This window comes from Arthrobacter sp. SDTb3-6, from assembly GCF_013376095.1.
GTDB lineage: Bacteria > Actinomycetota > Actinomycetes > Actinomycetales > Micrococcaceae > Specibacter.
This window is the reverse complement of record NZ_JAAMFN010000030.1, coordinates 1-56,286: the sequence shown is the minus strand read 5'-3', so window position 1 is coordinate 56,286 and position 56,286 is coordinate 1. Positions and strand designations below refer to the sequence as shown.

The window sequence follows — 56,286 nt, the reverse complement described above, 5'->3', positions numbered from 1 at the left end:
GGGGTCCGGCCCTGAAGGTGCCGCCTACGGGGCCGGTGTGAACAGCCGGCGCACCACCCGGCCGTCGGCGAGCGCGTCCAGGCCCTCGTTGATCTCTGCCAGGGGCCGGGTGTCGGTGTGCAGCAGCTCCACGGGCAGGCGGCCCTCACGCCACATCCGGAGATAGGCCGGGATGTCACGTGCCGGGTTCGCATCGCCCATGTAGGAGCCCAGCAGCCGCTTGCCGGTGCCGGCAAACTGGAGCGCCTGGACGCTGAGGACCTGGTCCGGATGGGGCAGCCCCACGGAAACCAGGGCGCCGCCGCGGGTCAGCAGGGCCAGGCAGGATTCCATGACGCGTGCGCTGCCCACGGCCTCGATGGCGACGTCGACGCCGTCGTCCGCGTGTTGGGCGACGAGCCCTGCGGCGTCGGCCGGGGCACCGGCAAAGTGCGCCCCGCAGCGCAGGGCCAGCTCCTGCTTCGCGGGCAGGGGGTCGATGCCGATGACCGTGGTGCCGGGGATTTGGGCGGCCCCCATGACGGCAGCCAGCCCCACAGCGCCCAGGCCGAACACAATGACCGACTGGCCGGCGGAGACCTGGGCCGTGTGGATCACGGCCCCCATGCCTGTCAGGACGGCGCAGCCAAACATGGCGGCGATGTCAAAGGGGACATCGGGGTCGACCACCACCACGGATTCCCGGGCCACCACGGCGTGGCTGGAAAACGCGGAGACGCCCAGGTGGTGGTTGATCCGTTCCCCTTGTGCGCTGCGCAGCAACGCTTCACCGTGCAGCAGGTCGCCGCTGCCGTTGGCCGCCGCACCGCGGTGGCACAGTGCCGGACGGCCGGCGGCACAGGCCCGGCACTCCCCGCAACCGGGCACAAACACCGTCACGACCCGCTCGCCCACCTCCACCCCGGACAGGCCCGGCCCGACGGCGGCAACCGTCCCGCTGGCCTCATGCCCCAGTGCCATGGGCAGGGGCCGGGGCCGGGAGCCGTCAATGACGGACAGGTCCGAGTGGCACAGGCTCGCCCGCTCCACCTTTACCAGCAGTTCCCCTGCCCGCGGCACGGGCACGGGGATCCGTTCCAGGACCAGCGGCCGGCTGGCGGCATAGGGCCGGTCGGCCCCGAATGAGTGGAGCACGGCGCAGTCCATCAGTTGGTCGTTCATGGCATTCAATCTACCCCGCCCGTCCAGTGGCAGGCAGGGCCCGCAGGCCGTGTGGCGCGGCGGCGCGGAATAGCGCAGGTGGTCCGGCGTGTTGTCACCTGCGGAACCCCTGACCTTTTATGTTTTTGGAGCTGCACGTGAACCTGTTTTCCCCCGTCACCCTTGGCGACCTCCAGCTGGCCAACCGGCTGGTCATGGCCCCGCTCACCCGCTCCCGCTCCGGCCGCGACGGCGTACCGGGGGCCGACGTGGCCGAATACTACCGGCAGCGCGCCTCCATGGGGATGCTGGTCAGCGAGGGCACCTACCCGAGCTTTGCGGGCCAGGCCTTCGTACGCCAGCCCGGCCTGGTGACCGCCGACCACATTGCGGGCTGGAAGCGCGTCACCGACGCCGTCCACGCCGAGGGCGGCCTGATCATTGCCCAGGTGATGCACTCCGGGCGCGTCACGCACCCGGGCACCACGGGCGGGCGCACGGTGGTGGGCCCCAGCGCCATCGCCATCGACGGCGTCACCCGCACCTATGACGGCAAACAGCCGTTCCCGGTCCCGCACGCACTCACCACGGCGGAACTGCCGTCCATCATTGGGGAATTCGTCCAGGGTTCGCGCAACGCCATGGAGGCCGGGTTTGACGGCGTCGAGCTGCACGGCGCCAACGGATACCTTCTCCACGAGTTCCTGGCCCCGTCCTCAAACCACCGCAGCGATGCCTACGGCGGAACCCCCGGGAACCGGGCCCGCTTCGTCGTCGAGACCGTGACGGCCGTGGCCGCCGCCATTGGCGCGGCCCGGACGTGGCTGCGCGTCTCCCCCGGGCACAACGTCCAGGGTGCCCTGGAGACCGACCCGGCCGACACGCTCGCCACCTACCTGGCCCTGGCCGAGGGCCTGGCGCCGCTGGGCCTGGGCGGGTTGAGCATCCTCCACCACGACCCTGCCGGGGCCCTGGTCCAGGAAGTGCGCGCAGCCTTTGGCGGCCCGTTCCTCGTCAACACGGGCTTTGGCACCATCACCACGCTGGCGGACGCGCAGGCCGTCGCGTCCAACGGCTGGGGCGACGCCGTGGTGGTGGGCCGCCCCGCACTGGCAAACCCCGACCTGGTCCGGCGCTGGAGCGAAGGGCTGCCCCTCAACGAGGCCGACCACACCACGTTCTACAGCGAGGGCCCCGCCGGATACACCGACTACCCGTTCTGGGAGAACTAAAAGGGCCGATTTCCATGTTTCCCTGCAGGAAGTTCGAAGGCGGCACCCGCGGTGGTGCCGCCGTCGAACTTATGGAGGCACAACGGTTTCGGCTGTGCAAATCGGGCGCGAAACAATCGGAAATATTCCTTAGCCATTTGGGCCCGGATGGGGGCAGTCTGGGTACATGAGCACAACACGCACTTCCGTCCCTGTCCTGGATCTCTCCACGGCCCGCACCCCCGACGGTGCCTTCAGCCCGGAATTCATCGACGCCCTCCGGGATGCCGCACACAACGTGGGCTTTTTCCAGGTCACCAACTACGGTGCCACGCCCGGCCAGGCGCAGGACCTCCTGGACACCATCGCCGCCTTTTTCCGGCTGCCCCTGGAACAACGCCTGGCGTTGGACAACCGCAATTCCGCCCAGTTCCGCGGCTACACCCGCCTGGGCACCGAAATCACCCGCGGCCGCGCGGATTCCCGTGAGCAAATCGACTTCGGCCCGGACCGCGAGCCGCTGGCCGAGGTCCCCGCGGACAAGCTCTTCCTGCGGCTGCAGGGCCACAACCAATGGCCGGATGGCTACCCGGAACTTGAAAAGGCCGCCGAACGCTGGGCTGCGCTCATGTCCGGCGTTGGCATGGAACTGCTGGCGGGCATCAGTGCCGCCCTGGGCCTGCCGGAGGATTACTTTGCCGAACCGTTCGCTCAGTCACCGGCCTGGATGGGGAAGCTGGTCCACTACGTGGGCGGGCAGGTGCCGGAGGCCGGCACGCAGGGCGTGGGCTCACACGCCGACTACGGCTTTGTGACGCTGCTGCTCCAGGACGGGGTGGGCGGGCTGGAGGTCCAGCCGCACGGCCAGGAGGAATGGATTGCCGTGGAGCCCATCCCCGGGGCGCTGGTGGTGAACCTGGGCGAAATGCTCGAAGTTGCCACCAACGGCTACCTCATGGCCACCATCCACCGCGTCACCGCCCCCGCGCCGGGCGTGGACCGATACTCCGTGCCGTTCTTCTGGTCCCCCCGCCTGGACGCCGTCATCGGGACGGTGCCGCTGCCCGCCGGGCTCGCCGCCGAGGCCCGGGGCGTCAGTGACGACCCCGAGAACCCCATGCTGTCCTCCTACGGAGCCAATGTGCTCAAGGGCTGGGTCCGTGCCCACCCGCAGACGGCGGCCATCCACTACCCGGAACTCGGCGGGTAGCCCGCCGTGGGCGCCGTCGGAACGTCCGCGGGGGCGGCTGCAACCGCCGTCATGGACTGGCGGCTGCGCACCTTCGAGTTGTACGCCGGGGTCCGCAGCACAGCCGCGGCCGACGGCGCCGCCGCCGCCCACGCGCTGTGGGTGCGGGAACGGGATGCCTTGTTCGCCGGGCATCCGGCGTCGGCCCTGGACGCGGAGAAAAAGGCCCGCTTCAAGGGATTGCGCGTGGCCCCCTACGACCCCGCGTTCCGCGTGGAGTCGGTGCTCGACGCCGGGGGCGCCGGCGAGGAGATGCTGGTGCGGACCGGCACCGACGGCACGGTGCCCTTTACGCGACTGGGCACCTTCACTGTCCCCGGCCTCGGCACCCTGGCCGTGTGGCAGCTGCGCAGCTACGGCGGCGGCCTCTTTGTCCCGTTCCGGGATGGCGGCTCCGGGAAGCCCGGCGGCAGCTACGGTGCCGGCCGCTACCTGCTGGACACCATCAAGGGCGCGTTCCTGGGTTGCTCCGGCAACACCTTCACCCTGGACTTCAACTTCGCCTACAACCCGTCGTGCGCCTATGACGAGGCCTGGGCCTGCCCGCTGCCGGGGCCGGCGAACAGGCTTGCCGCCACCATCGCCGTCGGAGAACTGTACCTCCCGGAACTGGGGGGCTGAGCGTCCTCCCGGGAGCTGCACATCAAGGCCGGCGCTCACGCGCCCGTCGGGTGCGGGGGTGCCGTTCCCGCGCCGGCGTCGAGGAACGCCGTGATCCGGCCGAGCCCGGCACGGGAGATCCCGCGCCGCGGATCCGGCGACACGCCCAGGATGCCGCGGCCCATAAAGCCCATCCACGCCACCGCGGCCTCCTCGAAGTCGAGCTGGTCGTCAATCCACACGGCACGGGCCGGGCGGTGCCTTTCAATGTCGCCCTGGATGGCCTCCAGCTTCCACCAGTCGTGTACCCCGCCTTGCCCGCCGCTGCGGAGCACCGGCCAGTGCCGCCCGTCCAGCCCGATGGCCCGGCACAGGTATTTGGGCGCCAGGTCCTCCCAGCTGGTCAACCAGACAAAACGCACGCCGGGACGGCGCGAGAGAACGTTGAGTGCGTCGACCAGCTCCGGCGCATAGTGGACGCCCAACAGGCCAATGTCCGCGTAGTCATAGTCCGTCCCCCAGTCCGAGGCCCCTTCCGGCCCAAACGGACAGAGAACGCCGTCCACGTCCAAATAGACCGAAGTGCTGTCCACGGTTTGCCCATCGCCCTTCTGCCGGGGTGCTGCCGCCCTGCCTTCCAGCCTACGTCGCACCGGACTGGGCTGGCATGGTCCCGTAGGCCCAGTCGCGGGATTCACGCCCCAACCATTTCCAACCGGGCCGCCGTCGGCTAGTCTGCAACAACGGGCCGCCGGTGGGGCGGGCCGCACAATCATCGGCCCTTGGACAACGGGAGCAATCATGGCGGACCAAACATACAGCCTGTCCGAAATCGTCGGCACCTCCTCCGAAAGCGTCGACGCGGCCATCAAGAACGGCATCGCGGCGGCGTCACAGACCCTGCGGAACCTTGACTGGTTCGAGGTCAAGGAAATCCGGGGCCACATCAACGAGGGCACCATCGCCGACTGGCAGGTCACCATCAAGGTGGGCTTCCGGCTGGAACGCTGACCGCGGCGGCGGCCTTCCCACAAGGCGTCGCCCATTATCCGCCGCACAACAGGCCCCGTCAGTCGTCACTGGTGACCTCCCGGCGCCGCGCGCTGAGCAGCTCGACGCCGGGACGGGCGGCGACATGCCTTTCGACGGCATCCAGCACCGCCACCACGTGCGCCCGGTCGGCGGCGACCAGGCACGCCCCAAGGACCGTGCGCCGGTGCAGCTCCTGAAGGTCCACCTCCGCAACGGACACCTCGAAGCGCCTGCGGACCTCCGCACTCAGGGGGCGCAGCACCGAGCGCTTCCCCTTCAGCGAATGGACGTCGCCAAGCAACAGGTCGAATTCAATCCAGCCAATCCACATGCTTCCATCGTCCTCCTGCCCGCCACGGCCGTCCCGCACCCCGCCGATGGCCCTATGCTGGTGCCATGACGAAGACGTCGATCCTTTCCGCCACCGCACTGCAGGACATGCTGGCCGCCACCGGATACCTGGCCGACGACGGCCTGGCCACCATCGGCTACCTCGCCCTGGCCATGGAGCGGCCGCTGCTGCTCGAGGGCGAGCCCGGCACCGGCAAGACCTCCCTGGCCGAGGCGCTGGCCGAGGCGTTTATGCTGCCGCTGATCAGGCTCCAGTGCTACGAAGGCATTGACGCCTCCCAGGCGCTCTACGACTGGGACTTCACGGCGCAGATCCTGCACCTGCGCAGCGTCGAGGCCGGCGGCGGTTCCGGGCTGAGCACGGCCGAGCTGGAAAGCAGCCTCTATGACCGGCGCTTCCTGCTGGCCCGCCCCATCCTCAAGGCGCTCCAGGAAAGCCCGGCCGTGCTGCTCATCGATGAGATCGACCGGGCCGACGACGAATTTGAGGCGTTCCTGCTCGAGGTCCTCTCCACCTACCAGGTCTCGATCCCGGAGTTTGGCACGGTCAAGGCGGACACCGCACCCATCGTGGTGCTGACCTCCAACCGCACGCGCGACCTCCACGACGCGCTGAAGCGGCGCTGCCTCTACCACTGGATCGACCACCCGGGGCTGGCCCGTGAGGTGGAGATTGTGCGTTCGCGGCTCCCCCACGTGCCCGCCCTGCTGGCCGAACAGGTGGTGCGCACCGTGCAGCAGATCCGCGCCACGGACGGGATCCTCAAACCGCCGGGCGTCGCCGAAACCCTGGACTGGGCCCGGGCCCTCCAGCAGCTGGGCCGGGCCGAACTGGACCTGGCCAGCGCTGCCGCGACCATTGGGGCGCTGTGCAAGTACCGTGAGGACACCGAGCGGGTCACCGCCGCCCTGGCCCGGATGCTGGGGTGAGACGTGCCTGCCCAAACCGCCGCGCCGCCCGCCGGCACCCACAGCGCCGAGGAGATCCTGCTGGCCTTCGCCTCCGCCGTCCGCGCTGCCGGTGTCAAGGTGACGGCCGACCGGGCCCGCAGCTTCGTTGAGGCCGCCGCCCGGCTTGACGTGGGCCGCCGGCAGGACGTCTTCTGGGCCGGCCGGGCCACGCTATGCGCCGCGCCGGAGGAACTCGCCGCCTACCAGCGCACCTTTGAGGCCTGGTTTGCCCCGGAACATGCTGCGGCAACGGCCCGGGACACGGCGGCCACAACGGTCACCGAGGCTTCGCTGGAGGACGGTGCCGGATCCTCGGACGGCACCGGGGAGGAGGCACGTGCGCTGGCCAGCCGGCGCGAACTGCTCCGGCACCGGGACGTGGCCACGCTGGATGCGGACGGCACGGCCCTGCTGCGCCAACTGTTTGCCGGGCTGGCGGTGCGCCTGCCCACACGCCCGGGCCGGCGCCGGAAGCTGAACCCGCACGGCCAGGTGGACCGGGTCCGCACCCTGCGCGACCAGCTGCGGCGCGGCGGCGAGCCGGGGCCGCTGCGCCGGGCGCGCGCCCCCCGCCGGCTGCGCAGGGTTGTCTGGCTCGTGGACGTATCCGGATCGATGGCGCCCTATGCCGACAGCCTGCTGCGGCTGGCCCACCGCGTCGTGTCCGCAGCCCCGCACGAGGTCGAGGTGTTCACGCTCGGCACCCGGTTGACCCGCGTGACAGGCGCCCTGCGCCTGCCGGATCCCGACGACGCGCTGGCCGTTGCGGGCAGGACCGTGCCGGACTGGTCCGGCGGCACGCGGCTGGGTGAGGTGCTGCGGGCGTTCAACGACCGGTGGGGGCAGCGCGCCGTGGCGAGGGGCGCCGTCGTCGTCATCGCCAGCGACGGCTGGGAACGCGGGGACCCTGCGCTCCTGGGCCGCCAGGTGGAGCGCCTGCACCATGTGGCGCGCCGCGTCATCTGGTCCAACCCGCACCGCGGCAAGGACGGCTACCGGCCGGTGCAGCAGGGGATCATGGCCGTCCTGCCGCACGTTGACCACTTTGTTGACGGCCATTCACTAAAAAGCTTCGAGGAGTTGTTGGGCGTGGTTTCCAATGCGTGAAGTGTTGAAGGATCTAGGCGCCGCACTGGCGGCAGGCCAGACGGTGGGGCTGGGGACGGTGGTGCGCACCTTCCGCTCCGCCCCGCGCCCTGCCGGGGCGTCCATGATGGTGGACGCCGACGGCCGGGCAGTGGGCTCCGTCTCGGGCGGCTGCGTGGAGGGGGCCCTGTACGAACTGGCCACGAGCGTCGTGGCCGACGGCACCCCCGTGCTCCAGCGCTACGGCATCAGCGACAACGACGCCTTTGAGGTGGGGCTGACCTGCGGGGGCATCCTGGACGTCTTTGTCGAAGCCGTCTCCCAGGAGTCGTTCCCGGAGCTGCAGGGCGTGGCCGACGACGTCGACGCGGGCGTGCCGGTGGCCGTGGTCACCGTGATCGAACACCCCGACCCGGCCTGGCTGGGACGGCACCTGGTGGTGCACGCCGACGGCTTCTCCGGTTCCCTGGGCAGCGACCGCGCCAACCATGCCGTCAGCGATGACGCCCAGGGGCTGCTGGCCGCGGCGCGGAACACCACGCTGATGTACGGCCCCGACGGAGAGCGCCGCGGGGACGGCATGCGCGTGTTTGTCGTCAGCTTCGCCCCGCAGCCGCGCATGCTCGTGTTTGGCGCCATCGACTTTGCCGCGGCCGTGGCAAGGCAGGGCAGCTTCCTGGGCTACCGGGTCACGGTGTGCGACGCCCGCGCGGTGTTTGCCACAAAGGCGCGCTTCCCCTCGGCCGACGAGGTGGTGGTGGAGTGGCCGCACCGGTACCTGCAGGCCCAGCTTGACGCCGGCCAGATCGACCCGCGGACCGTGATCTGCGTCCTGACGCACGACCCCAAGTTTGACGTCCCGCTGCTGGAGGTGGCGCTGCGCCACGACGTCGCCTACATCGGTGCCATGGGTTCGCGGCGCACGCACGTGGACCGGCTGGCGAGGCTGCGCGGGGCGGGGCTGTCGGAGGCGGAGCTGGAACGCCTCTCCAGCCCCATCGGCCTGGACCTGGGCTCGCGCACGCCGGAGGAAACGGCGGTGTCCATTGCGGCGGAAATCATTTCACTGCGGTGGGGCGGCAAGGGCGGGCGGCTGAGCCACATGAACGTGCGGATCCACCACGAACCCCTCACCGACGGCGCCGGCGGGGACCCGGGCGTGAATTCGAACGTGCCCTAACTAAAACTTCGGCCGTGGGGTAACGTGGCTCACACCAGGGCTGGAGCGGGGCAGTCGCGTGCGCCTCTCCACAGTGACACTAAGGAGATCTCAATGGCGAGTTCCAAGACCATCACTGTCGAAGTTGACGGGGTGGAATACACCGACGACGTCGAGCCACGGCTCTTGCTGGTCCAGTACCTTCGCGAACGCCTCGGCAAGACCGGGACGTTGATTGGCTGCGACACCACCAACTGCGGCGCCTGCACCGTCCACCTGGACGGGGTGAGCGTGAAGTCCTGCACCATGTTGGCCGTACAGGCGGCCGGGCACAAGGTCACCACCATCGAGGGCATGTCCCGGGACGGCAAGCTGGCACCGCTGCAGGAAGCCTTCCACCAGTGCCACGCACTCCAATGCGGCTTCTGCACCCCCGGGATGATCATGCAGTCGGCCTCCCTCCTGACGGAAAACCCGCACCCGAGCGAGGCGGAGATCCGCGACGGGCTGGAAGGCAACCTGTGCCGCTGCACCGGCTACCAAAACATTGTGGCCGCCGTGAAGAGTGTGGCCGACGGCACCGTCTACGACGACTCCGGGGTTTCAGCCACGGCGGACGAGACCGAAACGGCAGGTGTGAAATGACCGCCACCGCAGAAATTGGCAAGGCCCGGCTCCGCAAGGAGGACCGCCACCTGGTCACTGGCCGTTCCCGCTTTACCGACAACATGGTGCTGCCGGGCATGCTGCACCTGGCCATGGTGCGCAGCCCCTACGCCCACGCAAAGATCACCGCCATCGACACCGCGGCCGCCAAGTCCTCCCCCGGGGTCATGGCAGTGCTCACCGGCGCGGACGTGGCCGGGGAGCAGGGCAGCCTGCCGAACGCCTGGCCCATCACGCCGGACCAGAAGGCCCCCGCCCACGGCGCCATCGCCGTCGAGGAGGTCGCCTTTGCCGGCGAGGTGGTCGCCGTGATCGTGGCGCGCAGCGCGGCAGCCGCACGGGACGCCGTCGAACTCGTCGACGTCAGCTACGAGGAGCTGCCGGTGGTCATGGACCTGGAGGAGGCCTTCACGGACAAGGTCCTGGCCCACACGGCACTGGAGTCCAACCTGTCCGCCACCTGGGTGTTCGACTCCGCGGAGGCCGGCACCGGCAGCTCCGTGCAGGACGCCATCGACAACGCCGAGGTGCTGATCGAACGCACCCTGTACCAGCAGCGCCTCATCCCCGCGTTCATGGAGCCGCGCTCTACGGTGGTGGACCCCACGGGCGAACAGATCACGATGTGGTCGGCCACGCAGATCCCGCACATCCTGCGCCTCATGCTCGCCCTGACCCTGGGCATCCCGGAAAGCAAGGTCCGCGTGATCGCCCCGGACGTGGGCGGCGGCTTTGGCGGGAAACTGCAGGTCACCCCCGAGGAGGTCATCACCGTCCTGGCGGCCCGGCACACCGGCAAGCCGTGCAAGTACACCGAGACCCGCAGCGAATCCCTGCAGGCCGGCCACCACGGCCGGGCGCAGGTGCAGCGGCTGAAGCTGTCCGCCCGGAAGGACGGCACCGTCACCGGCCTGAGCGTGAACCTGCTGGCGGACATGGGCGCCTACCTGGGCCTGGTCACCTCCGGCATACCCATCCTGGGCGCCTTCATGTACAACTCCATCTACAAGTTCCCGGCGTACCGCTTCGAATGCCACAACATCTTCACCAACAAGACCTGGACCGACGCCTACCGCGGCGCCGGCCGGCCCGAGGCCACCTTCGCCATCGAACGGATGATGGACGAGCTGGCCACCGAGCTGGGCATGGACCCGCTGGCCGTGCGGGAGAAGAACTGGATCCGGCACGAGGAGTTCCCCTTCACCACCGTGGCCGGGCTGGAGTACGACACCGGCAACTACGAGGCCGCCACGGCCAAGGCCGTGGACCTTTTCGACTACCAGGGCCTGCGGGCCGAACAAAAGCGGCGCCGGGACGCCAACGATCCCGTCCAGCTCGGCATCGGCGTTTCCACGTTCACCGAAATGTGCGGCCTGGCCCCCTCGCGGGTGCTTGGTTCGCTCAGCTACGGCGCCGGCGGCTGGGAACATGCCCAGGTGCGGGTGCTGCCTACCGGGAACATCGAGGTCGTCACCGGTTCCTCCGCCCACGGGCAGGGGCATGAGACCGCCTGGAGCCAGCTGGTCGCGGACCGGCTGGGCGTCCCGTTTGAAAACGTCGAGGTATTGCACGGGGACACCCAAATATCCCAGCGCGGCCTGGACACCTACGGCTCGCGCTCACTGACGGTGGGCGGCATGGCCGTGCTGGCTGCCGCCGACAAGGTCATTGAAAAGGCCAAGGTGGTGGCCGCCCATCTGATGGAGGCCAGCGAAGCGGACATTGAATTCGCGGCCGGCAGCTTCACGGTCAAGGGCACCGACCAGTCCACCACGCTGGGCGAGATTGCCCTGGCCACCTTTGCCGCGCACAACCTGCCCGACGGCTTCGAGCCCAACCTGGACTCGGACGCCACCTTCGACCCGGTGAACTTCTCCTACCCGCACGGCACCCACCTGGCCGCCATCGAGGTCGACACCGAGACGGGGCACGTGGGCATCCTCAAATACGTGTGCGTGGACGACGTCGGCGTGGTGGTCAACCCCCTGCTCGTCGAGGGCCAGGTGCATGGCGGCCTGGCGCAGGGCATCGCGCAGGCCCTCTATGAGGAGGCTGCGTACGACGACGCCGGCACGCTGGTCACGGGCTCTTTCGTGGACTACCTGGTCCCCAGCGCCCCCGACCTGCCCCACTACATCACCGGCCGCACCGAGACCCCGGCCACGTCCAACCAGCTCGGTGCCAAGGGCGTCGGCGAGGCCGGCACCATCGCCTCCACCCCGGCCATCGTCAACGGCGTCCTGGACGCCGTGCGACACTTGGGCGTGAGGGATATCAAGATGCCGTGCACGCCCTCGCGTGTGTGGCATGCCCTGCAGGACGCAAAGACCACCGGAGGTGTGCAATGATCCCGAGCGCATTCGACTATGCGGCGCCATCCACCGTCGAGGAGGCCCTGGGCCTGCTCGCGGCCGCCGACGCAGCCGGGGACGACGTCAAGCTGCTCGCCGGCGGGCAAAGCCTGCTCCCGGTCATGAAACTGCGCCTGGCCGACCCCTCCATGGTGGTGGACCTGGGCCGGGTCGCCGGGCTCTCCGGCGTCACCGACGACGGCGACTCCCTCCTGATCGGGGCCATGACACCCCACCATGTGGTCGCCACCGATCCCCTCATTGCCCGGCACGTGCCGCTGCTCGCCCAGGCGGCGGCCACCGTGGCCGACCCCCAGGTGCGCCACCGCGGCACCTTTGGCGGCGCCCTGGTCCACGCGGACCCTGCCGGGGACCTGCCGGCACCCGTGCTCGCCACGGGAGCCACGTTCATGATTGCCGGGCCCGGCGGCCAGCGGACCGTGGACGCGGCGGACTTCTTCGAAGGCTACTTCACCACCGCCGTGGCGGAGGGGGAAATCCTCACCGCCATCCGGGTACCCAAGTACACCGGCTGGGGCTCGCACTATGAAAAGTTCACCCGCGTGGCGCAGCAGTGGTCCATTGTGGCCGTTGCGGCACAGGTCCGGGTGGAGGGCGGCACCATCGCCGAGGCCAGGATCGGACTGACGAACATGGCCAGCACCCCGCTGCGCGCCACCGCCGTGGAGGCCGCGCTCGCCGGCGGGGCTGCCACGGCTGACGCCATTGCCGCAGCCGCCGCCCATGCCGCAGAAGGCACCGATCCGGCGAGCGACCTCAACGGGGACGCCGCCTACCGGGCCCACCTGGCCCAGGTGCTCACGAAGCGCGCGGTGCTGGCCGCCGTCGGACTTTAGGCCCCGGGCACCGGGATACGGACGGAAAGGAAGCAATGGAACTCAAGCACCACTTCAGCGTCCCCAGCCCGCTGGCGGACACGTGGCACTCCTTCAACCAGTTGGAGGAGATAGCGCCCTGCTTTCCCGGCGCCACCTTGACCGCCGTGGAGGGCGACACCTTCACCGGTACTGTCAAGGTCAAGCTGGGGCCGATCGCCATGCTGTACGCCGGCACGGGCGAGTTCACCACCCGTGACGAGGCCACGCATACCGTGGTCATTGAGGCGCAGGGCAAGGACAAGCGCGGCAACGGCACGGCGGGAGCCACCGTCACCGCCGTGTTGGCTGCCGACGGCGACGGCACCACCGTGGATGTCACGACCGACATGAACATCACGGGCAAACCGGCACAGTTTGGCCGCGGCGTCATCCAGGACATCTCGGACAAGCTGCTCGGGCAGTTCGTGCAGTGTGTCATTGGCAAGGTCGGCCAACCGGCGGCGGAAGAGGCTACGCCGGCGGCACCTCCTGCCGCCGGGGCCACCGCGGCCGGTGGCACCGCGGCCGAACCTCCCGCGGCTGGGGCACAGGACGCCGGGTCCGCGCCCGTCGGGCAGGGTGCCGCCCCGCCGGCTCGAAGCGAAGGCCGTCCGCAGGCTGCACCGGTCCAGGCGGCCGCGGAACTAAACCTGGGTTCGGCCATGTGGCCGGTCCTGGCGAAACGCTTTGCGCCGGCCGTCCTGGCCGTGCTCGGCGCCATCGCACTGGGGTTGTGCATGCGCCGGAGAAAGCGTGGCCGCAGGAAGTAGCCGGAGCATGGATGTGGGGCACCGCCGGAGCCGGCGGTGCCCCACTGTTTGACGCCCGTTGTTCGTTCGCGAGACCGTAGTCTTGCGTCCGGTTCAGTTGACGTCGTACTCCCGGTAGGTGTGGCCGTCGAGGGCATGCATCACGATGTGGGACGGACGGTCCCCGCACTCCAGGTGGGCGGCGGCCACGGCATCCTTTTGGCTGTGGAAGTGCTCGTGCTGGGTGGTGCGGAACTTGTGGAGCTCCCACTTCATCCCGTCGGCACCGTCGCAGGGGCGCACATGGTAAACCGCGCGGCGGACGGCCTTCTTCTCAATGGTTGCTGTGGACATGGGTTCCTCCCTGGGTTGTTTTGCGAACTTGCACCGGGCCCGCCGCTCCCAAATCCCTGCAGCAATCGCCCTCACTCCAGTTCACTCCTGTGTGCCGGCATTGACAAGGGTTGATTCGGTGCCGTTGTGGGGTCGGACGGGCCTTTATGTGCCGCGGCGGTTCGCTTATGCTCCGGACCCGGGCCGGGTTTGGCGCAAGCGGACCTGTGGCGACAAACCCGGCATGGGTTTGGCGCATAAACACCACGGACAGGGGCACGCGGCGGACCGGGGCCAGGCTAGGACAGGCGCTTTCGGACCATGTCGGAGACGGCCTTGCCGTCAAAACGGCCGGCGATCCTGGCCGTGATCGGCTTCATGGCCAGCCCCATCTGGCGCATGGCCAGCGGCCCCTCGGACGCTTCAAGCCCCGCAATGACGTCGTCGACGATGGCTTCAGCCTCGGCGGCCGTCAGGGGTTGCGGCAGGTAGGCCTCAATGACTTCGGCCTCGGCAATTTCCGCCGCCGCGCGTCCTGGCTCGCCGGCCTCCGCGTAGATGGCCGAGGTCTCCCGGCGCTTCGCGGCCTCCTTTTGCAGCAGGGACGTCACCTGCAGGTCGTCAAGTTCCACCGGCACCTTGCCCGACTTTTCGCGGGTCTCAATCTCGCCCAGGACGTTGCGCAGCGTGGCCAGGGCAACCTTGTTGCCGTCCTTCATGTGGGTGACGACGTCGGACTTCAACTGCTGTTTCAGCGTGGACATGGCTTCCTTCGGTGGATGTGGGGCGGCACGGCCACCGTCCTGGTGCCATTATCCCCCGGCGGGCAGGCGCCGGGGCGGGTGTAGGCTACTGCCTGTGACTTTGCCTGTTTTACGCTCTTGGCCCGTGGGCCGTTGGGAGGTTGTCGGCGTGCTGTTCGCCGGCACCAGAATCGTGCCGTTTTCCCTTCGGTGATCTCCCCTGCGCAGTGATGCGCCTGGACCGCTGCGGCGTCCGCCAGTGTGGGCCCCGCCGACGCCGGTCCAAACCATCCGATTTTCATCCGCCGGCCCCCTCGTGGTCGTCTTTGGCGACCCCTGCGACCCCTGCGCCCGCTGCAGGACGGGCCGGGACCAGACAGACAAGGCAACGCAGTGCAACCCATGACAGAAAACGATCTTCGGGACTCCTTGATCAACGCCTCCCGCCGCGAGCGGACGGCACTTGCCCTGCCCGCGGACTTTGACACCCTTGACTGGGAGAACCTTGACTTCCTCGGCTGGCGCGACGCCAAACTGCCGGCCGTCGGCTACGTCGTCGGGGCGTGCGAAGGCGGACCGGTGGGCATCATGCTCCGCGAGGTGGACAGCAAGGCACGCTCGCGGCCCCAGTGTTCCTGGTGCGAGGACGTGCTGCTGCCCAACGACGTGGTGTACTTCAACGCCAGGCGCGCCGGCAAGGCAGGGCGCAACGGAAACACCGTGGGCACACTCGCCTGTTCACACTTTGAATGCTCCGCCAACGCACGCCGCCTGCCACCCCTGCCGTACCCCGGGTTTGACCTGGAATCCGGGCGGCAGCGGCGCATTGTAGGGCTGCGCGGCAACTTTGCCAGCTTTGTGCGCAAGGTGCGCGACGACGGCTAGCGCCCGTGCGGCGGCGTCCCGGCCCACACCCCCGGGACGCCGCCTCCCCCTTTCCCGGCAGGGCCCGGCGAGGTAACGTTAAATCGATGCCTAGACCTCGGCAAGCCGCTTTAGGCAGAGCTATCCGAGGACCTGATCATGATGATCACCAACAACGAAACAGCCTCCCCGCGCGGACGCCGCAGGGGATGCAGGCAACCTCCTGCCTTGAAGGGCACGTACCCGCCGGGGGGAGGTGTGAAGGCATGAACCAGTATCGCCATGCGTGGCTTCTATTGACGGGCTTCCTCGCCGTCACGGGGGCACTCGTGGGACTCATCATCTACCCCTTGGCTTCGGTGGCCGCCCTGGCCTGCACAGGTGCCGCGGTGGGGGCCCTGGCCACGTTGGCGGCCCACGCGCCGGCCGATGTCCCGCGGCGCAGGGCGTACAGGCTGCACCGCGCGGGCGTCAACGCCCTGGAGACCGGCGTTGTGGTCCTGGCTGTCGGCGGCTTCGCCGGCGCCCTCCGGGGGTGGGTCTGGGCACTCGTCCCCATGGCCGTTGCCACCTCCCCCTGGGCCGTCCGGAAGGTGCTCAGGCACACGCCGTCGCGCATGCCCCCCGCCCCGTCGGATGACGCCTGCCGGGAACCCCGCCGGTCCGAAGCGGCCGCCCTGCCGGCCATCCCCGTCGATGCGGAAGGCTTCGCACCCTGCGTCCGGGCGCTCGACGACGGCGGCCTCTGCCAGGCGTGGCGCGGCAGTTACCGGTGGCTCGAGGGCGCCCACACGCTGGCCCTGCAGGCCTATGTCGTGGCCCTGCGCCAGGCCTACCTGGACGAACTCGAGCGCAGGGACCCCGACGGGCTGGAGGCCTGGCTGCAGTCCCGCCCGCGCCCCCGCGGCGGGCCGGACAAGTTCATCCACCACGGCCCGGACGGCCAGCCGCACTCCCCATAATGCCCCTCAGGCGGACCCACGCGGCGCGGAGCCCGGCGCCCGGCGGGGAATGCGGCTAGGATCAGGCCAGGGAAACTTCCCCCCATCCCTGCCGCAAAGGACGCCATGACCCAGCGCAACAACGGGGCGGCCGGCCTCGCCGCCGTCGTGATCAACCCTGTCAAGTCCCCGGGTGACGGGTTCCGCGATGAATTCCAGTCGCTGTGCCGTGAGGAAGGCTGGGGCGAACCGCTCTGGCTTGAGACCACGGAGGACGACCCCGGCGCCGGGCAGGCGCGCGAGGCACTTGAGGCCGGGGCCGACGTCGTGATTGCCGCCGGCGGTGACGGCACTGTCCGGTGTGTGGCTGAGGTGTTGGCGGGGACCGGCGTGGCCATGGGCCTGCTGCCGCTGGGCACCGGCAACCTGCTGGCGCGCAACCTGGGCATCGACGTGGCGGACCCGCTGGGTGCCGCCCGTGGCATCCTGGCCGGACGCGACATCACCATTGACGTGGTGCGGGCCCACCTTGACCACTCCGACCAGGGGCAGCTGTTCCTGGTCATGGCCGGGCTGGGCTATGACGCGGCCATCATGGCCAACACGGTGGACGGACTGAAGGACCGCATCGGCTGGCTGGCCTATGTGGAGGCAGGCATGCGCCAGCTGCCCGGCCGGCCGGTGCGTGCACGGATCAGCATTGACGGCGGGCGGGAGGTCCGGCGCCGGATCCGCAGCGTGATGGTGGGCAACTGCGGCCAGCTCATGGGCGGCGTGGAGATGTTCCCCGATGCGAGGATCGACGACGGCGTCCTGGACCTCGTGGCACTCTCGCCGCGCGGGCGGCTGGGCTGGCTGGGCGTGCTGGCGGGCGTGTTCGGCCCCGCCGCCGCCAGGAACCGCTCGGTGGACTACCTGGCCGGGAAGTCCGCCGCGATCACCTTGGCGGAGGCCCAGGAGTTCCAGCTCGACGGCGACCACCTCGGCTCCGCCCGCCACCTGAGGGTGGCCGTGGAGCCGGGCGCGCTCACCATCAGGACCGCGGCCCGGCAGGCAGGGGCCGGGGCGCCGGGCTAGGCTGGCGCCGGCTCACCGGCCGCCTTCGATCTTGCGGCTGCGCTGTTCCCGGGCCCCGGGCCCGTAGGGGTACACGCCGGCGTCCGGCCGGCTGGCGTCCGTGAGCCGCCGGGTTTCGGCATCCGTGAGTTCCAGCCGGGCGGCGGCAAGGTTGTCCGTGAGTTGTTCGATGGTGCGGGCGCCGAGGATCACGGAGGTGACGGCAGGGCGCGCGGCCAGCCATGCCAGCGCCACCTGGGCCGCACTGGCGCCCCGGGCCGCGGCGATGCCTTCCACGGCACCGATCACCTCCCAGGTGCGTGGATTGTCATTGCGTCCCTGCCAGGCCTCCATGCCGCGCGTGGGGTTTTCACCCAGGCGTGTGGCGCCGGCGGGCGGGACGTCACGCCGGTATTTCCCCGACAGCCAGCCCCCGCCCAGCGGCGACCACGGCAGCAGTCCCATCCCCGCATCCAGGGCGGCCGGGACCACCTCAAACTCGATGTCCCGGACCAGCAGGTTGTACTGGGGCTGCAGCGAGACGGGGGTGTTCCAGCCGTGGGCCCGGGCCATGTGCACTGCCTTGGTCAACTGCCACCCCAGGAAGTTGGAGAAGCCGTAGTAGGCGATCTTGCCGCTGCAGACGGAATCGTGCAGGAAGCGCAACGTCTCCTCCAGCGGGGTGATGGGGTCCCAGGCATGCAGCTGGTACAGGTCGATCTGCTCCACGCCGAGGCGGCGCAGGGAGTCATCCAGGGCCCGGGACAAATGCCGGCGCGAGGTGCCGACGTCGTTCGGGGCGGCCCCCATGGGGAAGCGCCCCTTGGTGGCCAGGACCACCGTTTCGCGTGCGTCGGGCCTGCGGGCCAGCCACCTGCCGATGATTTCCTCGGAGGCGCCGGCGCTGTAGACGTCTGCCGTGTCGATGAAGTTGCCGCCGGCAGCCACGTAGCAGTCCAGGATGGTGTGTGAGGCGTCCTCGGCGGCCTCCGCCCCGAAGGTCATGGTGCCCAGCGCGTAGCTGGAGACCACGGCGCCGCTGTTGCCCAATGTGCGGTATTCCATGTTGCTCCCTGATGGTTGGTGAAGGTGCCCAGCCCGCCAACGCCGCCCTTTAGGCGCCGCTGGCGTCCTGACGGGCCGGATTCTTGACGAAGACGGCCGTGAAGACCAGTGCGACGACGGCCGTGGCCACGAGCAGCGAGAGGCCGATCGCGTATTTGTAGTGCGTGGCCTCGGGGTTGTAGGACCAGCCCATGACCAGGGGCGGAAAATATCCGCCCAGTCCCCCGGCGGCACTGACGATGCCGCTGATGGTGCCCATCTTCCCTTCAGGGGACAGCGCGCCCACCCAGGCAAACACGCCGCCGGCCCCCAGCCCCAACGCCGCTGCCATGGCCAGGAACACCGGGCCGGCCTGCACGTCGGCGACCGGCTGCAGGGCGACCAGCCAGCCCAGGACGGCGACGCCGGCCGTTGCCGCCAGGACCACGGGCTTGGCGCCGATCCTGTCCGCCAGGACCCCGCCGACGGGACGGGCGACGACGGCGGCCAGCGCAAAGCCGGCGGTGCGGGCGCCGGCGTCGGTCGGGGAAAAGGCATAGACATCGCGCAGGTAGGTGGGCAGGTACGTGGCAAAGGAGACGAACCCGCCGAACAGCACGGCGTATAGGAAGCAGAGCTTCCACGTGACGGCCAGCCTGGCGGCGTCCAGCAGCTTGGGCACCACGGCCGCCGTGTTCGGCTCCCAGCCGGGGGCGTCCCGCATGAAGAACCACACCAGTACGGCCGTGGCCGCAAGAAAGCAGGCGATCACCAGGTGGGTCGGCACATAGCCCAGCCAGGCCACCAGGCGCGGGTTCAGGAACGCGGCCAGCGCCGTCCCGCCCATGCCGGCACCAAACACCCCTGTGGCGAAGCCGCGGCGATCCGGCGGGTACCACGCGCTGACGAAGGGGATCCCGACAGCGAACACGGTGCCGGCGACGCCCAGGAGGAAGCCCGCCACGAGTACGAAGACATAGGAATCCAGGGCGCCGCCCCATGCCACCAGCAGAATGGGCGCAATGGTGGCGGCGAGCACGAAGGTGAAGAGGGCGCGCCCGCCATACCGGTCCGTGAGGATGCCGACCACGATGCGTCCCAACGAGCCGACAAAGATGGGCATGGCCACCAGGACGCCCATGGACCCCGCAGACAGGTCCATGGCCCTGGCGTAGTGGGTGCTGAGCGTGGCCACCGCGTTCCAGGCCCAAAAGCCCACCACGGAGGCGGCGGTTGCCAGCGCAAGGTTGAGTGCCCGGCCTTTCACATGCAGTTGCGCTGTCCGGACTTCCGGCCTTGTCTGCGGCATGCTGGCTCCTTCACGGCGGTGGCGGTTCTATCGCTTTTTGGTGTCCCGGTCATGCGTGCCCACGTTGGACCAGCCGCTGCGGGCCGGGACGCTGGCACCCCTGTCACGCGAACGGTAGACGATGTAGGGGCGGAACAGGTAGTGGAGGGGGGCGGTAAAGGCATGGACCAGCCGCGTGAACGGCCAGATGGTGAACAGGACCATGCCGACGAGGGTGTGGATGTGGAACGCCAGGGGCGCGGCGGCCATGGCGGCGACGTCGGGCTGGAGGATGAACAGGGAACGGAACCAAGGCGAGACGGTGTCGCGGTAGGTCATCCCGTGGGTGTTGGTGAACACGCTGGCCACCGTGGTCCACAGGCCGAAGACGATCGCGGCCACCAGGACGATGTACATGAGCTTGTCGTTGTTCGTGGTGGCCATGAACACCGGACCGGTCTTGCGGCGTCGGTAGAGCAGGATGATGATCCCGCCCAGTGTGCCGACCCCGGCAATGGTGCCCACCAGCAGGGCGTTGAAGTGGTAGAGCGCCTCGCTCATACCCGCCGCCGCCGTCCAGGTCTGCGGAATGAACAGGCCAAAGACGTGCCCGGCAATGACCGCCAGCAGGCCAAAGTGGAAAACGGGTGAGCCGATGCGCAGCAGCCGGGATTCGTACAGCTGGGAGGACCGGGTGGTCCAGCCAAACTGGTCGTAGCGGTAACGCCAGATGAGTCCCCCCACCAGCACCACGAACATGACGTAGGGCAGGACCCCCCACAGGACGACGTTCATTCTCAGGCCCCTTTCAGCGGCAGCAGCCGCGGGTCATAGGGGTCCAGCCCCACGGATTCGACCGGCGGGCCGTAGCCCGCCATGCGCATGACGGCCTGTTCGTCCGCCGGCGAGGCCCCGGGCAGGGCGTCACAGACGGCCTGGACGATGGATTCGTGCGGCAGGGCGTCGCGCCGGAGCCCAAACTTGATCAGCTCCAGGCTGGGCCGGTAGCGCTGAAGCAGGTCCCGGCCCGCCTGCAGGTCCACGGTGGCCGCGAACTCCAGCACCATGGGCAGGAAGTCCGGCAGTTCCCCGCCCGTGTCCACGAGCATGCCGCTGTCCCGGTACGCCTGCTTGAACGCCCCAAGCACCTCCCCGCGGCGGCGGGTGTCCCCGTCGGTCCAGTACGACAGGTGCAGGGCATGGCGCTTGCCGAGGTCAAATTCCTGGACATAGCGGGCCTGGAGCACCGTCAGCTCCGTGGCCTCCAACTCGGACAGCACGGCGGCGAACGGAGCGGCGGCGTGCGGAAACTCGGCCAGTGCGGCACGCATCAGCGGCACCCTGCCCCGCAGCTCTTCGTCCGGATAGGACAGGCACCAGGCCGCCGCCAAAAACGTCACCTGCACCTTGCGGCTCATGAGCCCCCACCGCTCCCGGATGCCCCGGCCACCGCGTCGTCCGCGTCGGCGGCGGGCGGCTCGGTGGGATGGCGCTGCGGGAACAATCCCGCCGGGGCGCCGTTGCCGTCCCAGTTCAGCAGGTTCACGCGCCCGCGGAGCGTGTCCCCACCGGCCACGGAATCGGAGGTCTGCCGGTCCTGGAGGGCGTGGAAGGTTTCCACGGCCACCGGGGTGGGGCGTCCGCTGGCCTCGCCAAACGGCGAATGGCCCATGGCACCCATGCCGGGGCCGCCGTCGAAGTCCAGGGAACAGCCCATCTCCTCCAGGTCGTGGGCCTGCTCGGCGTGCGCCTTGGGGATAACATAGCGTTCGCTGTACTTGGCGATGGCCATCAGCCGGTACATCTCATACATGGTGGCCCCGTCCATGCCCACCGAGGCCGGGATTGACTCGTCCGCCTCGCCGCCGAGGGAAATGCCCCGCATGTACGAGCGCATGGCCGCCAGCTTGCGCAGCACGCCCGTGACCCGGTCCGTGTCGCCGGCAGTGAACAGCTCGGCCAGGTATTCCACCGGAATGCGCAGGGCGTCGATGGCACCGAAAAGGACGTCCCGGTCCTCGGCGTCGTGACCCTGGTCGCGCAGCAGGTCCACCACGGGGGAGAGCGGGGGGATGTACCACACCATCGGCATGGTGCGGTATTCCGGATGCAGCGGCAGGGCCACGTTGTACACCTTGGCCAGCGCGTAGACGGGCGACTTTTGGGCCGCGTCAATCCAGTCCTCCGCGATGCCCTGCTGCCGGGCGGCGGCCATGACTGCCGGGTCGTTGGGGTCCAGCAGGATGTCCATCTGCGCCTGGTACAGGTCCCGCGGGTCGGTGACGGACGCGGCGGCGGTGACGGCGTCGGCGTCGTACAGGAAAAGGCCCAGGTACCGCAGCCGTCCCACACAGGTTTCCGAGCACACGGTGGGCAGGCCCACCTCGATGCGCGGGTAGCAGAACGTGCACTTCTCGGCCTTGCCGGTCTTGTGGTTGAAGTAGATCTTCTTGTACGGGCAGCCGGTCATGCACTGGCGCCAGCCCCGGCACCGGTCCTGGTCCACCAGCACAATGCCGTCCTCCACGCGCTTGTAAATGGCGCCGGACGGGCAGGAGGCCATGCAGGACGGGTTCAGGCAGTGCTCGCAAATGCGTGGCAGGTAGAACATAAACGTCTGCTCGAACTCAAGCTTGATCGCATCCTCGGACTCGCGGCGCACCTTTTCAACGATCGGGTCCAGGTGGCCCATTTGCGTGGTGCCGCCGAGGTCGTCGTCCCAGTTGGCGCTCCAGGTAATCTTGGTGTCCTGGCCGGTGATCAGGCTCTTGGGCCGGGCCACCGGGAAATCGTCGCCCAGCGGCGCGTCCACCAGCGTCCGGTAGTCATACGTCCAGGGCTCGTAGTAGTCCTTCAGTTCCGGCTGGACCGGGTTGGCAAAGAGGCCGAACAGCTTCTTCACGCGCCCGCCGGCCTTGAGCTGGAGCCGGCCGCGCCGGTTCAGCTCCCAGCCGCCCTTCCATTTTTCCTGGTCCTCATAGCGGCGCGGATAACCCTGGCCGGGACGGGTCTCCACATTGTTGAACCAGACGTATTCCACCCCCGCCCGGTTGGTCCACGCCTGCTTGCACGTGACCGAGCACGTGTGGCAGCCGATGCACTTGTCCAAATTCATGACCATGCCCATTTGGGCCATGACTCTCATCAGTACTGCACCTCCTGGGAACGACGGCGGATGGTGGTGACGTTGTCCCTCTGGTTGCCCGTGGGGCCGAGGTAGTTGAACGCATACGTCAGCTGGCCATAGGCGCCGATCAGGTGCGAGGGCTTGACCAGCAGGCGGGTGATCGAGTTGTGGATGCCTCCGCGGCGGCCGGTGGCCTCCGACTTTGGCACGTCGATGGTGCGCTCCTGCGCGTGGTAAACGTAGACAACCCCTTCCGGCATGCGGTGGCTGACGATGGCGCGGGCCACAAACACGCCGTTCGTGTTCACGCATTCCACCCAGTTGTTGTCCACGACCTTGATGGAAGCGGCGTCCTGCGGGCTCATCCACACCGTCGGGCCGCCGCGGGAGAGCGACAGCATGAGCAGGTTGTCCTGGTATTCGGAGTGGATGGACCACTTCGAGTGCGGCGTCAGGTAGCGGACCACCACTTCCTTTTCCCCGTGGGGGCCGAACTTCGGCTCCCCAAACAGCCGCTGCATGTCCAGCGGCGGCCGGTAGATCGGCAGCGCCTCGCCGATGTCGATCATCCAGTCGTGGTCCAGGAAAAAGTGCATGCGCCCCGTCAGCGTGTGGAAGGGCTTGAGCCGTTCGATGTTCTGCGTGAACGGCGAGTACCTCCGGCCGCCGGTTTCCGAGCCGGACCATTCCGGGGAGGTGATGACGGGCACCGGCCCGGCCTGGGTCATGGCGAAGGTGATGTGCTTCTCCTCGCTCCCCTCGGCCAGGTCCACCAGCTTCATTCCGGTGCGTTTTTCCAGTTCCTTGAACCCGGCGACGGCGAGCTGGCCGTTGCAGGTGCCGGAGAAGGTCAGGATGGCCTGCGCCAGCTTCGCATCCGTGTCGATGGCCGGCCGCCCGTGCGCAAAGCCGCCCATCATGACGCCGTTGGCCTTGGCCAGGTGGCCCAGGGCGGCGTCGAGCTTGTAGTTGACGTCCTTGACGGTGAAGCCGAGCGTGTCCGCCAGGGGCCCGACGGCGGCCAGCTTGTGGGCGATGGCCGTGTAGTCCCGTTCGACGACGGTGAAGTTGGGCATGTTGTACCCGGGGACGCCGTCGACCCCTTCGTCACGCCAGTCCTGGACCGTGCCTCCCGGCTGGGCAATTTGGCCCACCGTGTCGTGGATCATCGGCACCGTGACGAGGTCCCGGCGGGTGCCCAGGTGCGTGGCGGCCTGGCGGGACAGCTCCTCCGCCAGGAGCGTGAACATCTCAAAGTCGGTCTTGGTTTCCCAGGGCGGGTCGATGGCCGGGCTGAAGGCGTGCACGAAGGGGTGCATGTCGGTGGAGGACAGGTCGTGCTTTTCATACCAGGTGGCGGCCGGGAACACGACGTCGGAGAGCAGGGTGGTGCTGGTCATGCGGAAGTCGGCGGACATCAGGAAATCCAGCTTCCCCTCGGGGGCCTTTTCCTGCCATCTCACGTTCCGGGGCTTCAGCGAGGGATCGCTGTCCTTGCCCATCACGTTGTTGTGGGTGCCGAGCAGGTTGCGCAGGAAGTACTCGTTGCCCTTGGCGGAGGAGCCGAACAGGTTCGAGCGCCACAGGATCAGCGTGCGCGGCCAGTTTTGGGGGGCGTCGATGTCCTCGATGGCGGGGGTCAGGGTCCGCTCCTTCAAGGACCGGGCCACCCATGCGGCCTCGTCCGGGGCCTCCCCCGCAGCGACGGCGGCAGCTGCGTCGTCGGCAATGTCCATCGGGTTTTTGTCGAAGAAGGGGTAGAACGGCATCCAGCCGAGCCGGGCCGACTGGGCGATGGCGTCGGCGGTGTGCAGTCCGTCCAGGTGGCCGGTGGACAACGGGGACTTCAGGGCGTCGGCGGAGTAGCCGTCCTGGCGCCACTGGTCGGTGTGCATGTACCAGTAGGCGGTGCCGATCATGGTCCGCGGCGGGCGGGACCAGTCCAGCGCGTTGGCCAGGGACACCCAGCCGGTGAGCGGGCGGGTCTTCTCCTGCCCCACGTAGTGGGCCCAGCCTCCGCCGTTGCGGCCCATGCAGCCCGTGAGCATGACCATGGCCAGCACGGCCCGGTAGGTGGCGTCGCCGTGGAACCACTGGCAGATGCCCGAGCCCATGATGATCATGGACCGGCCCTTGGACGCCTCGGCGTTGCGGGCAAACTCGCGGGCCACGCGGATGCACGCCTCGGCGGGGACGGACGTGATCTCCTCCTGCCAGGCAGGCGTGTAGGGGGTGGCCGCGTCGTTGTAGTCCGTGGCCCAGTCCCCCGGCAGGCCGTCGCGGCCCACGCCGTACTGGGCCAGCATCAGGTCAAAGACCGTGGTGACCAGGTGGCCTTCCACCGTGAGGGTGGGCACGCCGCGCCGCAGCACCGATCCGGCGCCCTGGGGGTCTTCAAAGCAGGGCATCAGGACTTCCGCGGACGCGGTGGAAACCTCGCGCAGGCTCAGCGCCGGGTCGATGCCTTCAAGGTCCAGGTTCCACTTGCCCTCCCCCGAGGTGGAATAGCGGTCGCCCAAGGTGCCGTTGGGCACCACGGGCCGGCCGGCGGCCTTGTCGAACATCATGGTCCGGAAGCCGGCGTCCTCCGTACCTGCCAGGGCCGGAACGTCAGCTGCCGTGAGGAACTTCCCCGCCGTGTAGCTGCCGTCGCTGCGCTTCTCCAGGCGGAGCAGGAAGGGCAGGTCCGTGAACCTGCGCACGTAGTCCTGGAAGAACGGCACCTGCCGGTCCACGAAGAATTCCTTAAGCGTCACGTGCCCCATGCCCATGGCCAGGGCTGCGTCGCTGCCGGCCTGGGCGGGCAGCCATTCGTCCGCGAACTTGGTGTTGTCCGCGTAGTCGGGGCTGATCGCAATGATCTTGGTGCCGCGGTAGCGCACCTCGGTCATCCAGTGGGCGTCGGGGGTGCGGGTGACGGGGACGTTGGAGCCCCACATCATCAGGTAGGTGGCGTCCCACCAGTCACCGGACTCCGGCACATCGGTCTGGTCGCCAAACACCTGCGGGCTGGCCACGGGCAGGTCGGCATACCAGTCGTAGAAGGAGGTCATGACCCCGCCGATGAGCTGGACGAAGCGGGTGCCGATGGTGTGGCTGACCATGGACATGGCCGGGATGGGCGAGAAACCGGAGACCCGGTCCGGGCCGTAGTTCTTGATCGTGTTCACATGGGCGGCGGCTGCGATTTCGAGGGCTTCGGCCCAGGTGGTGCGCACCAGCCCGCCCTTGCCGCGGGCGTTTTGGTAGCGCCGGCGCTTCTCCGGGTCCCCGGCCACGTCGGCGAACGCCAGGACGGGGTCGTGCAGGCGGGCCTTGGCCTCGCGGTACATGTCCACGAGCACGCCGCGGGCGTAGGGGAAGCGCACCCGCGTGGGTGAATACGTGTACCAGGAGAAGGCCGCGCCGCGGGGGCAGCCGCGCGGTTCGTATTCCGGGCTGTCCGCCCCGACGGACGGGTAGTCCGTCTGCTGCGACTCCCAGGTGATGATCCCGTCCTTGACGTAGATCTTCCACGAACACGACCCGGTGCAGTTGACGCCGTGGGTGGACCGCACCACTTTGTCGTGGCTCCACCGGTCGCGGTAGAAGATGTCGCCCTTGCGGCCGCCCTCACGGAACACCGCACGGGAATCGTCCGTCTCATCCCACTTGGTGAAGAACCGTCCCAGCTTCAACATCGCGTCCGAGGCCGGCCCGTCAAGACCGGCAACAAATGGTTCAGCAGTCATGGTCCCACAGTAGGACGGAGCAAAACACATTGCTAGGGTGCGGGAATTAGTCAACAATTCGCTGCGCCAATTCTTGCCTGATTAATACTGCTTTCATCATCCAACGGGTTCCGGGAGCAAGGGAACAATTCCGCCACACGGCCGCTCACCGCGGGCCGCGGGAATCGCCGGGTGCCGCGCCGTCCGGCGGGGCTTCCTGGCTGGTGACCAGGACGGGGCACCGTGCGTGGGCAATACAGGCCTGGCTGACCGAGCCCAGCAGCAGACCGGGAAAGCCGCCGCGCCCGCGCCGACCCACCACCAGCATCTCGGCGCCTTCGCTGGCCTCCAGCAGCACCTGCCGGGGGTGACCCTTGACCAGCAGGGCGGAAACGTTCTCCGGGAGGCGCTCCCCAAACGCCTGCCTCATGGTCTCGTCGAGGACCTTCCGGGCACCGTCCTCCAGCTTCACGGTGCCCAGTGCATAGGCGACCGCGAGTGCGGTGGGCACACTCCAGCAGGCAACCGCGTCAACCCTCGCGCCCGTCGCACCTGCAATGCGGGCAGCGGCCGTGAGGGCCTCAACCGAAGCGGCGGACCCGTCGACACCAACCACTATGCGTCCCATGCCTGTATCGGTGTTCATGCGGCTTTTCCCGTCGTCGTTTTCCCGGTTCATGCCCAATACTGCTGGGGCCGCGCGACGGTGTACAGGGCCAAAGGGCCCTCTTGGGGGCGGGCAGTGGAGCCATGGCCCGGCAGGCCCGGGAGCGTAGCAGCCTCACCCGGGCCTGCATCACCACGGCAGTGACCTTGGCCTCTGGAATTCACGCGGTTCGGGGGCTACGCTGCCCCCATGCCCAACCACTTCGAACGCTACGCCCAAGTTGCCGAGATACTGGCCCGCCACGGGTTGGGGTCAGTGGCTGCCGCATTGGGCCTTGGACGGTTGCGCCTGGGCACCCTGCCGCGCGGGACGGGCGCGCTGGCCAATCCGGACCGCCTGGTACTGGCGCTGGAGGAGCTGGGACCCACGTTCATCAAGCTCGGGCAGGTACTGTCAACCCGCCCTGACATCCTGCCCCGGGACTACATCGTGGCATTGTCAAGGCTGCAGGATGGTGCCCCGCCCGTGCCGACGGCTGTTGTCCGGTCCCTCATTGAACAGGAGCTGGGGGCGCCTCCGGATGAAGTCTTTGGCACGTTCACCGACACGCCTCTGGCCAGCGCGTCAATCGGCCAGGCGCACGCGGCCACACTGCACGATGGCACCGCCGTCGTGGTGAAGGTGCGCCGGCCCGGCGTCGTGTCCCAGGTGCAGGAGGATCTGGAGATCCTGCAAAACCTGGCGCACCGGGCCAGCCGTAATTGGGCGGCGGCCGCCGACTTTAATGTTGAGGGCGTCGCTGCCGCTTTCTCGGAAACCCTGCGGGCCGAGTTGGATTATTTGCACGAAGGACGCAACGCGGAGAGGTTCGCCCGGAATTTTTCGACCCGCACCGGCATCCACATACCGAAAATATACTGGGACACCACCACATCCCGGGTCTTGACGATCGAAAGGATATATGGCCTGAGGATCGACGATCCGCAAGTCGCCGCGATGGCTGCCGTTGACAGGGACAACCTGGCCGCCCTGGCCGCCAACGCGGCTGCCAAGATGATCTTTGAAGACGGGTTCTTCCACGCCGACCCACACCCTGGGAATTTCTTTGTTGAATCGGGCGGACGAATTGGCCTGATTGACTTTGGGATGGTCGGTGAAGTGGACGAACAGCTCAGGGACCGGCTGGGCAGGCTCCTGCTCGCCTTCAGCCGGAACGACGCTGGGCGGATCAGCCGTGCCTTGCTAGACCTCTCTGTCAACGGTGCCGCACCTGACCGCGCCCTCCTGACGCTGGATGTGGCCCATTTTATGGAGCAGTACCAAGGCAGGCGCCTGGGCGAAATTCACCTCGCCCCGTTGATCAACGAATTGGTGGCCATCCTACGCAGCCACCACCTGCAGCTGTCCAGCGAAATTGCCATGCTCGCGAAAATGGTCGTCATGACCGAAGGCATGGGAGTGCGCCTGAACCCGGAGTTCAATCTCGGCGAAGTTCTCAAGCCCTTTGCCACGCGGCTGGCGCTGGAACGGCTCAGCCCAAACAGGTTGCCCGCAATGATCAAGAAACTTGGCCTCGAAGCGGCCGACCTGGGCGCCGAATTCCCAGAGCGGCTGGAACGAATCCTGCAACAGCTTGACCGCGGCGTGGAGGTCCACCTGCGCACGGAGGAAATCGTGCCCCTGGTTGCCCGGGCCGAACGAATCGGCAATCGGTTGCTTGCAGGGCTTCTGCTTGCAGCCTTCATCCGCGGCATCGGCGACTTGACGGCCGCCGACCGTGAACACCTGCGTTCCTGGCAAGACAGGCTGCTGGCTGGCGGAGTGGGGGCGATGGGCGTCATGGGCGGGTATCTGGCCTGGACGGGCCGGCCAGGGTTGCGGGCGCGCCGTTAGTAGCGCTCCGGCTCCGCACCCAGCTGGAACTTACGTCCGCTCACGCTGGATGGGGTGATTTCCACGTACGTCCACTTGCGGGTTTTAAGCCAGGGCTCAAGCGGGAGACGGTCGGCGGCGTCAATTTCCGTTTGGGACTCCAGGATTCTGGCGGTGCCTTTGACCACGACGCTCCAGGCGGCACCGTCGCTGACTTCGTCGGCCTCAAACGCAACCCGGGAATTAATGGTCAGCTCGGCAAGCTTGCTGCCTGGATTGGTCCGGATCCAGACCTTGTCCCCCGAAGCGAAGAAATTCAGCGGAAAAACGTCCGGTTGGTTGGCGACGCTCACGGCCAGCCGGCCAAACCGGCTGCCCTCAAGCAGCCTCCAAGCCTCGTCACAGGTCAAGACAACTCCAGGATCCTCATCACGGTTCATGGACTGATCATGGCGCCGATCCGTGCTGGTGCCTAGGGTCCAAGGTCCACTGTTGCACACTTTATACAACCGCCGGGAACCGGTACCGAACATCCACCCCGCATTGGGGACTTTGGACCGTGGCTTTGGGCCATTGCCGGAGCGACCATGGAAATATCCCGCCACCGGGCGGGCAACCATCAAGGAGGTAGGTTCCCATGAAGAAATGGACCCGTTGGCAGGACTGGGCTGCCGTGGCGGCAGGAGCAGTGGCCGCCCTTTCCACACTCTGGACAACACAGACCACGTCATCGACGTGGCTGATGGTTGCCCTCGGCGTGCTCATCGCAGCCAGCGGTGCAGTCAACCTTGCCGCACCGGACGCGCCATGGATTGAGTGGCTACAGGTCGTCCTGGGCGCAGCCCTGGTCGTTTCACCCTGGGCCGGATCCTACACTGGACACTCCGGAGCGGCCTGGACGTCATGGATCGCCGGGGCCGTTGTGGTGGTTGCCACCGGCCTGGCCATCAGCCCGAGCACTGCCGCCCACCACCACGCGATCCCATCGCACTAAGGGGAACGGGAAGCGCCGGCCGGCCCCGTTAACGGGGCCAGGCCGCTGACGCCTCGCCATTGCTTCGTATTCACAACTGAGGAAAGACCCAAGGAAGGCATCATGGAACTCTCTGAGCATGAATTGCGCATCCTTCACGAACTCGAAGAGGACTTAAAGGATGGAAGCCCCCGACTGGCGCGGGCGTTGGGCGCGCCCGGCAAACCGGGCAGCGCTGTCTGTCGCCTCGTGCTGGGCACAGCAGGCATGGGAATTGGCATCGCCCTGATGGTCCTTGCCCTTGCCTTCAGGTCAGCCCCCATGGGCGCCGTGGCCTTTGCCGCAATGACTGCCGGCGCGTTTGTCGCGTCGCCTCCGCGCACCCCTTTCGGCACGCGGCGTGCACATGTCTGGAATGCGGCCCACGACAGGAAGGCCGCAGACCAGTAACCTGCCAGGACGCCTTGCCCGGCGGACCTGCCTGTTGGAGAATGGGCCTTCGCCAGCGGCATCAAAATTTGCACCTGGTTCAGCGCCACCTTCAGGTGGGGCTGGCACGCTTAAGCGATGGAAGTGAGGGAAACCATGGACACAGCACGGCAGGCCTCCGGCGCTCCGCCGGCCATCCGCGTCTTCGTCCTTGACGACCACGAACTCGTGAGGTTGGGACTCCAGGACCTGCTGGAGGGACATGGCTTCACAGTGGTGGGTTCGTCCGGCTCCGCGGCGGAAGCGGCCAGGCTGATCCCGGCGCTGCGCCCTGACGTCTCCGTGCTCGATGCCCGGCTGCCCGACGGTACCGGCATTGAGGTGTGCCGTGACGTGCGCTCCGTTGACCCCTCCCTCAAGTGCCTGATCCTGACCAGCTACGACGACGAACAAGCCCTCAGGGGGGCCGTGCTGGCCGGCGCGTCCGGGTACGTCCTGAAGGAAATCGGCGGCACTGACCTGGTCACGGCGATCAAGCTCGCTGCCCACGGCGAATCGCTCTTCGACCGGGGCCTTCGGCAGAAGATCATTGAAGGGCTCAGTGAGCCCGCCCAGCTGGATCCCCGCACCGCCACCCTGACAGCCCAGGAGCGCAGGGTCCTGGCACTGATAGGACAAGGCATGACCAACCGCCAAATCGGCCAGGAGCTCTTCCTCGCCGAGAAGACGGTCAAGAACTACGTTTCCTCGCTATTGGCCAAGCTTGGTTTCGAGCGGCGGACGCAGGCAGCCGTCTACATCACCCGGAAATAGTCCCGAGGGGTACGTCTACTCCAACTCGGCCTTCGAGGGGCCCTGCGCACCTTCCGGTTGCAGGGGAACCGACCAAAAGAACCTTGTCCCCCGCTGTCCGGCGCTGCCCACCTGGAACGCCCCGTTGAGGTTCAAGGCACGGGCTTCCATGTTGGCCAGCCCGCTGCCACCGCCGGGGGTGCCGATGCCACGCCCGTCGTCAGTGACGGTGATGCTCATGGCCCCGTCTCCGGCTGTGACGACAATCTCGATTTCTCCAGCCTGTGCGTGCCGTACCGCATTGCTGACACCTTCGGAAACCACGGCAAGCACTTGCCCGGCCACGTCAAGCGGAACACGGGAATCCACGGGTCCGGACAATACGATGCGCGGCGCAAAGGAAAGTGATTTGGAGACCTTGCGGACAGTTGCCAGGATTTGGCTGCTGAGCAGCTCCGTTTTACTGTCATTTTCGCGGAGTGCATAAATGGTGTCCCGCAGTTCCTTGATGGTCGCATCCAGCTCACCGGTGATGGCACGGAGGCGTGCAAGCGCCTCCTGCCCGGGGATGAACCTGGCCAGGCTTTGGACGTTCAGCCCAACGGCGAACAACCGCTGGATGACGACGTCGTGGAGGTCCCGGGCAATGCGGTCACGGTCAGTGAACAAGACCAGTTGTTCTCGGATTCGGCGGGCCTTGGCAAGCTCCAGTGCCAGGGCGGACTGGGCACAGTAGACGGCCGCCATCTCGCAGGTCAGGGAAGAAAATGCAGGACCGCCCCTGGCACGCACCAGCGCCAGCAGGCCGTGTTCGGCTCCGGCCGTGCCAAGCCGTGCCAGCAGTGCCGGGCCGGCCGGGCCCCGGTACGCGCGCCCCATGAGGCCTGATGCCGCAGCAAATGTTGCCGGCCTGCCCGATTCCAGCACACCGCGCATGTGGCGGCCCTCCAGGTCCAAAAGTCGCCCCTCCCACTCCTGCGCGCCCCCGCCAACGCCTGCAAGGATGGCAACCTGGCCGGCCTCGTTGGGCGCACTGGTGATAAACACCACGGCCGACTCCGACGCTTCAAGGGCCATTTGGGCCACAAACAGCAGACCGTCCCCGGCGTCATCCCCGAATGGGCCCATAAGGCGCACAGCCACATCCCGGCCGGCCCCCAGCCAGCGCGTTCGCAGTTGCGCATCATCGAACAGTTGGGCGTTTTCAATGGCAAAGCCCGCGGCGCCGGCAAGCGCCACTGCCAGTTCCTCGTCGTCGGCCGTGAACAGCTGCCCGCCCCTCTTTTCGGTCAGATACAGGTTTCCAAACACGGCGTCCCGAATCCGGATGGGCACGCCCAGAAAGGTCCGCATGGGAGGATGGTGCTCCGGAAACCCGTAGGACGACGGGTGGTCGTGAAGGTTGGGGAGGCGGATGGGGCGTGGATCGCTGATCAACAGCCCCAGCACGCCATGGCCTGTGGGAAGCGGGCCAATCAGCTTCGCCACGTCCGGAGCAATGCCTTCCGTGACAAAGTGGCTCAACCCCCCGGCTTCCCCAATGACGCCCAAGGCGCCGTATTCTGCGTCCAAAAGGTCACAAGCGGAGCGAACAATCCGACGCAGGACTGCCTCCAGGCTCAGCTCTTCGGCAATGGAAATGACAGCATCGAGCAATCCCCGCAGCCGCACCCTGTCATGCTGGTGCCGCAAACCGCCCGTGGCAGACGGCGGTCCGTCGTCGTCACGACCTTCGTCTCCCACCGTGTTGCCTCCTTCCTGCCCCCCGGGCGGCAAGGCCCCAAGCAATGCTGGATGGGCTGCCTGGCCCCTGCGGCGATTTTACGGCAAGGCCGACAGGGGGTCCATGGGCCGGACGGGCCCTATGGCCCTACCGGGACAGGGCAGGATGCCATACGCTCAGCCCATGACGCACAAACCAGCAGCCACACGAACGGAAGACCTGGCCATCCACGAATGCTGGGCCCTGCTTCGCGGCGTATCCGTGGGCCGGCTCGCAGTGTGGGACGGGGACCATCCGGACATCTTCCCCATCAATTACACCGTGGACCACGGCACGCTCATCTTTCGGACCGGCGAAGGCACCAAACTCACAGCCGTCCGTGGCGGCCACCCGGTCGCGTTGGAAGCCGACGGCGTCGACCCGGACACGGGCATTGCCTGGAGTGTGGTGGTCAAGGGCTCAGGCCAACTGCTCACGTCCACCGAAGACCTGCTCGACAGTTTTTCGCTCCGGCTCTTCCCGTGGCATTCGGGCCGGAAGGACAATTTTGTGCGCATCGTGCCAACAGCGGTGACGGGGCGCCGGTTCCAAGTCACCCAGCCTGCGGAATGGTGGACCGCCCAGGCAAATACGCACCGCGCAGCGCCGGAATAGGCCCGCGGCCAAGGGGCCCAAAGACCCTAACCACCGGCGTACGTCCGCCGTAGCGTTTGGGATATCGGCCCCGCAGCCGCCCGAGCCGGCACCCGACGAATGGACCCATCATGAAAGCGCTGATCTACCATGGCCCCGGCAGCATGTCCTGGTCGGAGGCACCCCGTCCTGAGGTCCTCAACCCAGGCGACGCCATAGTCCAAGTTGACACCACCACCATTTGCGGCACCGACCTTCACATCCTCAAGGGCGATGTCCCCGCCGTGCAGCCGGGGCGAATCCTTGGCCACGAAGGAGTGGGCACGGTGGTGGAAACTGGTCCGGGAGTGCACGATTTTGTGGTGGACGACCGGGTGCTGATTTCCTGCATCAAGTCCTGCGGCCACTGCCCGAACTGCCGTTCGGGCCTCTATTCCCACTGCCTGGGCGAAGAGGGCCAGGCAGGCATCGGCTGGGTCTTCGGTCACCTCATCGACGGTACGCAGGCAGAGTATGTCCGGGTTCCCTATGCAGACAACTCCCTGTACAAAGTCCCGGAGGGCGTCAGCAACGTCGAAGCAGTCATGCTCTCCGACATTCTCCCCACCGGCTTTGAGATCGGCGTCCTCGCCGGCAAGGTGAGCCCGGGGGACGTCGTTGCCGTCATCGGGTCCGGCCCCGTGGGGTTGGCCGCCATCACCACGGCCGGATTGTGCGGTGCCGGAACCATCGTCGCGATTGACCGCGACGCCAACAGGCTTCGTCAGGCAATGGAGTTTGGGGCTACGGATGCCGTCGACTCCGGCAGCACCGGGTGGCAGGAAAAGGTAACCGCCATGACTGATGGTGCAGGGGTGGACGTGGCCATTGAGGCCGTAGGCCTGCCTGAAACCTTTTCCATGGCCCTTGCCCTGGTCCGCCCGGGCGGCCACGTTGCCAATGTCGGCGTCCACGGCACCGGCGTCGCGCTTCCCCTCCAGGAACTGTGGATCAGGAACATCAACATCAGCATGGGCCTGGTCAATACCAACACCACCCCGATGCTGCTCAAGCTCGTGGCCCGGCACAAAATCCCGGCGGCCAAGTTCGCCACCCACACCTTCACCTTCGACCAGGCGCTTGAGGCCTACGACACCTTTGCCCGAGCCGCGGAAACGAAGGCCCTGAAGGTCATCATCGAACGCGTTCCCGTCCAGTCCTGAAAGGCGCCACCATGGAACAAGTCACCATCATCGGCAGCGGGCACATGGCCCGGGCCATAGCGGTCCGCATGCTTGCGGGCAGGCATTCAGTGCAAATACTGGGGCGCAACGGTCAAAAGACCCGGGAGCTCGTCGAATTTCTGGGTGCCGGAGCGCAAGGCGGCGGCGAAGGCGCAGCCATCGAAGGAGGAATAGTGTTCCTTGCCGTACCCTTCGAGGAGGGCAAAAACACGGTGCTTGTCTACGGCGAGGCATTGGCCGGAAAGGTCATCGTCGACATCAGCAATCCCGTTGACCTGTCCACCTTCGACCGCCTGCTGGTCCCGGCCGGGACTTCCGCGGTCGAGGAAATCGCACGGCACGCCAGTCCGGACGCCCACATTGTCAAGGCCTTCAACACCTGTCTGGCCAAGCCGTTGGAGGCAGGATCCGTAGCCGGACTCCCCCTGGACGTCTTCATCTCCGGAGACTCCGAACAGGCCAAGGTCAAGGTCAGTGCCGTCGCGGCGGCCTCGGGACTGCGTCCCATCGACGTCGGTCCGCTGCGCAGGGCACGTGAACTCGAGGCCATCATGCTCCTTGTGATGGGCCTGCAGCTCAGCCCTGACCAGGACAACTTCAACTGGGACACGTCCCTGAAAATCCTCCCATAGGACAGCCATGAACCCCGCAACGCACCGTTCACAGCGCATTGTCGTTGGCATTGACGGCTCTGACTACTCCACTGGCACCTTGCAAACCGCAGCAGACTTGTCCGCAGCCCTAAACCTGCCACTGGTGGCCATCAGTTGCTGGAGCCGCTCGGACATCTACTTCGCGGCCCAAATTCCCGTTGGCGGCTTTCCGGAGGCCGACCTGCTCGAACGTGAAGCCACCCGGTTGGTAGACGACGCCGTAGAGCGTGCCTTTGGTCCGGAACGTCCTTCCGGGATGTCCATTGGCATCAGGTACGGCCATCCAGGCCAGATCCTCGTGGAAGAAAGCGCCAACGCCCGTTTTCTGATACTGGGCCGGCGTGGCCGCGGCGGGTTCCTCGGACTGCGGCTGGGATCAGTGTCCGCGGCCTGCGTCGCCCACGCCCACTGTCCCGTGGTCGTCGTCAACGGGCCGGAGTAGACAGCCATCGACAGCCAACGGCGGGGCAGATCACGCGCGGCATCAGGGGGCTTCATCCACCGCCACCCCACGTTCGCAGCCACTCTCCTTGTGGGCGGCGTTGTCCTGATGTTATGGGTTCTGGGCCACCAGGGCCGTGCCCAAGTCCTGGGCAGCGTTTTCGCCGGGGCCGCCGCCGTTCAGCGCGGGGCGGTCATGATCCGTGACATGGTCCACGGCCGCTGGGGAGTTGACATCCTGGCTCTCACCGCCATTGTCAGTACTGTCGCAGTCGGCGAATACATTGCGGCCCTGATCGTGGTGCTGATGCTCTATGGAGGCTCGGCACTGGAAGACTATGCCACGGCGCGGGCCAAGGGCGAGCTCAGTGCGCTGCTGGACCGTGTCCCACAAACAGCGCACCGGGAGCAACCCGGAGGGAAGCTGGAAGATGTCGCTGCAACCCAGATCGTGCCGGGGGATGTCCTGGTGCTCCGCCCGGCCGAGGTGGTGCCGGTCGACGGAAGGCTGCTCTCCGCCGCCGGGTCCTTCGACGAGTCCGCCATTACGGGCGAAAGCCTGCCGGTGGAGTTGGTCCGGGGCGGGAGCGTTCTCAGCGGTTCCGGCAATGGCGCGGCCGCCGTGCGGCTTGCTGCCACCGCGGCCGCAGAACACTCACAATACAGCCGAATTGTGGCCCTGGTCCGGGATGCAGCCGCCAGCGGGGCACCTGTGGTCCGCCTCGCGGACCGCTATGCGGTCCCCTTCACAGTCCTGGGACTGGTCCTTGGCGGCGTGGCCTGGTTGATCAGCGGCCAGGCGCTGCGATTCGCGGAAGTGCTCGTCGTGGCCACCCCCTGCCCGCTGCTGATCGCCGCCCCGTGGCATTTCTCGGCGGCATGAGCAGGGCAGCCAGAAACGGGATCATTGTCAAAGATGGCGGAACCCTTGAACAGCTCACCCAGATCCGGACCGCGGTCTTCGACAAGACGGGAACACTGACGCACGGACGTCTGGCACTGGAGGAAATCAGGCCGGCCCGTGGGCTGGCACCTGCGCTCACTTTCGGAAAGCTGCTGGCCTTCGCCGCCTCGGCGGAACTACATTCCTCGCACGTCCTCGCCTCCTCGGTGGTCGGCGCGGCGTTGGCCCGGGGCCTGGACCTCTCACGGCCCTCTGAAGCAGTGGAACATGCAACCGAGGGCATCTGCGCAATGGTGGACGGGCACCACGTTGCCGTGGGAAAGCGTTCCTTCCTCCAAGTGGACTGCGGGCCCATTGCCGAGGAAGACCTTGCCGGCGGCCAGTTCGCCGTTTATGTCGGGATTGACCACACCTATGCCGGCGCCCTCATCATGAGGGATCCCCTGCGCGAAAACGCCAAGGCAACGCTCTCCTCCTTGGCGGGCTTGGGCGTGCAACGCACGATGGTGGTGACCGGCGATGCACCGTCGACAGCGGGGCATGTCGCCGACCTGGCAGGGATTGCGGAGGTGCGAGCCGGCTGCCGGCCCGAGGAAAAAGTCGCCGTAGTCCGGATGCTGTCGCCACGCCCGGTCATGATGGTCGGGGACGGCATCAACGACGCACCCGTGCTGGCCGCTGCCGACGTTGGCATGGCCATGGGTGCAAAGGGATCCACGGCGGCCAGCGAGTCTGCCGACGTCGTCATCATGGTCGATGACCTGGCCAAGGCTGCCACGTCCGTACGGATCGGCCAGAAAACCATCGGCATTGCCGTCCAAAGCATCTGGATCGGAATCGGGCTGAGCGTAGGCTTGATGGCCGCGGCCGCCGTTGGACTCATACCTGCCGTGCCCGGTGCGCTGAGCCAGGAACTCGTCGATCTCGCCACCATTCTCAATGCGCTGCGGTCACTGAAACCGAGGGAAAAGGCCACCGCGGCAGGTCCGGCCGCCACGCCATCGGCAGCGCCACTGCCAGCCCGCCCCACGGTGCAGGTACACGAGGACCGGACGGGTGCGGACGGGACGATTTCAGACTAGGCATTTCCTGACGTGCCTGGGCCCGTGGTCACGAGCAGGGGGCAGCCAATGCGGGCCAGGACAACCGAGCCGATGGCGCCGGGCCGCATGTGCCTGACGCTCTTGCGGCCCCGGCTGCCCACAACCAGCAATCCCGATCCCCCGGCGGCCGAGGCCAAGGCTTGGGCAGGGGTGTGCCGTGTGTCAAGCACGCGGTGAACCTCCAGCCGTGGATGGCGGGCCGCGATGGCAGCCACGGCGGCTGCGAGGACCTCTTCTCCGGCCTCCAATGCGCCAGGCATTACCTGCCCGTCCCGGGGCTTGCCCGGCGTCCCCGGTCCGGTGTGGGTCAAGGCGTGTACAACGGTCAGTGCCTGCCCGGACATCTCTGCCTCTCCCGAGGCCACCTGGAGTGCCAGGTCCGCTTCCGGGGAGCCGTCAACCCCCACGACCACGCCGGTTCGGGCTGTTTCGAGGACGGGAATGATCGCCACGGTACAGGCACTGCGGATCACTAGTTGCGGGCCGACGGCGCCGAAGCCCTCGCCATGTGCGTCGGCGGGCTTGTCGCTGCCCACCACCACCATGCCGGCCTCATGGGAAAGTCCCCCCAGGACCGCGACGGGTTCACCGTGTTTGATGGTCGTATGGATCGTCAATCCTGGAAACAGTGCCGCCAACCGGGCCCGTTCCTCATCAAGGGTGTGGGCAGCCGCTTCGAAACCGGCCCTGGACCGGGATGCCAAGCCCGGGTCCGTGGCGTCAGGTACGGTGAAGACAAGGCGCATGTCGCTGCAGTACCGGTGCGCTCGCCGGGCAGCCCAGTCCGCTGCGGCCTTGGACGCGGGTGACCCGTCGCTGCCGACGACGATGGTGTTGGACATGTGCACTCCTGTGCTGTGTGGGGCCGGATTTGTGCTCCTTGGTGTGAATCTACCGTGGATGCTGCAGGCTGACCGTTTCCAGGTGTTCCGGGACGCGGGCGGGCCAGCCCAAGTCGTGTTTGATGCGGAGCCTGAGGGCATCGGCCGAGTCGGGTTCCCCGTGGGTGATGTAGGTCATCCGCGGTGCCTTGGGTGCGGATCGCATCCAGTGCACCAGCGCATCCGAATCGGCGTGGGCCGAGAAGCCGTCCATCGCAGCGACCTCCGCCCTGATCGGCACGTCATCGCCGTAGATTCTCAAGGTCGTCCCGCCCCGGGCCAGGGCCGCGCCACGCGTTCCCGCAGCCTGGTAGCCGGCCAGGACAATTGCGTTCCTGGGGTCACTGCCGTAGGCACTGATGTGGTGGAGGATCCTACCGCCAGTCAACATTCCACTGGCGGAGATAATGATCATCGGTCCGCCGCGAAGGTTAAGAAGCTTGGATTCATCTGCTGTCCGGGTCATGGTGGCGAGCTGGTACATGGCCGAAAAGTCCCGCTGGTTCAGATGGTGCTCGTCACGGTGCTGTTGGTAAATGTTGGAGGCGTCAATGGCCATTGGGCTGTTGAGGAAGATCGGCAGGGACGGGATCTTGCCGCGGGCCAGCAGACGGGACAGCGCCAGCAGGATTGTCTCGGCGCGCCCCACGGCAAAGGCCGCGATGAGCACCACTCCTCCGCGCTTGGCCACCCTGCCTACCAGTTGCCCCAGCTCCTCGGTGGGGTCCGTGTGGGCGTGCGTCCGGTTGCCGTAGGTTGACTCGGTCACCAATACGTCAACAGACTCCAGCGCACGGGGAGGATTCATAAGTGGGTCGTCGGCACGCCCAAGGTCCCCTGTGAAGTGGATGGCGGCCCCGTCGAGCTGCAGGTGCACCTGGGCTGCCCCAAGAATATGGCCGGCGGGAACCAAGGTGGCTTCAACTCCTTCCGCCGGTTCGAACGGCGCATCGAAATCATGCACCTGGAAGCTCTTCAGCGCCTTGACCGCATCGGCCGCCGTATAGAGCGGCTTGGGCGGATGATGCATGGAGGATCCGCGCCGGGCTGCAAACTGGGCTTCCTCTTCAAGCAGGTGGCCGCTGTCCGGCAAAATAAGTCCGCTCAGCTGTGCCGTTCCGTCCGTGGCATGGATCGGGCCGCCGTACCCGTCCCGGACCAGGGCTGGCAGGTATCCGGTGTGGTCAAGATGGGCGTGGGTGATGATGACAGCGTCGATGGAGCTTGCGCGCACAGGAAGCGGGGTCCGGTTGCGCTCACGCAACGCCTTGTAGCCCTGAAACAAGCCGCAGTCGACCAGGACTCGGCGATGGCCCGTGTCCAGGAGGTATTTGGAACCCGTAACGGTTCCTGCCGCGCCAAGAAACCGAAGGGTTGGAAACTGGTCCTCTGTCATGGTTTTCCTTTCTGCCGGCAATGGGCGCACATGGGTCCTGGCCGCCCCTGCCAGCCAAAAGGCCGCGTGGCGGTCGTTTCAACTCAACTACAACAGCCGGGTGAAGGTTTCGATAGAGGACAACGTCCCGCCTGATTCATTCAGCGAACTGAACCGGATCCCCGGTCCCTGGCTCCACGTCAGCGGCGCGCAAGTGAATGCGCAACGCTGAACCTGGCCGCACGGCGTTGGATGCGGTGCATATGGCCGCGATGGCGTGCCGTGGCAGGCAGTGGCACGGGGCGGGAAAAGAACCATGTCTTTGTCCCCTCCACCAGGACGAGATATATGACAACCGTTGCCAGCAGCGCAACGAAGAAGACAACGGGCACCGGGTCGAAGCCCAGAACCCTTCCAAGCGGCGACAACGGCAGCACGACTCCAGCGGCGACAACCCCCAGTGACGCCCAGAGCAGCCCCGCAGAGGGGCGGCTGCGCAGGAACGGCACCCTCCGGGTCCGGATGGCAAAGATGATCAGCGTCTGTGTCGCTATGGATTCGATGAACCAGCCCGTGCGAAACTCACCCGGCATCGCGTGAAAAACCATCAACATGAGGGCAAAGGTGGCAAAGTCGAACAACGAGCTGATCGGACCGAAGACAAGCATGAAGCGCCTGATGAAGGCAATGTTCCAGTGCGACGGGGCAAGCAGTTGTTCCTTGTCCACCCGGTCTCCGGGGATGGCCAGCTGCCCGCTGTCGTAGAGCAGGTTGTTGAGCAGGATCTGGCCCGGCAGCATGGGCAGGAAATTCAGGACCACCGATGCTGCAGCGGCACTGAACATATTGCCGAAATTGCTGGAGGTTCCCATGAGGACATATTTGATGGTGTTGGCAAAGATCCTCCTGCCCTCCCGGACGCCCTCGGCCAGGACGCCGAGGTCCTTGTCCATCAGGACGATGTCCGCGGCATCCTTCGCGACGTCGGTGGCGCTGTCAACGGAGATGCCGACGTCGGCATGGTGCAGGGCCAGGGCGTCGTTCACGCCGTCGCCCAAAAAAGCGACTGAACGGCCCTGCCCGCGTAAAAGGCCGATGACGCGGGCCTTCTGTTCCGGCGAAACACGGGCAAAGATTCCTGCCTCCCGCAACACACCAGTAAGTTCCGCATCCTCCAGGGCGTCAATCTGGACGCCGGTCAACGTTCTTCCGGTGCTCAGTCCCAAGTCCCGGCATACCTTTTCGGCGACCCGGCCATTGTCGCCAGTGGCAATCTTGACGGTGATGCCCAGCCTGGCGAGCCCGACCAGGGAGTCCTTCGCATTCGCCTTGGGCCGGTCCAGGAAAACGAGGAAGCCGGCCAAGGCCAGTCCGCGCTCATCCGCCGGTTCGATCGCAGCCAGTCCCGTGGCAGGCCTGGAGGCTACAGCAACCACGCGGGAACCGGCGTCGTACAGGCGCTCGAGCAGGGCCTGGGTTGCCGGCGGAATGTCTTCACACAAGAGCAGGACATCCTCCGGCGAGCCCTTGGTGACCATTGTCCGGTTGCCGGCCGCATCACCCACCAACGTACTGGTCCGGCGGCGCTGGTGGTCAAACGGAATGATGCCGTACCTGCAGTAGGCGGTCGGATCAAAGCCGCGGGCTGCCGGAGCCTCCCACAACGCCGCGTCCAGGGGATTCTGGCCAATGGCGGAGACGGCACCGTGGGAGTAGTCGGCCTCCGTGGCCACGAGCCCCAGCATAAAAAGGGCTGCCGCCGTGAGGTCCGAACGGACGGGCAGTGCGGAGGTGAAGCTGATATGCCCTTCGGTCAGCGTGCCGGTCTTGTCCGTGACGAGCACATCCATGTCTCCCAGGTCCTCGATGCAGACGAGGCGCTTAACGAGCGCCCGTCTGGCCGCCAGCACCCTGGTGCCGGCAGCCAGACAGGTGCTGACCACGGCGGGGAGGAGCTGCGGCGTGATGCCGACGGCGATGGCCAGGGAAAACAACAGCGAATCGAACAGGGGCCGTCCAAGCGGCAGGTTTGCAATGAAGATCAGCGTGGTCAGGACCACTGCAACCTGCAACAGCAGGTACGAGAAGCGCTTCAGGCCCAGCTGGAATTCAGTTTGGGGCTGGCGCTCGCCGAGTCCCATGGCGATCCGGCCAAATTCCGCCCGGCCGCCCGTGCTGACGACCACGCCGGTGCAGCTCCCGGCCTGGACGACCGTCCCCATAAAGATGCAGCTCGTTAGGTCCCCGATGGCCGCATCCCCTGAGACGGCGGCGGGTGCCTTTTCCACCGGAAGCGACTCCCCCGTGAGGATGCTTTCATCACACAACAGGCCCTCACTGGCCAGCAGCCGGATGTCGGCGGGGATGACAGCACCCAGTGTCAGCCGGACAACGTCGCCGGGCACCAAATCCACTACGCCGATCTGGCATTCCTTGCCGTCCCTGAGGACCACAACGGTGTGCGTGACGCGGGAGTGCAATGCCTCGGCGGCCCGCTCGGCCCGGAATTCATTGCTGAATCCCAGGCCAACGCTGGCCACCAAAATGACGCCGATGACTGTCGAATTCGTCGCATCCCCCAGAAACAGGGAAACGCCGGCGGTGACAATCAGCAGGATCAGGATGGGGCTTTTGAGCTGGCGCCACAGCACCGGCCAAGGGCTGGCCCCGTGTGTGCGCAGGGCATTGGGGCCGGATTCGGCCAGCCGCCGGTGCGCCTCGGCAGTGGAAAGCCCGTGGCTGGTGGAGCCCAATGCAAAAAGGGCCTGCCCGGGCTCCTGCCGTGAAGCATCTGCCGCTGTGAGCGCCCGAACCCTTGTCGCGGATGGCTTAGACGCCTCCAGCCGGCTCATCGACATCCCGCCGCTCCGATCGCTGGATGGCGGCTCCCTGTGCCGCATCGGGGTCGTCCGACGCATGGACCACAAGGACGGGGCACTTGGCGTGGGCGACACAGGCCGAACTGACAGATCCCAGCAGCAGGCCCGCGAATCCGCCATGGCCGCGTGAGCCAAGGATGAGCAACTGCGCAGACTTCCCCTGTTCCATCAACACCTGCGCCGGCTGGCCGCGGTGGCATTCGGCAGTCAGGCCGTCCGGTGGTCCGTCCCCGAAGGCGTCAAGCAGCGCCTGGGCCAGCACCTGGTGTGCCACGGCTTCGGCGTCCCAGTCGGAAGCCGTGTAGGGGCCGTACGTCACTTCCAGATGCCACGTCGTGACGGCCTTGATACCGGCACCCAGTGGGACGGCCAGCTTTTTTGCCCACTTCAATGCCAGCAGTGACTGCGGCGAGCCGTCCACTCCCACTACAATCGGCAGGCCGATGCCTTGCGTTGAATCGTCCATGACTTCCTTCGTTCTGTGCCCATCCGCAGCCGGCCCCACTCCCACCGGCACCTGTGGAACCGGCCCCGGACTTGGGGGCTGTGGTCCAGCTGTCCTTGCTGCCATTCCCATGCTGCCTGCAGCCCCGCCAGGCTGCACAGGGTACAAGGACCCTAACGCCGACTCGGAAGCGGTGGAAGGCTGGCACCAACCGGAACGATCGAACACATTGCCACAAGTCCACTTTGCCCGAAGGGGGTGTACCTTGAACAGCATTCGCCAGCCCTTCACGCAGCATGCTCCAAACGCAGCCACGTCCGCCGGTTTGCACGAGGAGTGGGCCCTCTTGGGCCGGTACTGGGATGCGGCCAACTACTTGACGGTGGTGCAAATATACCTACAGGAAAACGCACTGCTCCGTCACAGGCTGGGCGTTGCCGACATCAAGCCGCGGCTGCTTGGACATTGGGGAACCAGCCCGGGGCTGTCGTTGATCTACGCGCACCTCAACCGGCTGATCAACAAGACGGGCGCCCAATTGTTGTTCGTGGCCGGCCCTGGCCACGGCGGACCTGCAGTGGTGGCAAACCTCTACCTCGAGGGGAGCTACTCCGAAACGTACCCGCAGATCGGCCGGGACGCCGACGGGCTCCGCCGCCTCATCCGCCAATTCTCAACCCCCGGGGGCATACCCAGCCACGTCGGCCCGCCCACCCCCGGTTCCATCCACGAAGGAGGGGAACTGGGATACTCGCTCATGCACGCCGCAGGAGCGGTACTGGACAACCCCGGGCTCATCGCGGCCTGCGTCGTGGGCGACGGCGAAGCTGAAACCGGGCCCCTGGAAGCTTCGTGGAAGGCGCCGGCATTCCTGAATCCCAGCCGGGACGGGGCCGTGCTGCCCATCCTGCACCTCAACGGCTGGAAGATTTCCGGACCCACCGTGCTCGGCCGACAGTCCGACGGGCAGGTCCTGGACCTGCTCCGGGCACACGGCTGGGACCCCGTCGTTGTTTCCGGCAGCGACCCCGCCGTGGTCCACCCGCAACTGGCCAAGGCCCTCGAGGACGCCCATGCCGGGATTCTCGCAATACAAAAACAAGCGCGTCGGCATGGCGTGAGCGGCCCGGCACGCTGGCCGGCGATCATCCTGCGCACGCCCAAGGGGTGGACCGGCCCACGTGAAGTGGATGGCATGCAGGTGGAAGGCACCTTCCGCGCCCACCAGGTGCCGCTAACCGGTGTGCGGGAGAATCCCGCCCACTTGGCCCAGCTGGAGTCCTGGCTGCTCTCCTACAAACCGGAAACCCTGTTTGACGACGCCGGGCGGCTGGTCCCAGAACTGGCTGCCCTCGTCCCGCAGGGAAAGCTGCGCATGGGCGCCAACCCCGCGGCGAACGGCATCAGCGGCAGCGCCCCGCTGCCGCTGCGTCCCCTCGATCTTTACGCTCTTGACGTGCCCGCTCCGGGGGCCGTCAAGCACGAAACCACCAGGCCGCTGGGCGAAATGTTCAGGGACATCTACACGGATACCGCCCGAGACCCCCGATTCCGGCTCTTCTGCCCCGATGAGACCAACAGCAACCGGCTCGGCGCTGTTTTCGAAGCCACCGATAGATGCCTCATGGAACCGTCCCGGGAAGGGGATGACCACGTTTCCCCGCACGGTCGGGTCATGGAGGTCCTTTCCGAGCACCTATGCCAGGGATGGCTGGAGGGGTACCTGCTGACGGGGCGGCATGGGTTCTTTGCCAGCTATGAGGCTTTTGCCATGGTGAGTGCGTCGATGACCGTCCAGCATGTCAAGTGGCTCCAGCATGCCCGGGAACTGCCGTGGCGCAGGCCCGTTCCAAGCCTGAACATCCTCCTGACCTCCACCTGTTGGCGCAACGACCATAACGGCTTCAGCCATCAAGGTCCGGGCCTGATTGACACCGTGCTGTCGCTTTCCGGTTCCGTGGTCCGCGTCTACCTGCCACCGGACTCCAACACCTTGCTCGCCACCGCGGCCCGCGTTCTCTCGAGCAAGGACCATGTGAACCTGATCGTCGTGGACAAGCAGGTCCACCCGCAGTACCTGAACCTCGACGACGCCCGGGCACATGCCGCTGCCGGTGCCTCCGTCTGGTCCTGGGCCGGGAACGCTGGAGCAGCCGAGCCGGACATTGTCTTGGCCTGTGTCGGCGACGTTCCCACCGAGGAAACACTGGCGGCCGCCTGGCTGCTCCAACGCCACGTGCCGAAGTTGCGTGTCAGGGTGGTCAACGTCATGGACCTGCTGGTGCTGCCGCCGCGGGACGTCCATCCGCACGGCCTGTCCGACGACGCATTTGACGCGCTTTTCACCGCGGAACGTGACGTGGTCGTGGCCTGGCACGGATACGCCCGGGCGTTCCATCAACTCCTGCACGGCAGGAAAAGTCCAGGCCGGTTCCACGTCCGGGGATACAACGAACAAGGAACCACGACAACCCCGTTTGACATGGTGGTGCTGAACAGGATGAGCCGCTACCACCTGGTGCTTGAGGCCTTGAACCGCATCAACCGCTTCATCCCCGGGGTGGACCGGCTGCGGGCCCACTGCGGGGAAATGCTAACAAGACACGAAGCCTACGTGCACGAACATTTTGAAGACCTCCCCGAGATCCGCGACTGGACATGGACGCCTCCCCCCACGGGTGGCGCCGGCATCAACCGAAATGTCGAAGGTAATGATGAAAATGAATGAACGCAGGGAACCACCGATCATGATGGTCGGCGTTGACGGATCAGCGTCCTCGATCGAGGCGCTGCGCCAGGCCGAACGGTTCGCCATACGCATGGGGGCTCAAGTCCAGGCACTGACCTGCTGGGCCGTCCCCACGATTTACGAAGATCCCTACGGTGTGGGCTTTGTCGACTACGAAAAGAGTGCCCAAAAGGTGCTTGATCAGGCCGTAGAACAAGCCTTCGGGGTCGATTGGCCGGAGAACCTGACAACACGGCTGGTCCGAGGGCCCACGCGCGAGACGCTGATCGAGGAAAGCCGCCACGCCATGATGCTCGTCCTGGGCCGGCGCGGCTTCGGCGGATTCCGGGGACTTCTCATGGGATCCGTCAGCTCGGCCTGCATCGCGCACGCCCACTGCCCGGTGCTGGTAGTCCACGATGGAAACGGCGCAGGCAAGAGAGGAAACCACCATGCATGAGCTGCTGAGGCAGGCCGGACGCGCAATTACGCCTGGTACGTATTTTGGTTGGGGCGAGGTGACAATCCAGTCGGGGAACCTGGTCATCATCATCGCCATGCTGGCATTGTTTGTCCTCGCACTGCTATTGCCCTTTCCCGGGGGAAGGAGCCGAAAGTGAACCGGCACACCGGCCCGGCGCCGGAAACCCCGGACCTCGAAACAGGCCTCTACACGTGGACGGGCAAATCCCGCCGCTGGCTGCTGAAACAGCTCCCACCCGAGAAGCTGCTGCCTGAGGACCAGCCAAGCTACGTCGCCTCATGGGCCTATGTCTTCGGCATGGGCGCCGTAGCAGCATTGATATTCATCATTGGCTCGGGGGTGGTGCTGAGCCTCAATGGACCGCAGTGGTACCACGTCTCTGGGCTGGGGCATTTCCTCAACAGCGCCCACCTGTGGAGCGTGGAACTGTTCTTCATGTTCATGGTGGTCCACCTGTGGCTCAAATTCTGGATGGCCGCATGGCGCGGAGGCCGCGTGCTGACTTGGATCACCGGCATGGTGGCATTTCTCGTTTCCATCGTGACAGCGTTCACCGGTTACTTGTTGCAGACCAACTTTGACTCCCAGTGGATCGCTTTCGAGGCCAAGGACGCACTGAATGCCGTGGGCGTTGGGGCGTGGTTTAACGTGGCCAATCTCGGGCAGGTCTTTATGTGGCACATCATGCTGCTGCCACTGGCCGTCGGCGCCGTTGTCGCCCTGCATGTCGTGCTGGTCCGCGCCCACGGGGTGGTCCCACCACTGGATGCTGCAGAAACTGATGCGCAACTTAAGTATCCCAGCGGTAGCGCACCCGAAAACGAGGCTGATCAGCCATGAACAAGTCCCCCTCACCAATGTCGTGGCGGAAAGGCGACAACATCGCGGGCAGGCCGTGGCGGGGACGCGTCCGCGACTACGACCTGTTTAAGGAACTGACGATCGGAGTCATTGTCGTCGGGCTGCTCGTGGTCGGCCTCTCGGCAATATTCAGTTCACCGGACGAGCCCGGGGTGACGCTGAAATCTTGGGCAGCGGCGGCGCCGTCGGACTTTGTCGCCACGGCCGCCTCTGAACTTGGCGGCACCAGCGGAACCGCGGGATACGGGCCACCTTACAATTCGACGGCGGACGCATCGCAGCACCTGGGGTTCTTCAACCCGCAGGAACTGTCCGGCGTTCGACTCCCCATCGACACGGCCCAGGACTTCGTCATCAACCCGCTCAAGACGCTGCCGACCCCGCCGCCTGCGCTGGCAACATGGACTGCCGCCACGGCCGCCCAGCAAGCGAAGTGGACAGCCGACTACAGTGCAGCACTCGCGGCCGCGCCCGACGGCGATCCTGCCCGGGTCCCCAGCGGCAACTACGGACCCGTTCCGGCCCTGACGGGGGCCCTGCTCGGCATGGCCACCGCCGGCAACTTGGACGGCGCCTTGCAAAACAGCGGGCAGCCCTACAACCTCGACTACACGCCCACCATCCTGTTTCTTGGGGACGGCAACTACTTTCCCAACCTGGCCGCGGCGGCACACCTGACAGGAGACAAATGGGGCGTCATGAACGAAACAGGCAACACACCGGGCCAATCCTGGCTCTGGCTGTTCTCGCTCTTGTACCAAGTGGAACCCTACAAGTCATCACCCAATGCAGACATCCTCGTAGTCGCAACAATGCTGGTGCTCTCGCTCCTGCTTTTGCTGCTGCCCTTCATCCCCGGGCTGCGCTCCCTCCCCCGAAAGATTCCCGTCCACCGGGTGATCTGGAAGGACTACTATGCCAACCGGTAGTCCGGGCGCGCACAGCGGCGAACCTCATGCCTACAACATCGCCGGACGCTTAAACTGGCTGCGGGCCGGGGTTCTGGGCGCAAACGACGGCATCGTCTCGGTCGCCGCCACCGTCGTGGGCGTTGCGGGCGTGACCAACTCGCCCACGCCCATTATGGTGGCCGGCATCGCCGCCGTGGTGGGTGGTGCAATCTCCATGGCCTTGGGCGAATACGTATCGGTCAGCAGCCAACGCGACAGCCAGCGGGCCCTCGTGGAAATTGAGCGGCGCGAGTTGGCCGATGCCCCGGAAGCAGAACTGGCCGAGCTCGCTGGACTCTACATGTCCAAGGGTCTCAGTCTTGAAACGGCCCAGCGCGTGGCCGAGGAACTTACCGAACATGACGCCCTGGCCGCCCACCTGTCCACCGAATTGAACATAGACCAAGACGAGCCGGCCAACCCATGGCAAGCCGCCTACGCCTCGGCGGCCGCCTTCACCGCTGGTGCCATCCTGCCACTGCTGGCCATCCTGCTCCCACCCGGCGCCTTCCGAATCCCGGTGACATTCCTCGCCGTCCTGGTTGCCCTTGCACTGACTGGAACGCTGAGCGCCGGCATCGGGGGCAGCTCCAAGAGCACCTCGGCCACCCGTCTCGTCATCGGCGGTGGCCTGGCACTCGCCGCAACCTACGGCATCGGCACGGTCCTCGGTGCGAGCGGGGTCCTGTAGCCACCATCGCCAACAAAGGATTGGGGAACGGGCGGGTCAACAGTCCGGAGATGGATGGCTTAGGCATTGATGACCCAGTCCCGGCAGACCAATCTAGGTGATCAGTCCGGGCTCCTGAGCGCCGCGCGCCGGGCAAGGAACTCCTGCTCGTCAATTTCCCCGCGGGCGAAACGTTCTGTGAGTATGCGCTCGGCGTCGTGGTGCGGCGTCAGCCCGCCCCGACCGGAGTATGAACCCCTGGCCAGCACCACCATGGCTACCGCCACCGCACCCCCGACAACGAGCATCACCGCCGCCATGACCAACCATGGGCCGATCCCCCAGCCGGCCCCGTCCCATTGATACATCATGATCATTCCTCCTTAAATCAGGCTACGGCCGTCCGCCTTCACGTGACAGGGGACAAGGTCCCTGGCGAAGCCGGCGTGGCAGCGTGTGCCCGCTTGCGACGGAAGGACTTGAACACTTCATCGGCGCCCCACACAAGGAACGGGAACGGCAAGAGCAACAGCAACTGCCACGGTTCCGGAACCGCAGTGCCAAATACCAGCTGCAAAGGCGCGATGCCCACCACGGCGGCGCTGAACACGAGTTCAAACACGATGCCCCCGAGAAGAATGCGGTTGGTGGTCACCCCGATCCTGAGCAGCGAGACGGTCTGGGTGCGGGCCGCCATGGCCGTTCCCACCTGGCAGGCTACGATCCCGAGGAAGGTCATCGTGGTGGCCTGCTGCCAGAGCACGTGCATCTGCCCCGTTGACACGTCCCTGCCCGGAACCCAGCCGCCAGCCAGCAACGTGACCAGGAAGGCCCCGGAAACAAGGAGTGCGGACATGCCGCCGAGCACACCCCAGGCACGGGCCAACATCAAGGCGCTGATCACGTTCTCCGTCCGTGGGCGGGGCTGGCGCTGCATCAGGCCTGGTTCGGCAGCCTCCCTCCCAAGCGCGAGCGCCGGCAGGGTTTCGGTAAAGAGGTCTATGGCCAGGATCTGCATCACGGTCAGGGGTAGCGGCACCTGGCCACCGGATGCCGCGTAGATGAGGAACGGAACGACTTCGGGCGTGGCATGGGCAAATATGTAGACGATGAACTTGCGCACGTTGTCATACACCCGGCGCCCCGCCTCCACAGCGCTGACAATGGAGGCGAAGTCGTCATCCGTGAGGACCATGGTTGCCGCCTCCCGGGCCACATCGGTCCCGGACTTTCCCATCGCCACGCCAATGTCTGCCCGGCGCAGGGCAGGTGCATCGTTGACGCCGTCACCGGTCATGGCCACAACGTGTCCCAAGTCCTGCAGGGCATCAGTGATGCGGAGCTTGGCTTCCGGGGAACTGCGGGCAAAAATAAGCTCACCGCCAGCTTCCAGCAACTTGTCAAGGCCCGCTTCGCTCATCCTGTCCAGCTCGTCGCCGGTGACGGTTTGCAGCCCGTCCCCGCCAATGCCCACCCGCCGGGCGATGCCGGCCGCCGTCAGCCCGTTGTCGCCCGTGATGATGATCAACCGGATGCCGGCCGAATGGCAACGTGCAACGGCCGTGGGAACCTGCGGCCGCGGGGGGTCAAACATGGCGACAAGCCCCAGGAAGGTCAGCTCGCGTTCCACCGCCCCGCGCGGGAGCCCTGGGAGCGCGTCCGGCGTCGGCCTGTCCGCCAAGGCCAGGACCCGCAGGCCCTCGGCCGCCCACCGGTCGACGGCCGCCCCGATCGACACGCGGTCCCCTTCCGTGAGGTCCCGGTCGCCATCCGCGGCGGCAATGCGCGTGCACAGCGGGAGCAGGTCCTCCGGCGCGCCCTTGGCGTGGACGGCGATGGTGGGGCCAATCCTGTCCACGGTGGACATGCGCCTTAGCGTTGGATCGAAGTGGAATTGCGCCAGCCGCTCGGCGTGGAGGCTGCCAGCTGTCACGCCCATGCCGGCGGCCAAGTGCAGGAGCGCCAGTTCGGTTGGGTCCCCAGCCTCGGCTGCTTCTGGCGTGAGTCCAAGACGGGCGTTGTTGCAGGCGACGCAGGCGGCGGTGAAACGAGCCACCCACACGTCGTGGGGCGGCGGCAGCTCATCCGCGCGATGCCCGCCCGTCCCAGTCGGCATCCAGTAGTTGAGGACCCTCATGCGGTTCATGGTCAGCGTGCCTGTCTTGTCCGTGCAGATCACGCTCGTGGAACCCAGCGTCTCCACGGCCGAGATCCGCTTGACAAGGGTCCCGCGCCGCGCCAGAAGCCTGACGCGAACGGCCAGGGCAAGCGTAATGGTCGGCAGCAGCCCTTCGGGCACGTTGGCAACCAGCAGCCCGATGGCAAAGTTCAGGGTGTCCCCCAGCGACAAGCCGGTCAGGAGCATGCCGGCGGGGATGAAGGCGAGTCCCATGGAGACGGCGACGACGGCGATCAGCTGGGCCACCCGTCCCACCTGCTTCTCCAGGGGGCTCAGGTCATGCCCGGCCCGCTGGGTGAGGGCCGCAATCCGGCCCATCTCCGACTGCATCCCGGTGGCAAAGACCACCGCCGCGGCCTCCCCGCCGGTGCACGAGCTGCCGCTGAACACAACGTCGGGCGCCTGCAGTAGCGGTCCTGGCCTGACACTGCCGATGCCGATGTCGACAGTGCGGAATACCGGGAGCGACTCGCCGGTGAGCGTTGAGACATCCATTTCCAGTGAGCCGTTCAGAAGCCGTCCGTCCGCGGAGACCCGGTCACCCTCGCGGACAATCATCACGTCGCCCGGCACAAGCAGTGCGGCGTCGACAAGAACTTCCTCACCCTCCCGCAGCACCCTGGCCTGGGCCGGCAGGTAGGCGCTCAAAGCCTCCACGGCGCGCTCGGCGTGGCGTTCCTGAAAGAAAGCAAACAAGGCGTTGAGGACAATCACGGCGACGATGGCAATGGAAAGCGGGATCGTCCCGGTCACCAACGAGAGAACGGCGGCCATCGACAGCAGGAGGGCAAGCGGATGCACGAACTGCTTTCCAAGCTCCCTTGACCAATGCTTGTCTCCGCGCCTGACCAGTTCATTGCGTCCATGGACCAGCAGGCGCCGCTCGCTTTCGCGTGCTGAGAGCCCCTCGCGGCGCCCCCGAAGGTCACGCAACAGCCGTTCGAGGGGCTCCTGTGGATTCAGGACAGGGTCCCCTGCGTCCCCACCGGGCACGGCGAGGACCCCGTCGGAACTGTCAGTAGCCATTGGCTCCATCCATGGTGGGTAGTGACTGATCTCCACTTCATCGTGCCAGCGGCGGCAGGACGGGCAAAGGGGCTTTGGGCTCTATTCACGTCTCCCGGGCGGGCGTCTACTGGAAGTACGGCTTGCACTTGCGCGGCCGCAACCTTTCAACTGACAGGAGGAAGCACCATGACTGAATTGCTGAGTTGGACCCCCTTTGACGCCGCCCGATGGGCCGCCCCGTTCGATCTGTTCACGAGGTCGCCGTTTAGCGTCTTGGATTCGTTCCAGCGCCTTTTCGACGGGGGCACAGAGAACACCGCCATGCGCGTCGAGGAAGCCATCGAAGACAACATGCTGGTGGTCCGCGCCGAACTGCCCGGGGTTGATCCCGACAAGGATGTCGACGTGTCCATCGCCGACGGAGTCTTGAACATCAGCGCCACGCGTGAGCAGAAGACCGAGAAGCGCACGGACGGCAGCTACCGCACGGAGTTCCACTACGGATCCCTGCAGCGGAGGATCGCGCTCCCGGACGGCGTCAGCGACACCGACATCAAGGCCTCCTACAAGGACGGCATCCTGGAGGTCCGCACACCGCTTCCGGCCAAGGCAGTCCCGGCTGCCCCGGCAAAAGTGGCCATCACCCGTGCCTAGCCACCGCCAGTTACACGGCAGGCACCACTACCGTCGGCGCTAACCCCCAGACTGAAATGAGCGAGACATGAAGCAAGACACGGCAACAGATCGCAAGATCCAGCGCGAAGTTGAATCGGAACTCCAATGGACACCGGACGTGCAAGCGGCCCGAATTGGCGTCAGCGTTGAGAACCACGCTGTCACCTTGACTGGAACCGTCAGCAGCTTTCCTGAAAGGATGGCTGCCCGGCGTGCGGCACAGCGGGTCAAGCGCGTCAGTGCCGTAGCCGATGAACTCACCGTCCACTATGCAGGTGCTGCACTCACGGACAGCGACATCGCCCAATCGATCTCGCACGTGTTGGAGTCCAGCGCCGTCATACCCGCCGGATCCGTCAAGGCCAGCGTGCGCAACCACACCGTCACCCTCACCGGTTCCGTGCCGTGGAATTTTCAGCGGGACGCGGCTGTCCGTGCCGTGGGGGCGATCGCGGGCGTGGGCTATGTTGAGAACCACATCACGCTGCCGGTCCGTCCCTCCCGCGAGGCCTTGGCAGAGAAGATCAAGGACGCCTTGGCACGCAACGCGGCCCTGGCCGCCAAGGAGGTGCACATCGACGTCGATGACGATCAAGTGACGCTCAGCGGGCATCTGCCAACCTGGCTCGAAAAGAAGCAGGCCGGCCTGGTCGCCTGGTCCTCGCCAGGCGTCCGGGCCGTCCGCAACAACATCACTGTCGGATCCGAATGACACCCAGCCTGCCAAGGAATCCGCGGCATGGGAGGCCCCAACCTCACGGTTGGGGCCGCTCGGCGTTGTCGCCGCGGGAAGACCCGGCAGGCCTGTTTCCATGCTGTTCAGGCCTTTGGTCCCTGTTCCCGCTCCCGGCGGCACCGTAGGATTTACCTCATGAGAGACAACGCCGTGGCACCCAAAGCAAGTATCCTCACCACCGAGCAATGCTGGAAGCTCCTTTCCGAAACTTCCGTTGGCCGACTCGCTGTGACGGTTGAGGGCCGCCCTGACGTCTTCCCTGTCAATTACCGGATCGATGAACAGACCCTCCTTTTCCGAACCGGTGGCGGCACCAAGCTCGACGCCATCTCGGCGGACGCCCTCGTGGCGGTCGAGGCGGACGCCGTGAGCGCAGAGTTTGGCCTGGCGTGGAGCGTGGTGGTCAAGGGCCGGGCAGAAGTTTCGAAGGACTCAGGCACTGCTCTCAACAGCACCGCACAAGGGCTTTTTCCGTGGCAGGGCGTCGGAAAGGACCGCCTGGTGCGGATCGTTCCTGAAACTGTGACTGGCAGGCGATTCACCCTCGACGCGTCCATGACCTGGCATGTACCCTTGGACGAAGCCATCCGGGCAGGACTCGAATAGTCCCGGTACGGGTGGCTCCGGTAGGGGGCGCCGCTTGGCTATGAGCTGCCCGGCTGTCCTTTAGTTGGGCACAGCCTGGTGGCGCACAACAGTGCACTCTTGTGTTTCCAGTGACACGTGCAGGCTGTCACCCGGGCCCAGCGTCTGCGCCACTTCCTCAACGCTGAGACGGATGGGCGCGGCGTGGCCGGATGCCAGGAGCACTGAAATGGCATCCGGGGTGAGGCTGACGGATATGGCCTGGCCACGGTACGAAAGTTGGAAGTTCACGTGTGAAACCTCATGCGGCAGCAACGGGTGCAGCCGGAGCGTGTCGTCGCGGGTTTCCACACCGCCATAACACCGCAGCACCATATCCGAGGTTCCGGCCATTGCCCCGAGATGGACGCCTTCGCGTGTTGTGCCACCCTGCGTGTCCTGGACATCGCATTCCAACGCCTGGGTGAATAGCTCCCACGACTGCTCACGGTCGCCGCGGGCGAGCACCCAACTGTGCGCGAGCCTGCTCAAGGTTGAGCCGTGGCTGGTCCGGGCCAGGAAGTATCGAATTGTCCGTGGCACCAAGTCCGGGGGCATCGGATAGCCAAGCCGCTCGAACACGCCGCTAAGTTCCTCTGCGGACAGCAGATAGAACAGCATGAGCACGTCGGCCTGTTTGGACAGCTTGTAGCAGTTGGTCGAATCGCCTTCCGCCTGCAGGATAAGGTCCAGGCGGGCAATGTCACCATACAGGGCCCGGTACCGGTCCCAATCGAATTCCTCCAGATCCTCGTACCCCTCGAATTGACTGATGACGCCGTCTGCATGGAATGGCACCCGCAGCCGCCGGCTGATTGTGTCCCATTCGCCGAGTTCCCTTGGCCCCAGGTTCAGCCGCCGATTCAAAGCACCGCCGTCCTGCTCAGCGACGAGCCCAACCGCTTCTCCTGTCTTCGCCAACACCCAGGCTGTCAGCACGTTCGTGTAGGCGTTGTTACGCAGCCCTTCACCCGGATGGCCCGGATAACCATCGTGGAACTCGTCGGGCCCCATGACCGCCGTGATGTCGTATCGGTCCCCTGCCGGATCGAGCGTGGCCAGGCCGGCGAAGAACCTGGACACCTCAACCAGGATTTCCGCACCATAGCGGGCCAGGAACGTCATGTCGCCGCTGGCCTGGAAGTATTGCCACACATTGTAGGCCACGGCCAGGCCAACGTGGCGCTGAAGATGGGAGTTGTCCGGCATCCACTGTTGGTCGCGCACGTTAAAGAGCGCCGTGGGGGTCTCCTCCCGGCCATCGCTTCCACTCTGCCAGGGATACATGGCCCCGGTGAAACCCGCCGCCAGAGCTGCAGCACGGGCCTCGTCGAGGCGGCGGTACCTGTACAGCAGAAGGCACCGGGTGAGCTCGGGCCGACGCAGGGTCAGCATCGGATAAATGAAGAGTTCGTCCCAAAATATGTGGCCACGGTACCCTTCACCGTGCAAACCGCGCGCCGGGGCGCCAGCGTCAAGGTCCGGGTCGGCCATGGCAATGGATTGCAGGACGTGGAAGGTGTTGAGGTTCAGGGCCTTGCACTGCTGGCGTCCAGCTCCCAGTTCGACCCCGAACCGTTTCCACAACCTGTCCCAAGCGCGCAGATGGGCCGAGAGGAGCGCCTCTGCACGTGGCGCCCGGCGAACGCGGCTGCTGGCGGAGAGCGCTGCCGTCGATACGGCCCGGTCGCGAGAGGTGGACGCCGCGGCCGTTCGTTCGATGGTGACCGGAAAGCCTGGCGCCAGGCAGAACGACACCATACTGCCTGCCCGGCCAGCCTCAGGCAGTGGCCGGCGGGTGCAGGCCATCTGCTCCCCCTGGGCGTCGTAGACGCTGGTGCGCAGGGCCAGTGCAATGCTGATGCCGGACTGGCTGGTCCGCGACTGCCACAACACGCTTTCATCGTCC

Annotated in this window: 54 protein-coding genes; 33 read left to right on the top strand and 21 right to left on the bottom strand. The window is 66.7% G+C overall.

Annotated features, from left to right (window positions below; genetic code table 11):
* Window positions 1–24 precede the first annotated feature (24 nt).
* Window positions 25–1,146: an alcohol dehydrogenase catalytic domain-containing protein gene (locus G6035_RS14430; protein ID WP_176617801.1), complete on the bottom strand. Its 1,122-nt coding sequence runs from the start codon at window positions 1,144–1,146 to the stop codon at window positions 25–27.
* Between the two features lie 152 nt (window positions 1,147–1,298).
* On the opposite strand from G6035_RS14430, the gene G6035_RS14425 reads away from it, so the two are divergent.
* From G6035_RS14425 to G6035_RS14415, 3 genes are all read left to right on the top strand, one after another.
* The gene (locus G6035_RS14425; protein WP_176617793.1) at window positions 1,299–2,372 is read left to right on the top strand and encodes an alkene reductase; all 1,074 of its coding nucleotides are present in this window, start codon (window positions 1,299–1,301) and stop codon (window positions 2,370–2,372) included.
* Between the two features lie 166 nt (window positions 2,373–2,538).
* Window positions 2,539–3,561, top strand: a complete 1,023-nt coding sequence (locus tag G6035_RS14420) for an isopenicillin N synthase family oxygenase (protein WP_176617792.1) — start codon at window positions 2,539–2,541, stop codon at window positions 3,559–3,561.
* 51 nt (window positions 3,562–3,612) lie between these two features.
* The gene (locus G6035_RS14415; RefSeq protein WP_176617800.1) at window positions 3,613–4,221 is read left to right on the top strand and encodes a DUF1684 domain-containing protein; all 609 of its coding nucleotides are present in this window, start codon (window positions 3,613–3,615) and stop codon (window positions 4,219–4,221) included.
* Window positions 4,222–4,256: 35 nt separating this feature from the next.
* Here the strand turns inward: G6035_RS14415 and G6035_RS14410 are convergent, their stop codons facing one another.
* A complete protein-coding gene (locus G6035_RS14410) occupies window positions 4,257–4,793 on the bottom strand; it encodes an HAD domain-containing protein (protein WP_371131023.1) in 537 nt (178 codons plus the stop codon).
* Between the two features lie 208 nt (window positions 4,794–5,001).
* Between G6035_RS14410 and G6035_RS14405 the strand changes: the two genes are divergently transcribed.
* Entirely contained in the window at window positions 5,002–5,211 is a 210-nt protein-coding gene (locus tag G6035_RS14405) for a dodecin (protein ID WP_176617791.1), read from the top strand.
* Window positions 5,212–5,269: 58 nt separating this feature from the next.
* Here the strand turns inward: G6035_RS14405 and G6035_RS14400 are convergent, their stop codons facing one another.
* On the bottom strand, window positions 5,270–5,563 hold the full coding sequence (locus G6035_RS14400; RefSeq protein ID WP_176617790.1) for a DUF503 domain-containing protein: 294 nt from the start codon (window positions 5,561–5,563) through the stop codon (window positions 5,270–5,272).
* Window positions 5,564–5,628: 65 nt separating this feature from the next.
* On the opposite strand from G6035_RS14400, the gene G6035_RS14395 reads away from it, so the two are divergent.
* The 7 genes from G6035_RS14395 to G6035_RS14365 all read left to right on the top strand — a co-directional run bounded on the left by G6035_RS14395 (window position 5,629) and on the right by G6035_RS14365 (window position 13,444).
* The gene (locus tag G6035_RS14395; RefSeq protein ID WP_176617789.1) at window positions 5,629–6,513 is read left to right on the top strand and encodes a MoxR family ATPase; all 885 of its coding nucleotides are present in this window, start codon (window positions 5,629–5,631) and stop codon (window positions 6,511–6,513) included.
* Window positions 6,514–6,516: 3 nt separating this feature from the next.
* Window positions 6,517–7,641 (top strand): VWA domain-containing protein, encoded by a 1,125-nt coding sequence (locus tag G6035_RS14390; RefSeq protein WP_371131022.1) that lies wholly within the window; start codon window positions 6,517–6,519, stop codon window positions 7,639–7,641.
* On the top strand, window positions 7,634–8,800 hold the full coding sequence (locus tag G6035_RS14385) for an XdhC/CoxI family protein (RefSeq protein ID WP_176617788.1): 1,167 nt from the start codon (window positions 7,634–7,636) through the stop codon (window positions 8,798–8,800). The genes G6035_RS14390 and G6035_RS14385 overlap by 8 nt, the downstream gene beginning before the upstream one ends.
* A gap of 93 nt (window positions 8,801–8,893) precedes the next feature.
* Entirely contained in the window at window positions 8,894–9,424 is a 531-nt protein-coding gene (locus G6035_RS14380; RefSeq protein ID WP_176617787.1) for a (2Fe-2S)-binding protein, read from the top strand.
* The gene (locus tag G6035_RS14375; protein ID WP_176617786.1) at window positions 9,421–11,793 is read left to right on the top strand and encodes a xanthine dehydrogenase family protein molybdopterin-binding subunit; all 2,373 of its coding nucleotides are present in this window, start codon (window positions 9,421–9,423) and stop codon (window positions 11,791–11,793) included. Before G6035_RS14380 ends, G6035_RS14375 begins: the two co-directional genes overlap by 4 nt.
* Window positions 11,790–12,653: a xanthine dehydrogenase family protein subunit M gene (locus G6035_RS14370; protein ID WP_176617785.1), complete on the top strand. Its 864-nt coding sequence runs from the start codon at window positions 11,790–11,792 to the stop codon at window positions 12,651–12,653. Before G6035_RS14375 ends, G6035_RS14370 begins: the two co-directional genes overlap by 4 nt.
* Window positions 12,654–12,688: 35 nt before the next feature.
* Window positions 12,689–13,444 carry an SRPBCC family protein gene (locus G6035_RS14365; RefSeq protein WP_176617784.1) on the top strand — a complete coding sequence of 252 codons (756 nt, stop codon included), beginning with the start codon at window positions 12,689–12,691 and terminating at the stop codon, window positions 13,442–13,444.
* Between the two features lie 93 nt (window positions 13,445–13,537).
* On the opposite strand, the gene G6035_RS14360 is transcribed toward G6035_RS14365, so the two are convergent.
* Together G6035_RS14360 and G6035_RS14355 are read right to left on the bottom strand one after the other, a co-directional pair.
* Complete coding sequence (locus G6035_RS14360) at window positions 13,538–13,777, bottom strand: DUF2188 domain-containing protein (protein WP_176617783.1); 240 nt, start codon at window positions 13,775–13,777, stop codon at window positions 13,538–13,540.
* 278 nt (window positions 13,778–14,055) lie between these two features.
* Window positions 14,056–14,520 carry a GatB/YqeY domain-containing protein gene (locus G6035_RS14355; protein ID WP_176617782.1) on the bottom strand — a complete coding sequence of 155 codons (465 nt, stop codon included), beginning with the start codon at window positions 14,518–14,520 and terminating at the stop codon, window positions 14,056–14,058.
* A gap of 381 nt (window positions 14,521–14,901) precedes the next feature.
* On the opposite strand from G6035_RS14355, the gene G6035_RS14350 reads away from it, so the two are divergent.
* The 3 genes from G6035_RS14350 (at window position 14,902) to G6035_RS14340 (ending at window position 17,381) form a co-directional block, all read left to right on the top strand.
* On the top strand, window positions 14,902–15,384 hold the full coding sequence (locus tag G6035_RS14350; protein WP_218063240.1) for an FBP domain-containing protein: 483 nt from the start codon (window positions 14,902–14,904) through the stop codon (window positions 15,382–15,384).
* 245 nt (window positions 15,385–15,629) lie between these two features.
* The gene (locus G6035_RS14345) at window positions 15,630–16,325 is read left to right on the top strand and encodes a hypothetical protein (RefSeq protein ID WP_176617780.1); all 696 of its coding nucleotides are present in this window, start codon (window positions 15,630–15,632) and stop codon (window positions 16,323–16,325) included.
* A gap of 105 nt (window positions 16,326–16,430) precedes the next feature.
* Entirely contained in the window at window positions 16,431–17,381 is a 951-nt protein-coding gene (locus tag G6035_RS14340) for a diacylglycerol kinase family protein (RefSeq protein ID WP_176617779.1), read from the top strand.
* A gap of 12 nt (window positions 17,382–17,393) precedes the next feature.
* On the opposite strand, the gene G6035_RS14335 is transcribed toward G6035_RS14340, so the two are convergent.
* The 7 genes from G6035_RS14335 to G6035_RS14305 all read right to left on the bottom strand — a co-directional run bounded on the left by G6035_RS14335 (window position 17,394) and on the right by G6035_RS14305 (window position 27,175).
* Window positions 17,394–18,425: an aldo/keto reductase gene (locus tag G6035_RS14335; protein WP_176617778.1), complete on the bottom strand. Its 1,032-nt coding sequence runs from the start codon at window positions 18,423–18,425 to the stop codon at window positions 17,394–17,396.
* Between the two features lie 49 nt (window positions 18,426–18,474).
* The gene (locus G6035_RS14330) at window positions 18,475–19,713 is read right to left on the bottom strand and encodes an MFS transporter (RefSeq protein WP_218063239.1); all 1,239 of its coding nucleotides are present in this window, start codon (window positions 19,711–19,713) and stop codon (window positions 18,475–18,477) included.
* Window positions 19,714–19,740: 27 nt separating this feature from the next.
* Complete coding sequence (gene narI, locus G6035_RS14325; RefSeq protein WP_176617777.1) at window positions 19,741–20,487, bottom strand: respiratory nitrate reductase subunit gamma; 747 nt, start codon at window positions 20,485–20,487, stop codon at window positions 19,741–19,743.
* A gap of 2 nt (window positions 20,488–20,489) precedes the next feature.
* Window positions 20,490–21,110: a nitrate reductase molybdenum cofactor assembly chaperone gene (gene narJ / locus G6035_RS14320; protein ID WP_176617776.1), complete on the bottom strand. Its 621-nt coding sequence runs from the start codon at window positions 21,108–21,110 to the stop codon at window positions 20,490–20,492.
* The gene (gene narH, locus G6035_RS14315; RefSeq protein ID WP_176617775.1) at window positions 21,107–22,837 is read right to left on the bottom strand and encodes a nitrate reductase subunit beta; all 1,731 of its coding nucleotides are present in this window, start codon (window positions 22,835–22,837) and stop codon (window positions 21,107–21,109) included. The genes narJ and narH overlap by 4 nt, the downstream gene beginning before the upstream one ends.
* Window positions 22,837–26,550, bottom strand: coding sequence for a nitrate reductase subunit alpha (locus G6035_RS14310; RefSeq protein ID WP_218063238.1), 3,714 nt, complete (start codon window positions 26,548–26,550; stop codon window positions 22,837–22,839). Before G6035_RS14310 ends, narH begins: the two co-directional genes overlap by 1 nt.
* A 145-nt stretch (window positions 26,551–26,695) precedes the next feature.
* Window positions 26,696–27,175: a universal stress protein gene (locus G6035_RS14305; RefSeq protein WP_176617774.1), complete on the bottom strand. Its 480-nt coding sequence runs from the start codon at window positions 27,173–27,175 to the stop codon at window positions 26,696–26,698.
* A gap of 210 nt (window positions 27,176–27,385) precedes the next feature.
* On the opposite strand from G6035_RS14305, the gene G6035_RS14300 reads away from it, so the two are divergent.
* Complete coding sequence (locus G6035_RS14300) at window positions 27,386–29,029, top strand: AarF/ABC1/UbiB kinase family protein (protein ID WP_176617773.1); 1,644 nt, start codon at window positions 27,386–27,388, stop codon at window positions 29,027–29,029.
* Here G6035_RS14300 and G6035_RS14295 read toward each other — a convergent pair.
* On the bottom strand, window positions 29,026–29,448 hold the full coding sequence (locus G6035_RS14295) for a pyridoxamine 5'-phosphate oxidase family protein (RefSeq protein ID WP_176617772.1): 423 nt from the start codon (window positions 29,446–29,448) through the stop codon (window positions 29,026–29,028). The two genes, G6035_RS14300 and G6035_RS14295, sit on opposite strands and share 4 nt — an antisense overlap.
* Window positions 29,449–29,645: 197 nt before the next feature.
* Between G6035_RS14295 and G6035_RS14290 the strand changes: the two genes are divergently transcribed.
* From G6035_RS14290 to G6035_RS14280, 3 genes are all read left to right on the top strand, one after another.
* Window positions 29,646–30,002 carry an SPW repeat protein gene (locus tag G6035_RS14290; protein ID WP_176617771.1) on the top strand — a complete coding sequence of 119 codons (357 nt, stop codon included), beginning with the start codon at window positions 29,646–29,648 and terminating at the stop codon, window positions 30,000–30,002.
* Between the two features lie 102 nt (window positions 30,003–30,104).
* On the top strand, window positions 30,105–30,431 hold the full coding sequence (locus G6035_RS14285) for a DUF3040 domain-containing protein (RefSeq protein WP_176617770.1): 327 nt from the start codon (window positions 30,105–30,107) through the stop codon (window positions 30,429–30,431).
* 135 nt (window positions 30,432–30,566) lie between these two features.
* A complete protein-coding gene (locus G6035_RS14280; RefSeq protein WP_256128002.1) occupies window positions 30,567–31,223 on the top strand; it encodes a response regulator transcription factor in 657 nt (218 codons plus the stop codon).
* 15 nt (window positions 31,224–31,238) lie between these two features.
* On the opposite strand, the gene G6035_RS14275 is transcribed toward G6035_RS14280, so the two are convergent.
* The gene (locus G6035_RS14275) at window positions 31,239–32,945 is read right to left on the bottom strand and encodes a GAF domain-containing protein (protein WP_371131021.1); all 1,707 of its coding nucleotides are present in this window, start codon (window positions 32,943–32,945) and stop codon (window positions 31,239–31,241) included.
* 163 nt (window positions 32,946–33,108) lie between these two features.
* Between G6035_RS14275 and G6035_RS14270 the strand changes: the two genes are divergently transcribed.
* From G6035_RS14270 to G6035_RS20190, 6 genes are all read left to right on the top strand, one after another.
* A complete protein-coding gene (locus tag G6035_RS14270) occupies window positions 33,109–33,579 on the top strand; it encodes a pyridoxamine 5'-phosphate oxidase family protein (RefSeq protein WP_176617768.1) in 471 nt (156 codons plus the stop codon).
* 110 nt (window positions 33,580–33,689) lie between these two features.
* Window positions 33,690–34,760, top strand: a complete 1,071-nt coding sequence (locus tag G6035_RS14265; RefSeq protein ID WP_176617767.1) for a zinc-dependent alcohol dehydrogenase family protein — start codon at window positions 33,690–33,692, stop codon at window positions 34,758–34,760.
* Between the two features lie 11 nt (window positions 34,761–34,771).
* Window positions 34,772–35,413, top strand: coding sequence for an NADPH-dependent F420 reductase (locus G6035_RS14260; protein ID WP_176617766.1), 642 nt, complete (start codon window positions 34,772–34,774; stop codon window positions 35,411–35,413).
* A gap of 7 nt (window positions 35,414–35,420) precedes the next feature.
* Window positions 35,421–35,876, top strand: a complete 456-nt coding sequence (locus G6035_RS14255; protein ID WP_176617765.1) for a universal stress protein — start codon at window positions 35,421–35,423, stop codon at window positions 35,874–35,876.
* 90 nt (window positions 35,877–35,966) lie between these two features.
* The gene (locus G6035_RS20195; RefSeq protein ID WP_371131020.1) at window positions 35,967–36,758 is read left to right on the top strand and encodes a hypothetical protein; all 792 of its coding nucleotides are present in this window, start codon (window positions 35,967–35,969) and stop codon (window positions 36,756–36,758) included.
* Entirely contained in the window at window positions 36,755–37,861 is a 1,107-nt protein-coding gene (locus G6035_RS20190) for an HAD-IC family P-type ATPase (RefSeq protein WP_256128001.1), read from the top strand. Before G6035_RS20195 ends, G6035_RS20190 begins: the two co-directional genes overlap by 4 nt.
* Here the strand turns inward: G6035_RS20190 and G6035_RS14245 are convergent.
* From G6035_RS14245 to G6035_RS14230, 4 genes are all read right to left on the bottom strand, one after another.
* Window positions 37,858–38,724: a universal stress protein gene (locus tag G6035_RS14245; RefSeq protein ID WP_176617764.1), complete on the bottom strand. Its 867-nt coding sequence runs from the start codon at window positions 38,722–38,724 to the stop codon at window positions 37,858–37,860. The two genes, G6035_RS20190 and G6035_RS14245, sit on opposite strands and share 4 nt — an antisense overlap.
* A gap of 49 nt (window positions 38,725–38,773) precedes the next feature.
* A complete protein-coding gene (locus G6035_RS14240; protein ID WP_176617763.1) occupies window positions 38,774–40,159 on the bottom strand; it encodes an MBL fold metallo-hydrolase RNA specificity domain-containing protein in 1,386 nt (461 codons plus the stop codon).
* Between the two features lie 179 nt (window positions 40,160–40,338).
* Window positions 40,339–42,990, bottom strand: a complete 2,652-nt coding sequence (gene mgtA / locus G6035_RS14235) for a magnesium-translocating P-type ATPase (protein ID WP_176617762.1) — start codon at window positions 42,988–42,990, stop codon at window positions 40,339–40,341.
* On the bottom strand, window positions 42,968–43,483 hold the full coding sequence (locus G6035_RS14230; RefSeq protein ID WP_176617761.1) for a universal stress protein: 516 nt from the start codon (window positions 43,481–43,483) through the stop codon (window positions 42,968–42,970). Before G6035_RS14230 ends, mgtA begins: the two co-directional genes overlap by 23 nt.
* Before the next feature lie 253 nt (window positions 43,484–43,736).
* Here G6035_RS14230 and G6035_RS14225 point away from each other — a divergent pair, with 253 nt between their 5' ends.
* Genes G6035_RS14225 through G6035_RS14200 form a run of 6 tightly spaced genes read left to right on the top strand, consistent with a single transcriptional unit; the run spans window position 43,737 to window position 49,176 of the window.
* The gene (locus G6035_RS14225; protein WP_371131024.1) at window positions 43,737–46,190 is read left to right on the top strand and encodes a phosphoketolase; all 2,454 of its coding nucleotides are present in this window, start codon (window positions 43,737–43,739) and stop codon (window positions 46,188–46,190) included.
* A complete protein-coding gene (locus G6035_RS14220; protein WP_176617759.1) occupies window positions 46,183–46,650 on the top strand; it encodes a universal stress protein in 468 nt (155 codons plus the stop codon). Before G6035_RS14225 ends, G6035_RS14220 begins: the two co-directional genes overlap by 8 nt.
* Window positions 46,643–46,810, top strand: coding sequence for a hypothetical protein (locus tag G6035_RS14215; protein ID WP_176617758.1), 168 nt, complete (start codon window positions 46,643–46,645; stop codon window positions 46,808–46,810). The genes G6035_RS14220 and G6035_RS14215 overlap by 8 nt, the downstream gene beginning before the upstream one ends.
* Complete coding sequence (locus G6035_RS20650) at window positions 46,807–47,514, top strand: cytochrome b N-terminal domain-containing protein (protein ID WP_176617757.1); 708 nt, start codon at window positions 46,807–46,809, stop codon at window positions 47,512–47,514. Before G6035_RS14215 ends, G6035_RS20650 begins: the two co-directional genes overlap by 4 nt.
* On the top strand, window positions 47,511–48,464 hold the full coding sequence (locus tag G6035_RS14205; protein ID WP_256127999.1) for a hypothetical protein: 954 nt from the start codon (window positions 47,511–47,513) through the stop codon (window positions 48,462–48,464). Before G6035_RS20650 ends, G6035_RS14205 begins: the two co-directional genes overlap by 4 nt.
* Entirely contained in the window at window positions 48,451–49,176 is a 726-nt protein-coding gene (locus G6035_RS14200) for a VIT family protein (protein WP_176617756.1), read from the top strand. Before G6035_RS14205 ends, G6035_RS14200 begins: the two co-directional genes overlap by 14 nt.
* Before the next feature lie 101 nt (window positions 49,177–49,277).
* Here the strand turns inward: G6035_RS14200 and G6035_RS14195 are convergent, their stop codons facing one another.
* Window positions 49,278–49,526, bottom strand: a complete 249-nt coding sequence (locus G6035_RS14195) for an SHOCT domain-containing protein (protein ID WP_176617755.1) — start codon at window positions 49,524–49,526, stop codon at window positions 49,278–49,280.
* A 38-nt stretch (window positions 49,527–49,564) separates the two neighbouring features.
* A complete protein-coding gene (locus G6035_RS14190; RefSeq protein ID WP_218063237.1) occupies window positions 49,565–52,360 on the bottom strand; it encodes a cation-transporting P-type ATPase in 2,796 nt (931 codons plus the stop codon).
* 168 nt (window positions 52,361–52,528) lie between these two features.
* Between G6035_RS14190 and G6035_RS14185 the strand changes: the two genes are divergently transcribed.
* The 3 genes from G6035_RS14185 to G6035_RS14175 all read left to right on the top strand — a co-directional run bounded on the left by G6035_RS14185 (window position 52,529) and on the right by G6035_RS14175 (window position 54,359).
* The gene (locus G6035_RS14185) at window positions 52,529–52,996 is read left to right on the top strand and encodes an Hsp20/alpha crystallin family protein (protein WP_176617753.1); all 468 of its coding nucleotides are present in this window, start codon (window positions 52,529–52,531) and stop codon (window positions 52,994–52,996) included.
* Window positions 52,997–53,063: 67 nt separating this feature from the next.
* Window positions 53,064–53,729: a BON domain-containing protein gene (locus G6035_RS14180; protein ID WP_176617752.1), complete on the top strand. Its 666-nt coding sequence runs from the start codon at window positions 53,064–53,066 to the stop codon at window positions 53,727–53,729.
* Between the two features lie 159 nt (window positions 53,730–53,888).
* Entirely contained in the window at window positions 53,889–54,359 is a 471-nt protein-coding gene (locus G6035_RS14175; RefSeq protein WP_176617751.1) for a pyridoxamine 5'-phosphate oxidase family protein, read from the top strand.
* Between the two features lie 60 nt (window positions 54,360–54,419).
* Here the strand turns inward: G6035_RS14175 and G6035_RS14170 are convergent.
* Window positions 54,420–56,286: glycoside hydrolase family 65 protein (locus tag G6035_RS14170; protein WP_176617750.1), on the bottom strand; the 1,867-nt coding region annotated here is incomplete at its 5' end.

Bases quoted from the DNA above. Each gene is read 5' to 3' on its own strand.
- G6035_RS14430 (WP_176617801.1), bottom strand. From the start codon at position 1,146: ATGGACTGCGCCGTGCTCCACTCATTCGGGGCCGACCGGCCCTATGCC.
- G6035_RS14420 (WP_176617792.1), top strand. From the start codon at position 2,539: ATGAGCACAACACGCACTTCCGTCCCTGTCCTGGATCTCTCCACGGCC.
- G6035_RS14415 (WP_176617800.1), top strand. From the start codon at position 3,613: ATGGACTGGCGGCTGCGCACCTTCGAGTTGTACGCCGGGGTCCGCAGC.
- G6035_RS14405 (WP_176617791.1), top strand. From the start codon at position 5,002: ATGGCGGACCAAACATACAGCCTGTCCGAAATCGTCGGCACCTCCTCC.
- G6035_RS14400 (WP_176617790.1), bottom strand. From the start codon at position 5,563: ATGTGGATTGGCTGGATTGAATTCGACCTGTTGCTTGGCGACGTCCAT.
- G6035_RS14395 (WP_176617789.1), top strand. From the start codon at position 5,629: ATGACGAAGACGTCGATCCTTTCCGCCACCGCACTGCAGGACATGCTG.
- G6035_RS14385 (WP_176617788.1), top strand. From the start codon at position 7,634: ATGCGTGAAGTGTTGAAGGATCTAGGCGCCGCACTGGCGGCAGGCCAG.
- G6035_RS14380 (WP_176617787.1), top strand. From the start codon at position 8,894: ATGGCGAGTTCCAAGACCATCACTGTCGAAGTTGACGGGGTGGAATAC.
- G6035_RS14375 (WP_176617786.1), top strand. From the start codon at position 9,421: ATGACCGCCACCGCAGAAATTGGCAAGGCCCGGCTCCGCAAGGAGGAC.
- G6035_RS14370 (WP_176617785.1), top strand. From the start codon at position 11,790: ATGATCCCGAGCGCATTCGACTATGCGGCGCCATCCACCGTCGAGGAG.
- G6035_RS14365 (WP_176617784.1), top strand. From the start codon at position 12,689: ATGGAACTCAAGCACCACTTCAGCGTCCCCAGCCCGCTGGCGGACACG.
- G6035_RS14360 (WP_176617783.1), bottom strand. From the start codon at position 13,777: ATGTCCACAGCAACCATTGAGAAGAAGGCCGTCCGCCGCGCGGTTTAC.
- G6035_RS14355 (WP_176617782.1), bottom strand. From the start codon at position 14,520: ATGTCCACGCTGAAACAGCAGTTGAAGTCCGACGTCGTCACCCACATG.
- G6035_RS14350 (WP_218063240.1), top strand. From the start codon at position 14,902: ATGACAGAAAACGATCTTCGGGACTCCTTGATCAACGCCTCCCGCCGC.
- G6035_RS14345 (WP_176617780.1), top strand. From the start codon at position 15,630: ATGAACCAGTATCGCCATGCGTGGCTTCTATTGACGGGCTTCCTCGCC.
- G6035_RS14340 (WP_176617779.1), top strand. From the start codon at position 16,431: ATGACCCAGCGCAACAACGGGGCGGCCGGCCTCGCCGCCGTCGTGATC.
- G6035_RS14335 (WP_176617778.1), bottom strand. From the start codon at position 18,425: ATGGAATACCGCACATTGGGCAACAGCGGCGCCGTGGTCTCCAGCTAC.
- G6035_RS14330 (WP_218063239.1), bottom strand. From the start codon at position 19,713: ATGCCGCAGACAAGGCCGGAAGTCCGGACAGCGCAACTGCATGTGAAA.
- narI (WP_176617777.1), bottom strand. From the start codon at position 20,487: ATGAACGTCGTCCTGTGGGGGGTCCTGCCCTACGTCATGTTCGTGGTG.
- narJ (WP_176617776.1), bottom strand. From the start codon at position 21,110: ATGAGCCGCAAGGTGCAGGTGACGTTTTTGGCGGCGGCCTGGTGCCTG.
- narH (WP_176617775.1), bottom strand. From the start codon at position 22,837: ATGAGAGTCATGGCCCAAATGGGCATGGTCATGAATTTGGACAAGTGC.
- G6035_RS14310 (WP_218063238.1), bottom strand. From the start codon at position 26,550: ATGACTGCTGAACCATTTGTTGCCGGTCTTGACGGGCCGGCCTCGGAC.
- G6035_RS14305 (WP_176617774.1), bottom strand. From the start codon at position 27,175: ATGAACACCGATACAGGCATGGGACGCATAGTGGTTGGTGTCGACGGG.
- G6035_RS14300 (WP_176617773.1), top strand. From the start codon at position 27,386: ATGCCCAACCACTTCGAACGCTACGCCCAAGTTGCCGAGATACTGGCC.
- G6035_RS14295 (WP_176617772.1), bottom strand. From the start codon at position 29,448: ATGAACCGTGATGAGGATCCTGGAGTTGTCTTGACCTGTGACGAGGCT.
- G6035_RS14290 (WP_176617771.1), top strand. From the start codon at position 29,646: ATGAAGAAATGGACCCGTTGGCAGGACTGGGCTGCCGTGGCGGCAGGA.
- G6035_RS14285 (WP_176617770.1), top strand. From the start codon at position 30,105: ATGGAACTCTCTGAGCATGAATTGCGCATCCTTCACGAACTCGAAGAG.
- G6035_RS14280 (WP_256128002.1), top strand. From the start codon at position 30,567: ATGGACACAGCACGGCAGGCCTCCGGCGCTCCGCCGGCCATCCGCGTC.
- G6035_RS14270 (WP_176617768.1), top strand. From the start codon at position 33,109: ATGACGCACAAACCAGCAGCCACACGAACGGAAGACCTGGCCATCCAC.
- G6035_RS14265 (WP_176617767.1), top strand. From the start codon at position 33,690: ATGAAAGCGCTGATCTACCATGGCCCCGGCAGCATGTCCTGGTCGGAG.
- G6035_RS14260 (WP_176617766.1), top strand. From the start codon at position 34,772: ATGGAACAAGTCACCATCATCGGCAGCGGGCACATGGCCCGGGCCATA.
- G6035_RS14255 (WP_176617765.1), top strand. From the start codon at position 35,421: ATGAACCCCGCAACGCACCGTTCACAGCGCATTGTCGTTGGCATTGAC.
- G6035_RS20190 (WP_256128001.1), top strand. From the start codon at position 36,755: ATGAGCAGGGCAGCCAGAAACGGGATCATTGTCAAAGATGGCGGAACC.
- G6035_RS14245 (WP_176617764.1), bottom strand. From the start codon at position 38,724: ATGTCCAACACCATCGTCGTCGGCAGCGACGGGTCACCCGCGTCCAAG.
- G6035_RS14240 (WP_176617763.1), bottom strand. From the start codon at position 40,159: ATGACAGAGGACCAGTTTCCAACCCTTCGGTTTCTTGGCGCGGCAGGA.
- mgtA (WP_176617762.1), bottom strand. From the start codon at position 42,990: ATGAGCCGGCTGGAGGCGTCTAAGCCATCCGCGACAAGGGTTCGGGCG.
- G6035_RS14230 (WP_176617761.1), bottom strand. From the start codon at position 43,483: ATGGACGATTCAACGCAAGGCATCGGCCTGCCGATTGTAGTGGGAGTG.
- G6035_RS14220 (WP_176617759.1), top strand. From the start codon at position 46,183: ATGAATGAACGCAGGGAACCACCGATCATGATGGTCGGCGTTGACGGA.
- G6035_RS14215 (WP_176617758.1), top strand. From the start codon at position 46,643: ATGCATGAGCTGCTGAGGCAGGCCGGACGCGCAATTACGCCTGGTACG.
- G6035_RS14205 (WP_256127999.1), top strand. From the start codon at position 47,511: ATGAACAAGTCCCCCTCACCAATGTCGTGGCGGAAAGGCGACAACATC.
- G6035_RS14200 (WP_176617756.1), top strand. From the start codon at position 48,451: ATGCCAACCGGTAGTCCGGGCGCGCACAGCGGCGAACCTCATGCCTAC.
- G6035_RS14195 (WP_176617755.1), bottom strand. From the start codon at position 49,526: ATGATGTATCAATGGGACGGGGCCGGCTGGGGGATCGGCCCATGGTTG.
- G6035_RS14190 (WP_218063237.1), bottom strand. From the start codon at position 52,360: ATGGCTACTGACAGTTCCGACGGGGTCCTCGCCGTGCCCGGTGGGGAC.
- G6035_RS14185 (WP_176617753.1), top strand. From the start codon at position 52,529: ATGACTGAATTGCTGAGTTGGACCCCCTTTGACGCCGCCCGATGGGCC.
- G6035_RS14180 (WP_176617752.1), top strand. From the start codon at position 53,064: ATGAAGCAAGACACGGCAACAGATCGCAAGATCCAGCGCGAAGTTGAA.
- G6035_RS14175 (WP_176617751.1), top strand. From the start codon at position 53,889: ATGAGAGACAACGCCGTGGCACCCAAAGCAAGTATCCTCACCACCGAG.